Here is a 56,609-nt window from a genome sequence, read left to right as displayed (position 1 = left end):
GCCGCGGTCGTCCCGGAAGACGGGGACGGCGGGCGAGTACACGACGCGGTCGGTGTAGAACGGGTCGCGGTGCGCCCGGTGGTGGTCGTAGAAGTCGCGGGCCCGCAGCAAGCAGGTGTAGAGCGCGGAGGCCCGGCACAAGGCCTCCTCCTGGGCCTGGGCGCCGTTGAGGTAGCCGCCGCCCGGGTTGCGCGCCGAGGCGAAGTTGAGGACCGCGGCATCGCCGCCGAGGCGGCGCGCGGCTTCCAGGCTGCTCTCGCCGGTGACCTCGACGCGTGTGGGTACGGACGGGGTGTCCGGGACGGGGACGGGCTCCGGCCCGTGCAGGCGGGTGCCCGCCCGGGCCGCCGCCACGGCCGCCGCGATCCCCACCTCGCGTCCGTCGGACGCGCGGTAGGCACCCGCCGCGACGATCTGCTCCGTCCGCTGGGCGATCTCCCGCAGGCGCGCGCTCACGGCGCCACCCCCGTGGACGCCGTGACCGCGTACCGCGCGGTCTCCCCCGTCGTGCTCATGAACGCATCGTGAGCGATGCTGGTCGTGCGGTGCAACGGAGTTTTCGCACTCTTGTGCCGTGCCGCGTGAAGGTCTTGGGTGGGACGAGTGTGCGGTCCGGCTGTCCGGCCGGTCCCCGTCGACATGGTGGAATCTCAGGAGGATCCCGACATGTCAGAATCGTTCAGTGGCTGTGACAGGCCACGCACCGCCGTCAGCGAGGCCGAGGTCGAGGCACTGGTCCGCGGCATCGCCTTCAAGACCGGTCCGCCCCGCCGTCTCGGGGTGGAACTGGAATGGCTCGTCCACGAGCTGCGCGACCCGCGGCTCCCCGTCGCCCCCGGACGGCTCGACGCGGCGTACGCCGCACTGCGGTCCGTCCCCCTGAAGTCGGCGCTCACCGTGGAGCCCGGCGGTCAGCTGGAGCTCAGCTCGCCGCCCGCCGCCTCCCTGACGGACGTCGTCGACACCGTCTCCGCCGACCTGGACGCCGTCCGCGCGGTACTGCGCGACGACGGTCTGACCCTGGCCGGCCTCGGCCACGACCCGTGGCACCTTCCTCCCCGCTTCCTGCGCCAGCCCCGCTACGACGCCATGGAGGCGTGCCTGGACCGCACCGGTCCGGACGGCCGCCGCATGATGCGGGCCACGGCCTCCGTGCAGGTGTGCGTGGACGCCGGGTACGAGGAGCCCGGTCCGCTCGGACAGGTGCGGCGCTGGTGGCTGGCCCATCAGCTGGGCCCGGTCCTGGTGGCCGCGTTCGCCAACTCGCCGCTGGCCGCCGGGCGCCCCACCGGCTGGCGGTCCACCCGGCAGCTGTACTGGGAGCGGATCGGCCCGGGCCGGGCGGGCGGCCCCCCGCTGGACACCGACCCGGCCGGCGCCTGGGCCCGGCACGCGCTGGACGCCCCGGTGATGTGCGTACGCCGGGACACCGGGCCGTGGGAGGTCCCCGACGGGCTCACCTTCCGGGAGTGGACCCGGTCCCGGTCGCCCAGGCCACCCACCGCGGACGACCTCGACTACCACCTCACCACGCTGTTCCCGCCGGTCAGACCGCACGGTCACCTGGAGCTGCGCATGATCGACGCGCAGCCCGGGGACGACGGCTGGCTCGTGCCGCTCGCCGTCACGGCGGCGCTGTTCGACGACCCGGAGGCCACCGAGACCGCCTACCGGGCGGTGAAGCCGCTGACCGAGCGCACCGGCGGCCGGCCCGCCCCGCACAACCCGCTGTGGCAGGACGCGGCCCGGCTGGGGCTCACCGACCCGGAGTTGCGCGAGGCCGCCGCCGTGTGCTTCGCGGCGGCGCTGCGCGCGCTGCCCCGGCTCGGCGCCGGCGCCCGGGTGACGGACGCCGTCGCCGCGTACCTGGACCGCTATGTCGCGCGGGGCCGGTGCCCCGCCGACGACCTGCTGGACGAGCACCGGAAGGACCGCTCTTGATGACCGACCCCGCCCACGACGCCGAGACCCTGCGCGAGCGGGCCCTGGCCACGCTCGTCACCGCCCGCGACCGCACCACGCTGCTGACCAGCTGCGTGGCGGAGCCGGACCTGACCGCGCAGCACTCCCCGCTGATGTCGCCGCTGGTGTGGGACCTCGCCCACATCGGCAGCCAGGAGGAGCTGTGGCTGCTGCGGGCGGTCGGCGGACAGGAGGCGATACGGCCCGAGATCGACAGCCTCTACGACGCTTTCGAGCACCCGCGCGCCGAGCGCCCCAAGCTGCCGCTGCTGTCGCCCGAGGAGGCCCGCCGGTACGCGGCCGAAGTACGCGGCCGGGCCCTGGACGTGCTGGCGGGCGCCGCCTTCCACGGGACGCGGCTGACGGAGGCGGGCTTCGCCTTCGGGATGATCGCGCAGCACGAGCAGCAACACGACGAGACGATGCTGATCACGCATCAGCTCCGCCGGGGTCCGAAGGCCCTCACCGCCCCCGATCCGGACCCGGTGCCGCTGTTCACCGGTCCCGCCGAAGTCCTGGTCTCCGGCGGCCCGTTCACGATGGGCACCTCCACCGAGCCGTGGGCGCTGGACAACGAACGGCCCGCGCACCGGCGCGAGGTGGCGCCGTTCCACATCGACACCACGCCGGTCACCAACGCGGCGTACCAGGCGTTCATCGACGACGGCGGCTACACCGACCCGCGCTGGTGGACCGCCGAGGGCTGGGACCACATCCGCCGCAGCACGATCACCGCGCCGCTGTTCTGGCGCCGGGACGGCGGGCAGTGGCTGCGCCGCCGGTTCGGGGTGACGGAGGTGGTGCCGCCCGACGAGCCGGTGGTGCACGTGTGCTGGTACGAGGCCGACGCCTACGCCCGCTGGGCCGGCCGGCGGCTGCCCACCGAGGCCGAGTGGGAGAAGGCGGCCCGGTACGACCCGGCGACCGGCGGCTCGACGCGCTACCCCTGGGGCGACGCCGACCCCGGCCCCGAGCACGCCAACCTCGGCCAGCGGCACCTTCGCCCGGCGCCCGCCGGCAGCTATCCGGCCGGTGAGTCGCCGCTCGGGGTACGGCAGTTGATCGGCGACGTGTGGGAGTGGACGGCGAGCGACTTCCTGCCGTACCCGGGGTTCCGGGCGTTCCCGTACAAGGAGTACTCGGAGGTGTTCTTCGGCCCCGAGCACAAGGTGCTGCGCGGCGGTTCGTTCGCAGTGGACGCGGTGGCCTGCCGGGGCACGTTCCGCAACTGGGACTATCCGATCCGGCGGCAGATCTTCGCCGGGTTCCGCACGGCCCGGTCCGCGGAGGCCGTCTGATGTGCCGTCACCTCGCCTACGTGGGGCCCGCGCTGCCGCTCGGCGGGCTCCTCGTGGCGCCCCCGCACGCCCTGTACCGCCAGTCGTGGGTGCCGCGCCGGCAGCGGTACGGGACGGTCAACGCCGACGGGTTCGGCGTCGGCTGGTACGCCGCGGACGACCCGGTGCCGGCCCGGTACCGGCGGGCCGGGCCGATCTGGGCGGACCGGTCCTTCGCCGACCTGGCCCGGGTGGTGCGCAGTACGGCGGTGCTCGGCGCGGTGCGCGACGCCACCCTGTCCGGGGCGGACGCGGAGGCCGCGGCGGCGCCGTTCGCCGCGGACACCTGGCTGTTCAGCCACAACGGGGCGGTGCCCGGCTGGCCCGGTTCGCTCGCCGGTCTGGTGCCGTCGCTGCCGCCCGAGGAGCTGCTGTCGCTGGAGGCCCGCAACGACTCGGCGTTCGTGTGGGCGCTGGTCCTCGACCGGCTGCGGACCGGCGTCCCCCAGCCCCGGGCACTGGCCGGCACGGTCCTGGAGGTCGCCGCCGCGGCCCCCACCGCCCGCCTCAACCTCCTCCTCACCGACGGGGACACGATCACCGCCACCGCCTGGGGCGACACCCTGTGGTACCTGGCCCGGCCCGGCGGCGGCACCGTCGTGGCCTCCGAGCCCTACGACGACGACCCGCACTGGCAGGAGGTGCCCGACCGCACCCTGCTGACGGCGAGCAGCGCGGAGGTGCTGCTGACGCCGATCGAGGAACCGAGCGACGACCGTTCCCCCGTACGCGCCGAGGAACCGAGCGACGACCGTGCCCCCGCACCCGCCGAGGAACCGAGCGACGCCCGCACGCCCGCACCCGCCGAGGAGTCCCGTACGTGAGCACGTTCCGCATCACCCGCATCCTGCCCGAGGACGCCACGGACGCCGCCCTGCGCGCCGACGTCCTGGCCGGCCTGACGGGCAGCCCCCGCACGCTGCCGCCGAAGTGGTTCTACGACGCGCGCGGCAGCGAGCTGTTCGAGGAGATCACCGCACTGCCCGAGTACTACCCGACGCGCGCCGAACGCGAGATACTCGCCGCCCGGGCCGGTGAGATCGCGGCGGCGTCCGGCGCCCGCACCCTGGTGGAGCTGGGCTCCGGTTCCTCCGAGAAGACCCGGTACCTGCTGGACTCGCTGACCGGACTGCGCGCCTACGTGCCGGTCGACGTCAGCGAGAGCGCCCTCGACCGGGCCGGACGGGCGATCGCCGCCGAACGGCCGGGGCTCGACGTGCACGCGCTGATCGCCGACTTCACCGCCGCCCTGGAACTGCCGGACACGCCGGGCCCCCGGCTGCTGGCGTTCCTCGGCGGCACCATCGGCAATCTGCTCCCCGCCGAACGGTCCGCGTTCCTCGCCTCGGTCCGCTCCGCGCTGGCCCCCGGCGACACGCTGCTGCTCGGCACCGACCTGGTCAAGGACGAGGCGGTGCTGGTCCGGGCGTACGACGACGCGGCCGGGGTGACGGCCGCGTTCGACAAGAACGTGCTGTCCGTGATCAACCGCGAGCTGGACGCCGACTTCGATCTCGCCGCCTTCGACCACGTGGCGCGGTGGGACGCGGAACGGGAGTGGATCGAGATGCGGCTGCGCTCGCGCACCGCGCAGACGGTGAAGGTCCAGGCGCTCGACCTGGCCGTGGAGTTCGCGGCCGGGGAGGAACTGCGGACCGAGGTGTCGGCGAAGTTCCGCGAGGCGGGCGTACGCGCCGAACTGGCGGCGGCGGGGCTGGAGCCGGTCCACTGGTGGACGGACCGGGAGGGCCGCTTCGCGCTGTCCCTGAGCACGGCGCGCTGACGGCGCCGGGCGCCACCGGGCATCACCGCGCGTCACCCGGCTTTACCGGGCTTCACCGGGTGCTCGGGTCGAGGAGTTCGGTGACCCGGTCGGCGGCCCGGCGGGCCTCGGCGGCCGGGCCGGCGCCGGTGAGCACGTTCGTCATGTACTCCTTGATCGGGTTGTCCGCCTCGACCGCGCCCCACTGGGGCGTGGTCGGGGTGGCCCGCCCGTGCGCGGCCCCGGCCGCCATGGCGGCGACGCCCTCCTCGCCCGCGACGGCGCCGGCCAGGGACTTCTTGTTCGGCACGTAGTTCATGGTCCGGGCCAGTTCGGTGTTCCACTTCTTCCCGGTCAGCGCCTCGACCACGGCGACGGCGGCCTCCCGGTCGCCGGTGTTCTCCGCCACGACCAGGTCGGAGCCGCCGGTGAACACGGCGCCGGGGGTACCGGCCTTCCTGCCCGGGACGGGGAAGAAGCCCAGCTCGTCCTCCAGCCCGGGGTTCTCCTGGAGGATGGCCTGGGCCGCGCCCGGCACCGCCACGATCTGCGCGACCTCTTCCCGGGCGAACACGCCCGCCTGCGGCGGGTGTTCCTCGTCGGCGCCGACGGGACCGTCGCCGAGCGCCTGGAGCCGGCGGTAGAACTCCATGCCGCGCAGGGCGGCCGGACTGTCCAGGGTGCCTTCCCAGGAGCCGCCGCCGCGCTGCCGGGCCAGTTCGCCGCCCTCCTCCCAGATGAAGCCGGCGAGCGTGTACCAGTCCTGTCCGGCCAGGTAGATGCCCTGGCCGCCGTTCTCGTCGAGCCGTTCGGTGACGTCGAGCCACTCGTCCTGGGTGCGCGGCGGCCGGCTGATGCCCGCCCGCTCGAAGAGGTCCTTGCGGTAGATGACGACGCGGTTGGCGGCGTACCAGGGGATGCCGTACTGCTGGGACTGCCACGCGCCCGGTTCGGCGAGGCCCGGCAGCCAGTCGCGGATGCCCCAGTCCCGCATCGACTCCAGCGTCAGGTCGAGCAGCCCGCCGCCCTCGGCGTACGTGGGGACCTGGGTGTTGCCGACCTCGATGACGTCGGGCCCGTCCGCGCCGTCCGCCGCCAGCGCGGCCCGCACCTTGTCGACGACGCCGGTCCACTCCTGGAGGCGCAGGTCCAGGGTGATGCCGGGGTGGGTGCGGGCGAAGTCCTCGGTGAAGCGGTCCAGGTACTGCTGCGAGGCGCTGCCCTTCATCAGCCACACGGTGACGGTGCGCCCGCCGGAGTCGTCGTCCCCGACCAGGCCGCAGCCGCCGAGCAGGAGGGCGGCGGCGGGAACGAGGGCGAGCAGGCGACGACGTCTCACGAGGGGTCCTGTTCTGTCCGGAACACGGCGAAGGGACACCCGACATGGGGGGACGAGCCCGTGGCTCGTACGGGTGCCTGGATTTTGGTCCGTACCAATGTCGGGGTCAAGGGGCTCCGGCACATCGCCCGACATGTCGCGCGCCGGCGCGGCGTGGGGCACCGTGGAGTGATGACGAACCACACCTATCGCGTCACGGAGATCGTCGGCACCTCGCCCGACGGCGTCGACCAGGCCGTCCGCAACGGACTCTCCCGCGCCTCGGAAACCCTGCGCCACCTGGACTGGTTCGAGGTGACCCAGGTCCGCGGCCAGATCGAGAACGGCCAGGTGGCCCACTGGCAGGTCGGCCTGAAGGTGGGCTTCCGCCTGGACGAGTGAGCGCCGCCCCAGGGACCCACCCCCTCCGCCACCCGCCCTGCTTTGTAAATGGCATCCATTTTCATATAGCGTCCTCGGTGACCTTGCCACGCCCCGAGCACCGAGGAGCACGTCCCATGGCCGTCCCCAAGCGGAAGATGTCCCGCAGCAACACCCGCCACCGCCGCGCCCAGTGGAAGGCGGCCACCCCGGCCCTCGTCCCGGTCACGGTCGACGGCGTCCGCCACCTCGTCCCGCAGCACCTGCGCAAGGCGTACGAGCGCGGCCTGCTGCACCCCGAGGGCTGACCGCGCGGGAATGCCCCCGCCCGCGGGACGTTGAACCACGTGTGAGCTCACTGACCGCCCGGACCCCGTTCTCCGTCCTCGACCGCTCCCGCACCCGCGAGGGGCACCCGCCCGGTGAGGCGCTGCGCGACACCGTGCGGTTCGCGCGGGAGGCCGAACGGCTCGGCTATCACCGGTTCTGGGTGTCCGAGCACCACGGGGTGCCCGGGGTGGCCGGTTCGGCGCCGACCGTACTGGCCGCCGCCGTGGCCGGCGCCACCCGGACCATCCGGGCCGGGACGGGCGGCGTGATGCTCCCCAACCACCGGCCCCTGGTCGTCGCCGAGCAGTTCGGCGTACTGGAGTCGCTGTTCCCGGGCCGGATCGACATGGGGCTCGGCCGCTCGGTGGGCTTCACCGACGGGGTGCGCCGGGCGCTGGGCCGCGACAAGGACGACGCCGACGCCGACCGCTTCGAGGAGCAACTGGCGGAGCTGCTCGGCTGGTTCGAGGGCACCTCCGCCACCGGCGCGCACGCCCGCCCCGCCGAGGGCCTGACCGTGCCGCCGTTCGTGCTGGCGATGGGCGAGGGCGCGGCCGTCGCCGCCCGCGCGGGCCTGCCGATGGTCATCGGCGACCTGCGCGACCGGGACCGGATGCGGCGCGGCATCGACCGCTACCGCGACACCTTCCGCCCCTCCCCCTGGGCCCGGGAGCCGTACGTCGTCGTCTCCGGCACGATCGCCGTGGCGGCCACCCCCGAGGCGGCCCGGCGGCTGCTGCTCCCCGAGGCGTGGTCCATGGCGTACTCCCGCACCCGCGGCACCTTCCCGCCGCTGCCGCCCGCCGAGCGGGTCGAGACCCGGACGATGACCGCGAAGGAGCGCGGCTTCTACGAGGCCGGTCTCACCGGCCACCTCGCCGGCACCGAGGAGCAGGTCGCCGACGAACTGGAGACGCTGCTGAAGGAGACGGGCGCCCAGGAGGTGCTGGTCACCACCAGCACCCACGACCGCGCGGCCCTGTACGACTCCTACCGGCGGCTCGCGCGGATCGTCGGACAGCCGGTCCGGGGCGGCGCGGAGCACATCCCCGGCCCTCCGGAGACGGCCGTCGGCGGCGCGGCGCTCCGCTGAGGGAGGCGCCACGCCGCCGGAGCGGTCCGGATCACTCGCGGCCCGGCCGCCGGATGTCGTCGACCGTGCCCTCGGTCTCGATCCGCTCCTTGCGGACCCGGCCCCGGACGGTCTCGTCCTCGACGCGTTCCTCGGTGGTCAGCCGCACGCGTTCCACCGGTACCGTCTCGGTCTCGACCACGGGGTGTTCCTCGTACAGGGTGACCTCGTGCTCGGCCTCGCTGATCTCCGGGCCGGAGAGCGCGGCGTCACGGTTGGCCTCCGTGATCGGCTCCCGTTCCAGGCGCACCTCCTCGTGCCGTACGGGGACGGTCTGCTGCACGTCCTCGGTGACCACGTACTTGCGCAGCCGGGCCCGTCCGGTCTCGCGCCGCTCGACGCCGATGTGCAGCCGCTCCTCGGAGAGCGTCATGGCGTCGTCGTCGCGCATGCCCGTGCGGTCCGTTCGGCCCCGGCCGGCGGTGCCCGCCATGCCGGCCGTACCGGCCATGCCCGCCGTACCGGCCGCCGCAGCGGTACCCGTGCCCGTGGTGGTGCCGGTGCCCGTGGTGGTGCCGGTGCCCGGACCACCGGACGCCTCGGCCTCGGACAGCACGCTGTCCCAGTTGACGCCGTAGTAGTCGTAGAGACGGTGCTCCTCGCTCGCCGACAGGTGCCCGCCCGCGTCGATGTCGACGTTGGGCGCGCCCTTGACCTGGTCCTTGGGGTAGGGAACCTCGAGGTGGTCCTCGACCAGGGTCGCGTTGTGGATGGGGATGAACGACTCGCTGGAGCCGAACATTCCGGTCCTGACACTGACCCACTCGGGGCGCCCGGTCATGTCGTCGAAGAAGACGTGCTTGGCGTCGCCGATCTTGTTGCCGTCGCCGTCGTAGACGGGATGGTCCAACAGCATCGTGATCTCTTCGCGGGTGATCATCTTGGCCTCACCCTCCTTCTGGAGTGACGCTTATCTGGTTTTCCGCATCAAGAGACAGAAAACGGCACATGCGTCACAAATTGCACAAACTTTTCGAGTGTGCTTTCCCGTGGTGACCGGTGCGGGCGACCCCGTCCGCCCCTTCGGCGGCCCGGGCGAGGTCACGGCGGTCGGAACAGGCGCCGGCGGGAACAACCGGTCGCACCCGCACCTCGGCCACCAGACCGCGCGCCGACGCCACCCGCCACAGCGAGGTGAGCAGGGTGTCCTCGCCGACGAAGGCGGGCGTCGTGCTCACCGTCCGTCCGTCCGCCAGGTAGCGGATGCGCACCGGCTGGACCGGTACGCCCGCGTCCAGCGCGGCCTGGAACACGGCCCGGCGGAACGGCCCCCGGGCCCGCCCGCACCAGGTGCTGCCCTCGGGGAAGGCCGCGACCGCGGCGCCGCCGCGCAGTTCGGCGGCGATGCGGGCGACGGTCCCGGGCAGCGCCCGCAGCCGGTCCCGTTCGATGAACAGCACTCGCCCGCGGGCGGCCAGCCACCCGGCCACCGGCCAGCCGCGGATCTCGGTCTTGGCCACCATCCGCGCCGGGCGGACGGCGGCGAGCAGCGGGACGTCGAGCCAGGAGACGTGGTTGGCGACGAGCAGCAGCCCCCCGGCGGGCGGGGCGCTCCCGGTGATCCGGACCCGGACGCCACAGGCCCGTACGATCCACCGGGACCACCGGCGCACCAGGGCCGCGGGCACGCGGTGTCCCACCGGCGTCAGCGCGATCCCGGCCAGCAGCAGGACCACGACGGCCGTCAGCCGCAGCACGGCACGCGGTACGGCCGCCGCGGTCCGCGCCCGTTCCACGCACGCCTCGGGGGTGCAGGGCGCGCCGGGCAGCCAGACGCTCACCGGGCGGCGGGCACGAGCGAGAGGAAGTGCCGCAGGTAGCGCGGGTTGACCCGGCTCATGGGCAGCAGCACGTACAGGTCGGCGACGCCGAAGTCGGGGTCGTGCGCGGGTTCCCCGCAGACCCAGGCGCCGAGCCGCAGGTAGCCGCGCAGCAGGGCCGGCACGTCGCTGTGTCCGGCCGGCGTCCCGGCATCCGGGATCCACGGCAGCAGCGGCCGTACCCGGTACTCCTCGGGGGCGAGGTTGCGCTCCCGCACCCGGTCCCAGGTGGCCGACGCGAGGGCGCCGCCGTCGGCGAGCGGGATGGAGCAGCAGCCGGCCAGCCACTCGTGGCCGCGGTCGGTCATGTAGCGGGCGATACCGGCCCAGATGAGCCCGATGACGGCGCCGTCGCGGTGGCCGGGGTGGACGCAGGAGCGGCCGACCTCGACCAGGTCCGGGCGGATCGGGTCCAGCGCGGCCAGCTCGAACTCGCTCTCCGCGTACAGCCGTCCGGCGACCGCGGCCCGCTCGGGCGGCAGCAGCCGGTAGGTGCCGACGACCTGCCCGCTCGTCTCCTCCCGGACCAGCAGGTGGTCGCAGTACGCGTCGAAGGAGTCGATGTCGAGGCCCGGCTGCGGGCCGGACAGCAGCGCCCCCATCTCCCCGGCGAAGACCTCGTGCCGCAGCCGCTGCGCGGCCCGGACCTCGTCCTCGTCGCGGGCGAGGGAGACGGTATAACGGACGGGTGCCGCGGGCTGCGGGGGACGGTCGACGGTCAGTACACCGCTCATGACTGCTCTCCTGGTCGAGGGGCCGGGCTCGGCTCAGTTCTTCCGAGCCTGGCTGTCCTGCGCATGACCAGCGCCGGGAGAGCGGATGTGCGCTTGCTGAATGCCGGGGGCGCGGAACGCGAGACGGGGCCGGAAGGAGCACCTCTCCCGACCCCGCCCGTCCGCACGATTTCGGCGAACGTTCACTGAAAGCGCCCCTGCGAGGGGCGCGGGGCTGTGTCGATTTGCGGCTCCGCCGCGTGGGCGCGACAAGCCACGACGGCGCCGCACCCCGCAACGACGGCTTACCGCTTCCCGGCCTTCCGGGTCGCCCGCAGCCACTCCTTGTTCATGCTCGTGATGGACATCAGCGGAATCCCCTTCGGACACGCGGTCGCACACTCACCGGCGAGCGTGCACCCCCCGAACCCCTCCGCGTCCATCTGCCCCACCATGTCCAGCACCCGCGACTCCCGCTCCGGCGCCCCCTGCGGCAGCACGTTCAGGTGGTTGACCTTCGCGGACGTGAACAGCATCGCCGCCCCGTTGGGACACGCGGCCACACACGCCCCGCACCCGATGCACTCCGCGTGCTCGAACGCGAAGTCGGCGTCCGGCTTCGGCACCGGCGTGGCGTGGGCCTCCGGCGCGGCGCCGGTCGGCGCGGTGATGTAGCCGCCGGCCTGGATGATCCGGTCGAACGCGGACCGGTCCACGACCAGGTCCTTCACCACCGGGAAGGCCGACGCCCGCCACGGCTCGATGTCGATCGTGTCGCCGTCCTGGAAGGACCGCATGTGCAGCTGGCAGGTGGTGGTGCGCTCGGGACCGTGCGCGTCGCCGTTGATGACGAGCGAGCAGGCCCCGCAGATGCCCTCGCGGCAGTCGTGGTCGAAGGCGACGGGGTCCTCGCCCTTGAGGATCAGCTCCTCGTTGAGGGTGTCGAGCATCTCCAGGAAGGACATGTCCCGCGAGATCCCGTCCACCTCGTACGTGGACATGGCGCCTTCGGCGTCGGCGTTCTTCTGGCGCCAGACGCGCAGGGTGAGCCTCATGCGTAGCTCCGCTGGGTGGGGTGGACGTACTCGAAGACCAGGTCTTCCTTGTGCAGGACGGGGGCCTCGCCGGTGCCGGAGAACTCCCAGGCGGCGGCGTAGGAGAACTCCTCGTCCCTACGGGCGGCCTCGCCGTCCGGGGTCTGGGACTCCTCGCGGAAGTGGCCGCCGCAGGACTCGGCGCGGTGCAGCGCGTCGAGGCACATCAGCTCGGCCAGCTCCAGGTAGTCGACGATGCGGTTGGCCTTCTCCAGCGACTGGTTGAACTCCTCGCCGGTGCCGGGCACCTTGATCCGCCGCCAGAACTCCTCGCGGATCTGCGGGATGCGCTCAAGGGCCTTGCGCAGCCCGGAGTCGGTGCGGGCCATGCCGCAGAACTCCCACATCAGCTCGCCGAGTTCGCGGTGGAAGGAGTCGGGGGTGCGGTCGCCGTCGACGGACAGCAGCAGGTTCAGCCGGTCCTGGGTCTCGGCCAGCACCTCCTGCACCACCGGGTGGTCGTCGCCGACCTGGTCCTGGTGGGGGTTGCGGGCGAGGTAGTCGTTGATGGTGGCCGGCAGTACGAAGTAGCCGTCGGCCAGGCCCTGCATCAGCGCGGAGGCGCCGAGCCGGTTGGCGCCGTGGTCGGAGAAGTTGGCCTCGCCGACCGCGAACAGACCGGGGATCGTGGTCTGGAGGTCGTAGTCGACCCACAGGCCGCCCATCGTGTAGTGCACGGCGGGGTAGATCCGCATCGGGACCTCGTAGGGGTCCTCGTCGGTGATCCGCTGGTACATGTCGAAGAGGTTGCCGTACTTGGCCTCGACCGCCTTGCGCCCCATGCGCTTGATCGCGTCGGCGAAGTCCAGGTACACGCCCTGGCCGCCGGGGCCGACGCCCCGTCCCTCGTCGCAGACGTTCTTCGCGGCGCGGGAGGCGATGTCCCGGGGGACGAGGTTGCCGAAGGACGGGTAGATGCGCTCCAGGTAGTAGTCGCGTTCGTCCTCGGGGATCTTGTTCGGCGGGCGGTCGTCGCCCTTGGCCTTGGGCACCCAGATCCGTCCGTCGTTGCGCAGCGACTCGCTCATCAGCGTCAGCTTGGACTGGTGGTCGCCGGTGCGCGGGATGCAGGTGGGGTGGATCTGCGTGAAGCAGGGGTTGGCGAAGTACGCGCCGCGCCGGTGCGCCCGCCACACGGCGGTCGCGTTGGAGTTCATGGCGTTGGTCGACAGGTAGAAGACGTTGCCGTAGCCGCCGGAGGCCAGCACGACCGCGTCCGCGAAGTACGTGTCGATCTTGCCGGTGATCAGGTCGCGGGCGACGATCCCGCGGGCCCGCCCGTCGACGACGATGACGTCGAGCATCTCGGTACGGGGGTGCAGCTCGATGTTCCCGGCCGCGACCTGGCGGCTCAGTGCCTGGTACGCGCCGAGGAGGAGCTGCTGGCCCGTCTGGCCGCGGGCGTAGAACGTACGGGAGACCTGGACGCCGCCGAAGGAGCGGGTGTCGAGCAGACCGCCGTACTCGCGGGCGAAGGGCACGCCCTGTGCCACGCACTGGTCGATGATCTCGACGGAGATCTGCGCGAGGCGGTGGACGTTGGACTCGCGGGCCCGGAAGTCGCCGCCCTTGACGGTGTCGTAGAACAGGCGGTGCACGGAGTCGCCGTCGTTGCGGTAGTTCTTCGCCGCGTTGATGCCGCCCTGCGCGGCGATGGAGTGGGCCCGGCGCGGGGAGTCCTGGTAGCAGAACTGGACGACGTGGTAGCCCTGTTCGGCGAGGGTCGCGCCGGCCGAGCCGCCCGCGAGGCCGGTGCCCACCACGATCACCGTGTGCTTGCGGCGGTTGGCGGGGTTGACCAGCTTGGCCTCGAAACGGCGCTTGTCCCAGCGCTCGTTGATCGGGCCGGCCGGGGCCTTGGTGTCGACGACCGGCGCACCGGTCGTGTAGTCGGCGTAGGAAGTCATGTTCAGCTCACCACTCCGGTCATGACGCCCACGGGGACGGCGATGAAACCGGCCGTGAGCAGCAGCGCGAGGACGTTGGCGACGGTCTTCAGGGCGCGGTCGCGGGTGCGGCTGCCGGCGCCGAGGGTCTGGGCGGCGCTCCAGAAGCCGTGCTGGATGTGCAGGCCGAGGGCGAGCATGGCGACGATGTAGACGACGTTGCCGTACCAGGTGGAGAAGGTGTCCACGACGTTCTGGTAGGGCTTGCCCGACTCGAAGCCGCCGGAGTGCACGGTGCCGGTGGTCAGGTCCAGGATGTGCCAGACGATGAACAGGGCGAGGATGATTCCGCCGTACCGCATGGTGTTCGTCGCGTAACTGGCCCGCTTGCGCTTGTGCGCGTACTTGGTGGGCCGTGCCTTGAGGTCGCGGCGGCTGAGCTGGTACGCGGAGACGGCGTGGGCGACGACGGCGACGACCAGCACGACGCGGACCAGCCACAGCGTCCACTCATAGTGCATGAACGGCTCACCGACCGTGCGCAGCCAGTGGGCGTAGTGGTTGAACTCCTCCGTACCGAAGAAGATCTTCAAGTTGCCGATCATGTGGACGACCAGGTACAGCAGCATGATCAGCCCGCTGACCGCCATCACGGTCTTCTTGCCGACGGTCGAGTCCCACACGGTGCGTGCCATGGACGGCCGTCGGTCCGTCCGCGTTGCCAGAGCCATGTCACAAGACGCTAGGGCCGGACGGCCCCATCGGTCCAAGACATGGTCCGGCTCGTTTCGATAGGCGATGCCTATGATGGGCGGATGCAGTTCCAGCAGCTCCAGTACTTCGTGGCGGTCGCCGAGACCCGCCACTTCACCCGGGCCGCCGATCTGGTCCACGTCTCCCAGCCGTCACTGTCGCAGCAGGTCAAGGCGTTGGAGCGGGAGCTGGGCGCCGATCTGTTCCAGCGGGCGCGGGGCAACATCACCCTGACCGACGCCGGGGAGGCGCTGCTGCCGCTGGCCCGGCGCATCCTGGCCGACGCGGACACCGCCCGGCACGAGGTGCAGGAGCTGGCGCAGCTGCGCGGCGGCCGGGTCCGGCTGGGCGCCACGCCGAGCCTGTGCACCGGCCTGCTGCCGGACGTGCTGCGCGCCTTCCACGACCGCTATCCCGGCATCCGGCTGCTGATCGAGGAGGGCGGCAGCCACGACCTGGTTCGGGAGCTGGCGCGCGGCGCGCTCGACCTCGCGCTGGTCGTGCTGCCGCTGCCCACGCCCTCGCCGGCGCTGACCACGGTGGAGCTGCTGCGCGAGGACCTGGTGGTGGTGTCGTCACCGGAGGAGCCGAGGCCCGGGGGCGGGCGGCGGGCGGTGGACATCGGCGACCTGGAGGGCGAGCGCCTGGTGATGTTCCGGCACGGCTACGACCTGCGGGAACTGACGGTGGCGGCGTGCCGCTCCGCGGGGTTCGAGCCGACGTTCGCGGTCGAGGGCGGTGAGATGGACGCCGTGCTCGGTTTCGTGCGGGCGGGGCTCGGGATCGCCGTCGTGCCCCGGATGGTGGCGGCGCGGTCGGGGCGGGGGCTGCGGGTCACTCCGCTGACCCGGCCCGGACTGCACCGGACCATCGCGCTGGCCCACCGCAGCGATGTGGCTCCGCCTCGGGCGGCGCGGGAACTCCAGCGGATGCTGCTGGAACGGTGACTGTTCCACGCCGGACGAGGGCGTGTCCCCAGGGGCGCGGGGACTGCGCGAGCAACCACGACGGACCCGCGCGTTCCGTCGTCGGGCGCGGGCCCGCTGTGGCTGGTCGCGCAGTTCCCCGCGCCCCTTGGGGTATCACCTCACCCGGCGATGGAACGTCACCCGGTGGCGTCCACCAGCGCCAGCTGGTGCAACCGCTCCGGCGGGCCCGGACGGGCGTAGTACCAGCCCTGGGCGGTGTCGCAGCCCAGTACGCGGAGCTGCTCGGCCTGCGCGCCGGTCTCCACGCCCTCCACGGTGACCGCGAGGTCGAGGCCGTGGGCGAGGGAGACGATGCCCTCGACGATCCTGAGGTCGACCGGGTCGGCCGGGAACTGCTGCATGCTCTGGGTGAAGGAGCGGTCCAGTTTCAGGACGCTCACCGGCAGCCGGCGCAGGTTGGCGAGGTTGGAGTAGCCGGTGCCGAAGTCGTCCAGGGCGATGTCGACACCCATCTCGGCCAGCCGGCGCAGCGGCTTGAGCAGGTCGTCGTCGGCGCCGATCAGCGCCGACTCGGTCACCTCGAGGCAGAGCGCGTCCGGCGCGACCCCGGCCCGCTCCAGGATGTCGACGGTGTCCTGGACCAGCCCGGGGTGGGTGAGCTGGCAGGGCGAGAGGTTGACGTTGATGCGCAGCGGGTCCGCGCCGCCGTCGCCGTACAGCTCCCGCCAGGCGCGGGCCTGGCGCACCGACTGCTCCAGGACCCAGCGGCCCAGCGGCACGATCAGGCCGGTGTGCTCGGCGAGCGGAATGAACCGGTCCGGGCTGAGCACGCCGTGCTGCGGGTGCAGCCAGCGCACCAGGGCCTCCGCGCCGCGCACGCTGCCGTCGCCGAGGTGGACCAGCGGCTGGTACTCGATGAAGAACTCGCCGCGCTCCAGTGCCGCCGGCAGCGCGGTGGTCAGCCCGTGCCGGGTGATGGCGCGGGCGTCGGCCTCCGGGTCGGCCAGTTCGTAGCGGTTGCCGCCCGCCGACTTGGCCCGGTACATGGTGATGTCGGCGCTGCGCAGCACCTCGGCCGCGCTGCGCTCCCCCGCCGGTCCCTCGACGATGCCGATGGAGCCGCGCACGGTGATCTCCCGGCCGTCGATGCCGATCGGCGCGAGCAGGGCGTTCATGATGCGGCCGGCCAGTTCGTCCACCTCGTGCGCGGTGTCCGTACCGGTGGTGAGTGCCACGAACTCGTCGCCGCCGAGCCGGGCGACCATCTCGCCGGGCGCGGTGGCGCAGGCCTGGAGCCGGTCGGCGACCTCGACCAGGAGCCGGTCGCCGGCCGCGTGCCCGAGGCTGTCGTTGACGGTCTTGAAGCCGTCGAGGTCGAGGTAGCACAGGCCGAAGCGCTGGCCCGCACCCGCGTTCAGGGCCTTCTCCAGGCGTTCGAAGAAGAAGCTCCGGTTGGGCAGGCCGGTGAGCGCGTCGTGGGTGGCCTCGTAGCGCAGCCGCAGATTGAGCAGCCGGCGCTCGGTGGTGTCCTCCATCAGCGCCAGCTGGTACTGGGGGACGCCGTCGGCGTCGCGCAGCAGGGAGACCGTCAGGTTGGTCCACAGGACGGTGCCGTCGGGCCGGTAGAACGCCTTCTCCAGGTGGTAGTGCTCGCGCTCGCCGCGCACCAGTTCGTCGTAGAGCCGCCAGGTCTGCGGGGCGTCGTCGGGGTGGGTCCAGTCCCGGACCTTGCCCTGGCGCAGCTTCTGGTCGGTCAGGCCGAACATGCGCGTCAGGGCCTCGTTGACCTGGAGGATGTTGCCGTCGAGGTCGGCGATGCCGATGCCTATGGCGGCGCCCTCGAAGACCGCGCGGAAGCGGGCCTCGCTGGCGTGCAACGCTGCGGCCACCACGCCCTGCGCCCTCAGCGCGGCCTGGGCGATGGCCTCCTGCTCGGCCAGGGTGCGGGCGCGCAGCGCCTGCGCGAAGCCGGCCGCCATCGCGTGCTGCATCCGCGCGGACCGGGCCCGCAGGTCCTCCTGGTCGCCGCCCTCACCGCAGTAGAGCACCAGATAGGCGTCGACGCAGTCCAGCGTGCGGCTGAGCGCCTCGGGGTCGGTGCAGTGGGCGTCGACGAGCGCGGCGCCGACCGCCTTGGCCTCCTCCGCGTCGAAGGCCCGCTCGCGCAGCACCTGGCTCAGCCGCCGGGCCAGCGGCAGCAGTTCGGCCTCGAACTCCGGCCGGGTCGACGACGTCGTGGTGACCGGGAACACCGCCCGGCTCCAGATCGTGGCGAATCTGCGCAGTCTGTCCTCCGGCCCGTCCGGCTGCGCGGTCACGCGGTACGCCCCACGCCCGCGAAACCGGAGAACGCATAGGGGTCCTCGTCCTCCGGCGCGCCCTCGGGGCGCCAGCGCGCCATCGGCACCAGTCCGGGTTCCACCATGTCGTACCCCTCGAAGAACCGCGCGATCTCCTCGCGCGTGCGCATGATCAGCGGGTTGCGGATGTCCTTGTACACGTCCACCGCGCCTGTGGCCCGCTCCGGCGGCAGCGGGATGCCCTCGTACGCGGCGTGCGTGAGGACCAGCATGCTGCCGGGCGCGAGCGCGGAGCTCAACTCGGCCACCGCCGCGTACGGGTCGTCCTCGTCTGCCACGAAGTGCAGTATGGCAACGAGGAGCAGGGCCACCGGCCGATTCAGGTCGATCAACCGCTCCACCTGCTCACTGGCGAGGATCTCGCCCGGTTTGAGCAGGTCGGCGGCGACGATGTCCGCGTCCTCGTCGCCCGCCAGGACCGCCTGGCTGTGCGCGACCGCCACCGGGTCGTGGTCGACGTAGACGACGCGGGCGCCGGGGCAGGCCCGCCGGGCCACCTCGTGGACGTTGCCGAAGGTGGGGATGCCGGAGCCGATGTCCAGGAACTGGGCGACGCCCTCACCTGCGGCGAAGCGCACGGCGCGGCGCATGAACGCCCGGTTGGCCTGCATGACCTTGGGAAGTCCCGGCATGAACTCCATGGCTCTGCGGGCCGCTTCCCGGTCGACCTCGAAATTGTGCGAACCGCCCAGGTAGAAATCGTAGATCCGGGACACGCTGGGCACTGTGATGTCGATGCTCCGCGGGGCCCAGGCGGGACGCTCCATCTGGCTCTCCAAGGCTGAAGGCGATCCGGTGTTCGAGCAGAGGCTACTGATCGTCCGCCAAAGGGGCGAGTCCAAACGGAAATTGACCATCCGTTCCCGGTCACTGCCTCCGGCACGTGCCAGCCGCGGACGGCACGCGGAGGGGCCCGCGGGCAGCGCAGCCGGGCCGCCCCCTCCGTCCGGTACGGAGGGGGCGGCCCGGCTGCGGGGAGGGTCGGTTACTTCTGTGGCGCGCCCACCGCCTTTCCGTCGGGGGCGACGGCGTACCAGGTGCCGCCGACGCCCTGGCCGTTGATGTCGCCGGGCTCCTCGTCGCCGGCGAAGGTGTACAGCGGCCAGCAGTCGAGGGTCTGCTGGGCGGCCCCGTCGGGCCGGGTGAAGCTCATCAGGCCCTTCTTCTCGACGTCCTCGGTGTCATTGGTCTCGACCGGGGCGACGACCGGCCATTTCTTCAGGCAGTCGCCGGTGCAGGCGGACACCGGATCGGGCCAGGCCTCGTCCTTCAGGAAGCGGTAGACGGTCATCCCGTCCTTGTCGACGACGATCTCGCCCAGCTCCGGGTCCTCACGGGTGGAGAGCCCGGGCCGGGCCGCCTTCGTACCGTCGGCGGCGAGCGCGAACCACTTGCCGTTCACGCCCTGGCCCTTGACGTCCCCGGCGGCCGTGTCCTTGGCGTAGCGGTACGCCGGCCAGCCGCCGATGGTGAGCTGCTCGGTCCCGTCGGGGCGGGTGACCTCGCCGAGCAGGGACTCGTCGATGCCCTCGCCGGCGATCGCGTCGTCGGCGGCCACCGGCGGCCAGGCCGTGGCGCAGTCCGCCTCGCAGGTGGTCTTGGGCGGCTCGGCGGTGTCCGCGTCGAAGCGGTACAGGGTGCGGCCGTCGCCGTCGGTCACCAGCTCGCCGAGTGCTTCGTCTGTGGTGACGGACAGCTTGCCGGCCGCGGCCGGGCTCGCCGACCGCGCGTCCCCGGCACCCGCTTCGAGCCCCTGGCCGGCGCCGACGTTGCCGATCTCGCCGGGCTGGGCCGAGGCGCCCACGTTCTGGCCGGCGCCGGTGGTGCCGCCGTCCTGACCGCACGCCGTCGTCAGTGCCAGCACCACCGCGGCGCTCGCCACGAGTGAGGCGTTCCGCCACGAGGTCCTCATCGTCACTCCCCCTCCTTGTATGGGTGGTGCGGAGAAGTTCCGCTCCTCCGCACGGCATGGGGTACGGACCGGCGACCCGTCGGCGTTCAAACGGAGGCACCAGTTTCTTCAGCGACCCGTCGGTGCCGGGCACTTGGCCATACACGCGTACGAGCCGACGGACACCCGATCGGCCACTGTCCCTCCTTTGAGCCAATCCGGTGACATTTCGGCGTGCCTCGTCGCCGCACCCTCGATGATTCGCCACGTGCATGGACCCGAACCGATCCGACTCGCCCCTGCCGGACGGACGTTGGCCCTGGCGACGCTGGTGTTCGCACTCGTCGGCGCCCCGGCGGGACCCGCGGCGGCGGACGCGTGCGCGTACGTGTCGAACGGCCCGGGGGACAGCCGGGCCGCGGCGTTCGCCGGGAGCGGCGCCACCTGGCCCACGTTCCCGCCGTGCCCGCCGCCCACGCCGAGCCCCACGCCCACGCCTCCCGCTCCGCCGAAGCCGCCCTCCCCGAAGCCGCCGACTCCGAAGCCGCCGTCCCCGGAACCGCCGCCTCCGAAGCCCACTCCTCCTCGGACCCCGTCCCCGCCGGCCCGTCCCACGCCCGAGCCCGAACCGCCCGCGCCACCGCGTCCGGCGCCCCCGCCGCCCGTCCGGCCGCCCGCCCCCAGCGCCACCCCGGCGCCCGCGCCCCCGCGCCCGTCGGCTCCGCCGACCTCGGCCACGCCCACTCCCACGCCCACGCCGTCCCTGACCCCGGTGCACTACCCGCGCTACCGCTCCGCCCCGCAGCAGCCGCGCTCCACGCACGGTGCCATGTCCCCGCTCGTCTTCGTCCTGCTCATCCTGATCCCCGCGCTGGCCGCCGTCGTCGCCCTGCGCCCGCGCTGATCCCTGGAGGCTTCTCTTGCCGGAATGGCTTGTTCTCACCCTCGCGATGCTGGCCGCCTGCGCGGTCGTGGTCGTCATCACCGTCGTACGGCACCGCAGGGCCGCGGACGACGAGGACATCACCGAGACCCCGGACGTCATCGAGTACATGACCATGTGGATCGGCGTGGTGTACGCCATCGTCCTGGGTCTGGCCATCGCGGGCGTCTGGGAGGCCCGCAGCGCGGCCCAGGACCACGTCCAGGCGGAGGCGGTGGCGCTGCACGAGATCTCGGAGCGGGTCCGGGTCTATCCGCCCGAGGTCCGCGACCGGATTCGGGACGATGTCAATGCCTATGTCGGACACGTCGTCAGCGTCGAGTGGCCGGCCATGGCCGACACCGGGGACGTCACCGAGCGCGGCACCGCGCTTCTCGACCGGATCCGCGCGGACGTGACGGACTACGAGCCCCGGTCCGACTTCGAGGCGCAGGCCTACCAGCCGCTCCTGGACCAGGTGAGCGCCGCCGACCAGGCCCGTATCTCGCGGGCGGAGTCGACCGGGTCGACCATGCCGGGCGTGGTGTGGTTCGGGCTCATCACCGGGGGTGTCGTCACCATCGGCATGATCTTCGCCCTGCAGATCCGGCGCACCGCGCGCGAACTGGTGCTGGCAGGGCTGTTCTCGGCGCTGATCGCCTTCCTGCTCTTCCTCATCTGGGACTTCGACGACCCCTACGGCCGAGGCTTCGGCGCCTCGACCGACCCGTACCTGGGACTCTTCCCGGGCATCACGAGCTGAGGTCGTCCTGAGGTCCTGAGGGCGTCCGAGGGCGTCCGAGGGCGTCCTTGAGGGGTCCTTGAGGGCGTCCGCCCGGGCGGAGGGGCGCGGCGGCCGACGGGTGCCGCCGGTCCGGCCCTTCCCCTGGGCGGCCCAGCCCGTTGCCCCATTCGCGCGACTGCGATCGCGCCCGTCCGCGCGTCTTCCTAGCGTTTCGGACATCGAGGTGCATGTCCGTCGCGAGCGGAACAGGTCCGCAACTGCTCCTCGGGACCCGGAGGATCCTTCATGCGTGCGATACCCGTCGCTGCGGCCGCACTGCTGGGCGCCTGCGCCCTCACGTCCTGTGTCCCGGTCGCCGGCGCGGCCGGCGACAGCACCGTCACCCCGTTCGGTTTCCGCGTCCTGCCCTCCACCATCGCGGCGGGCGGCGAGGTCACCCTGATCGTCGACCGCGCCGACGGCCGCTGCAAGGGCCCCGCGACGGTCTCCGCCCCGGTGTTCGACCCGGTGACCATTCCCCCCAGGCACACGTCGGCCACCGCGGTGGTCGACCGGGACGCCAGACCGGGCTCGGTCCACCAGGTGGCGTTCCGCTGCGACGGGGCGACCGGGACGACCGGCCTGACCATCGCCGGCGGGTCGAGCCCCACGCCCACACCCACGTCGCCGCCGCCTCCCACCACCGCCCCACCGCCGCCGCCGGAACACCCCGGGCACGGGCGTCACGAGCACCCGGAGAAGGGCGTGCACGCCGGCGAGGGCGGCACCGTGGCGGGCTTCGACCTCAAGAACCTCGGGCTCGGCGCGCTGCTCGTCGCCGGCTCGGTGGGCGCGGCGTACCACCTCTCCCGCCGCCGCACCGGCGAGGACGGCGGCTGACGGAGCCCTCCCGCGTCCGCGCGCCACACGTCACCCCGGCTCCCCGAGGAGGGGAGCCGGGGTGACGTCCTGTGCGAGGTTCCGTTCGGCGCCCGGGAGCCCGCCCCCCGAAGGCGGGGCCCGGCCGGGCGCCGGGCACACCGGTCAGACGCGCCGCTCGGCCCGGCGGCGCATCCAGAACAGCCCGCCGCCCGCCACCGCCGCGGCGACGAGCCCGCCGCCGATCGCCATGTCGGCCGGCGTCGCGCCGCTGGAGTTGCTGCCGCCGATGCCGCCCCGCACCCCGCCGATGACGGTGAACGCGGCCGGCCGGGTCAGTGTCCGGCCCGAGCAGTTGACCTTGATCTCGTAGGAGCCGGGGCGGGCGTCGCGGTTGATGGTGGCGACGCCCTTGGAGGTCTCGTTGGCACCCCGGACCGGCGTCAGGTGGGTGGTCGGGAAGGCGCGCGAGGTCATCGTGCCGCCGTGCGGGCAGCCGTCGACGGTGACGGTCATCTGGCCGCCGCGGGCGATGACGCTGGGCAGGGCCACGATGTTGCTCGGCGTGTCCCACGCGACGGCCGTGGGAGCGGCGAGCCCGAGAACCCCGGAAACAACGACGGCGGCGCCTGCGGCCGCCAGGGCACGGGAGTTACGCATGTGATCCTCCGCGGAAGACGCCCCGGGACCCGTCCCCGGTCGATCGGCGAGAAAGCGCCTCCCGGAAAAACCCTCAGTTGGTGCGACGGCAGGCGCATTTCGGCGATGGTCCGTCCTGGTGAGCGGCTGTAGCGCGGTGGAACCTCGGCAGTGGATATCACCGCAGGTCACGGACCGTCAGAAATTTCCTGCACCCGGCGCCTCGGATGGCTCACCGGCCGCGTGCGGAGCCACCCGTTCGCATCCGCCCCGTCGCCGCCGCGCCGGACGGCACTTAGCGTTTCCCGTATGCGCGACTGACACGGCGACGGCTGTGTCGAGAGGGGATGTCGAATGTCTGCGTCCGAGCTGGCCGAAGAGGAGGAGCGGCACAGGAAGCGCGCTCCGTGGGGTGTCATAGCTCTTGTCCTGCTGACCGGCCTCGCGCTCATTCGCAACGGTTCGGGGGAATTCGACGTCGGCCCGCCGCAGCCCGCGTCGGCCGCGGCCGCCGAGGCCCGCCGCGCGGAGGGCGGCACCGTCCCGAAGGGCCTCGCGCCACTGCCGTACGCGGTACCCGACCGGGTGCGGATTCCCGCCATCCAGGTGGACGCGCCGATGATGCCGGTGGGCCTCGACGCGGACGGCTGGGTCGGCGCGCCGCCGCCCGAGGACCCGAATCTGGCCGGCTGGTTCACGGGCGCGGTCTCGCCGGGGGAGAAGGGCACAGCGGTCGTGGTCGGGCATGTCGACAACAAACAGGGCCCGGCCGTCTTCTACGGACTCGGTGCCCTGAAGCAGGGGAACAAGGTCGAGATCGACCGCGCGGACGGAAAGACCGCCGAGTTCGAGATCTACGGCATCGAGGTCTTCGAGAAGGACGATTTCCCCGGCGACCGGGTGTACGCCTCCAAGGGAAGTCCGGAATTGCGCGTCATCACCTGCGGCGGCGGATTCTCCAAGCAGAACGGATACGCCGGGAACGTGGTCGCCTTCGCCCGCCTGACCGGAATCCGCTGACAGGAACCGCGGGAATCCGCCGACCGGAATCCGCTGGGCGGAGTCCCGGCCGGGCGGGCGCACGGGCGTCAGGTGTGGGGCCGCCGGGGAACGGTGAGGTGGTACCCGGAGTCCAGCAGGCTCGGAAGGTAGGAACGCAGGGCGCGCACGCTCTGCGAACGGTCGCCCCCGGCGTCGTGCGAGAGCACCACGACGCCGGGGGCGGCGCCGTCCTCGACCCGGTCGACGATGGTGCGGGTGCCGGGGGTGGTCCAGTCCAGGGTGTCGACGGTCCAGGCGAGCGGTTCCATGCCGAGTTCGGCGCCGAGCTGGAAGGCGGCGCGGTTCCACGCCCCGTAGGGCGCCCGGAACCAGCGGGGCGGCTCACCGAAGGCCGCGTCGATGACCTCGGCGGTGCGCTCCATCTCGGAGCGGATCTCCGCGCGGCCGAGCCGGGTGAGCAGCGGGTGGGACCAGGTGTGGTTGCCGACGACGTGTCCGTCGTCGGCCATCCGGGCCAGCAGCTCCTTGTTGTCCACGGCCATCTCGCCGCACACGAAGAACATCGCGCGGACCTCGTACTCGGCCAGGATGTCCAGGATCTCGGGGGTGTAGCGGGGGTCGGGGCCGTCGTCGAAGGTCAGCACCATGACGCGGCCGCGTCCGGGGACGTTCAGAAGCGGCTCGCGCCGGACCGGGACGGGGGAGAGGGCGGTGCGCGGCGGGCCGTGACCGGTCAGGGGCCGCAGGCGGTAGGCGGAGGGCTTGAGCACGCGGCGTGCCGGAGGGCCGGGAGCGGCCGGGCGGGGCGCGACCGGCGCCTTCCCGGTCAGGGCCCCGAGCACGCCGGCGGTCCCGGCCGCCCCCACCGCGGCAGCGCCGGCGAGCAACGCCCCGCGCCGGGTGAGCAACTGATCCGTCTTCATGACTCATCAGTCGCCCGGCCACGGGCCGACGCACCAGTGCGACACCGGGGCGGCGGCACGAATCCACCCGCCCGGACCAGCGCCGGACCGGCGCCGGCCTGCCGGGCCTCCCCTACCGGCGGCGTCCGCCCGTTCCGATAACCTCGCCGCGTGACGGAACCGGAACAGCAGCATTCCCATCAGTTCGAGCGGGGCACGGACGGGCCCAAGGTCATCGTCGTCGGCGTGGACGGGTCGGCCTCCTCGCTCCGCGCGGCGGCCTACGCCGGCGGTCTGGCCCGGCGGCAGCACGCGCTGCTCGCCCTGGTGTACGTGCAGCCGATGCTGGCGGCGGGGGTGTCGCTCGGGGCGCCGGTCGCGGAGACGACCGACGAGATCGCGGAGGACCTGGTCGCCCACATCCGGGAGGCGGCCGAGCAGGTCAAGGGGATATTCGAGGTCCGCTGGGAGTTCCACACGTTCCGTGGCGATCCGTTCAACGGCCTCCGGCAGGCGGCCGACGACCTGAAGGCGGACGCCGTCGTGGTGGGCGCCTCCGAACAGGCCGGACACCGCATCGTCGGTTCCGTCGCGATCCGGCTGGTGAAGGCGGGCCGCTGGCCGGTGACGGTCGTGCCGTGAGGCTGCCGCGGGGGCACGTCACCGACGTCCTTTCTGCGGGGTCCCCTCGGCCCGGAGTCCGTCGGGCTACTCCCCCATCACCAGCCCGTCCTTCGCCGCGCCGCGCCCCAGCACCACGTCCCGGATGCGGTCGCGCACGGCGCGTACCTCGGCGCCCTGCGCGAGCGCCCGGTTGAGGTTCACCACCCGCCCCGCGTCGATGTCGAAGAGCTGGGGCACGAACTCCGCCCTCGTCACCTCCCAGCGCGCGCCCGGCCGGGCGGGCGGCGCGAAGGTGAAGCGGCCGATCGTCGACTGGTTGCCGCGCGGATCGGGCGCCCCCGCGTCGTTGGTCATCTCGCCGGCGATCTGGTCGCCCATCCCGTAGACCACCCAGGTGCCGTTGACCTTCTCGTACGCCTGCGGGACATGGGCGTGGGTGCCGATGATCAGGTCGATGTCGGGACGGCCCGCGGTGCGGGCGGCGGTGAGCGAGCGGGCGAGCGACCGCTGCCGCTCGTCGGGCGCCTCCTGCCACTCGGTGCCCCAGTGCAGGGAGACCACGACCACGTCGGCGCCCGCCTGCCGCGCGGTCGCGGCGTCGGCGAGGACGCGCTCCTCGTCGATCAGGTTCACCGCCCAGGGCTGCCCGGCGGGCAGCGGGCGGCCGTTGGTGTCGTAGGTGTACGCGAGGTGGGCGACGCGGGCGTGACCGGCCCGCAGGACGGTGACGGTGCGGGCCTCCTGCTCGGTGCGCGCGGACCCGGCGTGCCGTACGCCGGCCCGGTCGAGGGCGTCCAGGGTGCGGCGGACGCCGTCCGCGCCGTCGTCGAGGGTGTGGTTGGAGGCGGTGGAGCAGCCGTCGTAGCCGGTGGCCGCGAGGCCCGCCGCCACCTCGGGCGGGGACTTGAAGAGGGGGTAGCCGGAGTAGTCGCCGTCCGCGCCGTACACGGTCTCCATGTGGCACAGGGCGAGGTCGGCCCGGGAGACGACGGGGGCGACGCCGGCCAGCACCGGCCGGAAGTCGTAGCCGCTGCCGCCCGCGTCGAACCGGGCCCGCTCGATGACCGAGTCGTGCGGCAGGACGTCGCCGGAGGCGACCAGGGTGAAGGCTCCGGCGCTCCTGTCCGCAGCGGCCCCCGAGGCTCCCGAGGCCGCTGAGGGGGACGGGGCCGGCCGGTCCGGCGGTGGCTCGTGGCCGCGGGCCTGGCAGGCCGCGCCCGCCGTGAGGAGGGCGGTCAGGGCCAGGGCCACCTGTCGGCTGCGTGTGATCATCCGTTCACCCCGGGTGTGGTCACGCATGGATAAAAATCAGATTTACACACAAACAGGTAAGAAGTCCCGGCTCTTTTCGGGCGGCTCCGACACGCCCATTAGCCCGTCCGGCGTGCGCGTACGGGGGTGACCGACCGTTCGTCGAACCGTTCGTCGACGCGATCGACCGTCCGCCGCACACCCGTGTGCCCGCCCTGTCCCCCGGCCGCCCCCTGCGATGCCATACGGCCATGACGGCCGGAACCACCCTCACCCACGGGACGACGACCGCCGAGCACGAGCTCGCCGCGCTCCAGCGCGAGCACGGCCGGCCGCTGTTCGGGCTGCTGCTGCGGCTGTGCGACGGCGACCGGCAGCGCGCCGAGGACCTCCTCCAGGAGACCCTCGTCCGCGCCTGGCAGCATCCCGAGGCACTGCGCGCCGACGACTTCGCCTCCGTACGGCCCTGGCTGCTCACCGTCGCCCGGCGCCTCGCGATCGACGCGCGGCGGGCCCGGCAGGCCCGGCCGCCCGAGGTCGGTGACGCGGCCCTGGAGAACACACCCGTCTGCGCGGACCACGCCGAGCAGGCCGCCGCCGCCCTCGATGTGCGCGAGGCTGTGAAGACACTCACCCCGGAACACCGTGAAGTCCTGGTGCTGGTGTATTTCCAAGGGGCGAGTGTGGCGGAAGCGGCGACGGCCCTGGGCATACCGGCGGGTACCGTGAAGTCCCGGGCGTTCTACGCACTGCGCGCCCTGCGCCGGGTGCTGCCGGGATACGCCACCGACCTGCGATGAAACCGGACGCTGGGTCAAGCCTCCGTAAAGCGCCTTGCCGTGGACCCCGGTTGGGTAATCGGCTGTCCTCATCCGTGTTCCGGACGGGGCCCTCGGCAGGGTCCGGGTGGGGCGACGCACACGCACCGGAGGAAGGGCAGGAAGGGATGCTGCACAGAGGTCACGAGGGCACGGACGGCAGCGGCGGGGACGAACTGACCGTCCCCATGGCGTGGTTGTACGCCGAGTACGTCGCCGACCAGTTGCTGCGCGGCGGCGATCTGATGCCGCCCACGTCCTTCGAGTTCCGCGCCGGGCGCTACGCGCTGGCGTTGACCGTCTTCCTGTCCGACACCGACGGCGAGCTGTGCGGCGCCGAGGTCGTCTCCCGGCTGGAGACCTGGCTCTCCCTGACGGCGTACGACCAGCCGTGGCGGGAGTGGGTGCGCGAGCGGCTGGCCGAGACCGCGGCCGACGACGGCCCGGACGGCGACCTGGTCCTGGCGCGGGCGGCCTGGCGCTGGCTCCAGGACACCGAACTGCTCGCGCCGGACCTGAACGCGGTGCCGGGCGGCGCCCCCGCCACCGGCGAGGACGAGGGCCCGAAGGTGTGGACCCCGGCGTGGCAGCTGGGGCTGCCGCTCGGCCACCTCGCCATCCACCTCTTCTAGACCTGCCGCGCGCTCCGAGGCTCGGCGGTTGCGCTCGGCCCGCCGCATCACGGTGCCGGCCGCTTGAGTGATTCGGCGGCGCCCTGCGTACCGGAGGGGGCAGGAAGCCACCCCTACCCGACGGCACGAGGAATGCGGCATGAGGTCCCTGGAGAGGCATCGCGACGCGGGCGCCTACGCGCTCGGTGTCCTCGACGAGCGGGACGCGTTCCGCTTCGAGGACCACCTCATGGGGTGCCCCCGCTGCACCGCGACGGTGACCGGGCTGCGGCCGGTGGCCCGGCAGTTGCTGCTGTACCGCGGGGCCACCCCGCGCGCCGTGCACCCCTTCGCCGGGCCCGGCCCCCTGCTCCTCGGCCGGCTGCTGTCCGAGGTGGCCGCGCGGCACCGGGCCGCCCGCCGCAGGCTGTGGGGCGCCACGGCCGCGGCGCTGGTGTGCGCGGTGGCCGCGCCCGGCGCCGCGCTGCTCGCGACGCGGGGCGAGGGCGCGGTGCGGGTGGCCGCCACCGACGAGCGGTCGGGGGTGTGGGCCCGGGTGACCGCCGAGAACCGGCCCTGGGGCAGCGGCGTCGAGATCGAGGTCAAGGACGGGGCGGGCCCCCGGCCCTGCCGGCTCGTCGCCGTCGGCCGGGACGGCTCCGAGACGACCGTCGCCGGCTGGAGCGTACCCGGGCACGACACCCGGCCCACCACCGTGCGCGGTGGCGCCGCGCTGCATCCGGACCAGATCGCCCGGTACGAGGTACGGACGTCGGGCGGGGAGCGGTTGGTCACCCTCTCCGCCCGGTAGGCCGTCGGCGGGGTCACTTCAGCAGCCGGGACAGCCTCCGGTCCGCCAGTGGCTTGCCGCCCGTCTGGCAGGTCGGGCAGTACTGGAGCGAGGAGTCGCTGAAGGAGACCTCGCGGACGGTGTCGCCGCAGACCGGGCAGGGCTCACCGGTACGGCCGTGGACGCGCAGGCCGCTCTTCTTCTCGGCCTTCAGCCGCCCGGCCGCCACGCCCCGGGAGCGCTCGACCGCCTCGGTGAGCGTCTCCCGCAGGGCCGCGTAGAGCGCGCTCAGCTCCTCCGGGGTGAGGGACGCGGCCAGTTTGAAGGGGGACATCCGCGCCGCGTGCAGGATCTCGTCACTGTAGGCGTTGCCGACGCCGGCGATCAGGCTCTGGTCGCGCAGCGCCCCCTTGAGCTGCCGCCGTTCGCCGTGCAGCAGGGCGGCCAGGCGGGCCTCGTCGAAGTCGTCGGCGAGCGGGTCCGGGCCGAGCCGGGCCACGCCGGGCACCTCGGCCGGGTCCCGGACGACGTACACGGCGAGGCGTTTCTGCGTGCCCGCCTCCGTCAGGTCGAACCCGGCGCCGGTCTCCAGCGCGACGCGCAGGGCGAGGGGCCCCTTGCCGGGGCGGGGGACGCCGTCGGGGAGGCGGTCCTTCCAGTGCAGCCAGCCGGCCCGGGCCAGGTGGGTCACCAGCCGCGGGCCGCCGTCGGTCTCCAGGTCGAGGAACTTGCCGTGCCGGTGCACGGCCGTCACGGCGTGTCCCTGAAGGGCCGTGAGCGGCGGGTCGTAGGTCTTCAGGACGCTGATCGCCACGGGCAGGGCGCGGACGATCTCGTGGCCGGTGAGGTGCTCGGTCAGGAACTGTCGGAGCGCCTCGACCTCGGGCAGTTCGGGCATGTGTCCAGAGTGCCACCGGGGACCGACAGTGCCACCTCGCACCTCACGCCCGCGGCCCCCGCACCAGGAACTCCGACCACACGCACTTGCCGCCGCCCCGCGCCTCCACGCCCCACCCGTCCGCCAGCGTCTCCACCAGCAGCAGCCCCCGCCCGGAGACGCCGGACTCGCCCGCGTCGCGGCGGCGCGGCAGGGCGCTGGAGGAGTCCTCGACCTCGATCCGCAGCCGGCGGTCGGCGCCGGTGAGGAACCGCAGGGTGAGGACCGCGGCGCCCTCGGTGTGCATCAGCGCGTTGGTGATCAGCTCGTCGGCGACGAGTTCGATCTCGTCGCCGTGCTCCCCGGCGCCCCAGGCCCGCACCGCGGCCCGGATCAGATGGCGGGCCTCGGCGAGCGCCTCGGGGTCGCCGGGGGCCACGTGCTGCTGGAGCCGGCCGTGCGAGCGCGGGGCCTCCAGGCCGCGGCGGCGCAGCAGGAGCAGGGCCACGTCGTCCTCGCCGCCGCGCTCCTCGGCCTCCCGGATGAGCAGGTCGGCCAGTTCCCGGACGTCGGACGGCCCCGAGGCGACCGTCGCGGCCAGCGCCCGTACGCCGTCGCCGAGGTCGGTGCCGGGCTGCTCGACCAGGCCGTCGGTGCACAGCACCAGGGTGGAGCCGGGGTCGAGTTCGAGGGTGGAGACGGGACAGTCGAGCCGTCCGAACTCGGCGGACAGGCCGAGCGGCAGCCCGCCGGCGACGGGGACCCGGCGGCAGGTGCCGTCCGGGTCCCGCACCAGCGGGTCGATGTGCCCGGCGCGCACCACCTGGACGACGCCGGTGGTCAGGTCGGCCTCGGCGTACAGGCAGGTGGCGAAGCGGTCGGTGTCCAGTTCGTGGAGGAAGACGGAGGCCCGGGCCATCACGGTGGCGGGGGTGTGCCCCTCGGCGGCGTAGGCGCGCAGCACGATCCGCAGCTGGCCCATGACGGCGGCGGCGTGGGTGTCGTGGCCCTGGACGTCGCCGATGACGGCGCCGACCCGCCCGCCGGGCAGCGGGATCAGGTCGTACCAGTCGCCGCCGATGTCGCGGCCGAGTGTCCCGCCGATGGTGGCGGCGCGGTAGCGGACGGCGACGTCGCAGCCGGGGACGGAGGGGATGGTGCGCGGCAGCATGGCCTGCTGGAGGCCGGCGGCGAGGTCCATCTCCTGCTCGTAGAGCATGGCCCGCTGCAGGCTCTGGGCGATGCTGCTGCCCAGGGCGACCAGCACGTTGCGGTCCTCGGGCGAGAAGCCGTACCGGTCGCTGTAGAGCAGGCCGATGGCGCCGACCGGGCGGGCCTGCGCGATCAGCGGCAGATAGGCGGCCGAGGTGATGTCCAGGTGGGTGATGTGCGGCCACAGCACGGGGTAGCGCTCGGCGAACTCCTCCGGCGACTCGATGAACCGCGGCCCCAGGGTCCGCACCACCTCGCTCATCGGGTAGGGCTCGTCGATCCGGGTGACACGGGTGCCGGGGACGAAGCTGTTGTCGGGGCCGTCGGCGACCAGCCGGATGCGGCCCGCCTCCACCAGGCCCATGACCAGGCTGGTGGCGCCCAGCCGGGTGAGGCCGTTGGTGTCCCTCAGGACCTCGATGACGTCGTCCACGGTGCGGGCGTGGGCGAGGGCGGCGGTGGCGGTCTCCACGACGTCGGTCTGCCGGCGGCGTGCCTCGTCCCGGATCGCCCGTTCGCGGTGCGACTCGATCTCGCTCAGTTCCCGGGTGGCGTCCCGCACGATGCCGATGACCCGGTAGGGCCGGCCGGTCTCGTCGCGCCGGATGTAGCCCTGGGTGTGGGTCCAGCGCAGCCGGCCGTCGCGCAGGCGCAGCCGGAAGTAGGTGCCGTAGTTCTCGCTGCCGTCCTTGATGGCCTGGGCGACCAGGGCGTCCAGGCGGGTGCTCTCCGGGCGGGGGACGCGCACGGAGAGCGACTCCGCGCGTCCGTCGTACTCGTCCGGGCGCAGGTCGAAGACCTCGTGGGCCTGGGCGTCCATGTGGAACAGGCCGCTGACCAGGTCCCAGTCGAAGCTGCCTATGCGGTTGAGCGCCAGGATCGGGTCCGGGTGGGCGGGCCAGTCGTCCGGGAGGGACAGCTCGCTCGCTCCCCGTTCAGCCATGAGCCCACCTTGTCAGCATTTGCCCATTTCTTCGACTCGTTCGGTCCGCCCGGGGAGGGTGACCCGGGGACGGGGACCTGAGGGAGGGTAACCGTGACCCCGCGCGGAACGAACGAAGGAGCGTACGGCCGTGGAATGGTTCACCGCACCTGACTACTGGGTCGGCCGGCTGGTCTTCCAGAAGGCGCTGGCCGCCGTGTACCTGGTGGCGTTCCTGACGGCGGCCCTCCAGTTCCGGGCGCTGATCGGCGAGCGCGGCATGCTGCCGGTGCCCCGGTTCGTCGAGCGGGTGCCGTTCAGGCGGGCACCGAGCCTGTTCCAGTGGCGTTATTCGGACCGGCTCTTCGCCGGCTGCGCCTGGACGGGCTGCGCGGTGGCGGTGGCGCTGCTGGCGGGGGCGGACGCGCTGGTGCCGCTGTGGGCGGCGATGCTGCTGTGGCTGGTGCCCTGGGCGCTGTACCTGTCGATCGTGAACGTCGGGCAGACCTGGTACGGCTTCGGCTGGGAGTCGCTGCTGCTTGAGACCGGCTTCGTCGCCGTGTTCCTCGGCAACGACGAGGTGGCCCCGCCGGTCGTGGTGCTGTTCCTGCTGCGCTGGCTGCTGTTCCGGGTCGAGTTCGGGGCGGGGCTGATCAAGATGCGCGGCGACGAGTGCTGGCGCAAGCTGACCTGTCTGGACCACCACCACCAGACCCAGCCGATGCCGGGCCCGCTGAGCTGGTTCTTCCACCACCTTCCCAAGCCCCTGCACCGCGTCGAGGTGGCCGCCAACCACGTCACCCAGCTCGTCGTCCCCTTCCTGCTGTTCACTCCGCAGCCGGTGGCCGGCGTCGCCGCCGCGCTGATGATCGTCACCCAGTTGTGGCTGGTGCTCTCGGGCAACTTCTCCTGGCTGAACTGGATCACGATCGTGCTGGCCCTGCCGGCGGTCCGCTTCCCGTCCCGTCCCCCGGCCCTCCCCGGGACACCGCTCTGGTACGAGGCCGTGGTCCTGGCGGTGGCCGCGCTGCTGCTGGCGCTCAGCTACCGCCCGGTCGCCAACATGCTCTCCCGGCAGCAGGTGATGAACCGCTCCTTCGACCCGTTGCACCTGGTCAACACCTACGGCGCGTTCGGCAGCGTCAGCCGGGTGCGGTACGAGGTGGTGATCGAGGGCACCGCCGACGAGGTGCCGCGCCCGGACGGGGACTGGCGGGAGTACGAGTTCAAGGGCAAGCCGGGCGACCCGCGGCGCTGGCCGCGCCAGTTCGCCCCCTACCATCTGCGCCTGGACTGGATGATGTGGTTCGCCGCGCTGTCGCCCGCGTACGCCGGGACGTGGTTCGCCGCGCTGGTGGAACGGCTGCTGGAGAACGACCGGAACACCCTGCGGCTGCTGCGCCGCTCACCGTTCCCGCCGGACGCGCCACCGCGCCACGTCCGGGCCCGCCTCTTCCGCTACCGGTACACGACCTGGCGGGAACTGAGGGAGACGGGCGCCTGCTGGGAGCGGACGTACGTACGCGAGTACCTGCCGCCGACCCGGCTGACAGGCACGGCTCACCGGTCGTAGTCCGGCACGGGGGCGGCCTCGGGGAGCAGCCCGGTCTCCTTCAGCTCCCGCCAGAACGCGGCGGGTACGGGCTCGGCGAACCGGTCGGCGCAGTCGTGGACCTCGGCGGCCGAGCGGGCGCCCGCCAGGACGCTCGCGACGGCCGGGTGGGCGGCGCTGAAGGCGAGCGCCGCGGCCCGCAGGGAGGTGCCGTGCCGTTCGGCGAGCGACTTCAGCCGCAGCGCGCGCTCCAGCACGCCGGCCGGGGCCCGGGCGTAGTCGTACGACGCCCCGGGCCTCGGGTCGGCCAGCAGGCCGGAGTTGAAGATCCCGCCGACGACGACGGAGGTGCCGCGTGCCGCGGCGGCCGGGAGCAGGTCGTCCAGCGCGCTCTGGTCGAGCAGCGTGTAGCGGCCGGCGCACAGCACCACGTCGACGTCGGTGTCGTTGACGAAGCGGGTCAGCAGCGCGGTGCGGTTCATGCCCGCGCCGATCGCCCCGACCGTCCCCTCGGCCCGCATCCGTTCCAGGGCCGGGTACCCCTCCCGGAACGCCTGCTCTGCGTGGTCGTCGGGGTCGTGCAGGTAGACGACGTCGACCCGGTCCAGGCCGAGCCGTTCCAGACTGGCCTCCAGGGTGCGGCGCACCCCGTCGGCGGTGAAGTCCCAGACCCGGCGGTGGGTGGCGGGCACGGCGAAACCGTGGGCCAGGTCGTCGCCGTCCGCCTCGGTCGCCTCCAGCCGGCGGCCCACTTTGGTGGAGAGCGTGTACGCGTCGCGGGGGCACTCGCGCAGGGCCGCGCCCAGGCGCCGTTCGGAGAGGCCGAGGCCGTAGTGCGGGGCGGTGTCGAAGTGGCGCACGCCCCGCTGCCAGGCGGCCCGGACGGTCTGCGCCGCCTGCTCCTCGCCGACCTCGGTGTAGAGGTTGCCGAGGGCGGCGCAGCCGAGGGCGAGGGGGCTGACGGGGACGCCACTGGCGCCCAGCGTGTTCACGCGCCCGCCGGGCGGAGTCGCAGGCCCTGCATGCCGCCGTCCACGGCGAGCGCGGTGCCGGTGGTGGCGCCGGAGCGCGGGCTCGCCAGGTAGGCGATGGCGCCGGCGACCTCGTCGGCACCGACCAGGCGGCCGGTGGGCTGGCGGGCCTCCAGCGCGGCCCGCTCGGCGGCCGGGTCGGGGGCCCTCTCCAGCAGGCGGCCGATCCACGGGGTGTCGGCCGTGCCGGGGTTGACGCAGTTGACGCGGATGCCCTCGCGGACGTGGTCGGCCGCCATGGCGAGGGTGAGGGACTGGACCGCCCCCTTGGTCGCGCTGTACAGCACCCGCTGGGGCAGCCCGGCGGTGGCCGCGATGGAGCAGGTGTTGACGATCGCCGCGTGCGCGGACCGGCGCAGGTGGGGCAGCGCGGCGCGGGCCACCCGGACCATGCCGATCACGTTGACGTCCAGGACGTGGTGCCACTCGGCGTCGTCGTTGTCCTCGACGGTGCCCTGGGCGCCGATGCCCGCGTTGTTGACGAGGACGTCCAGGCCGCCGAGCGCGCCGGCGGCGGCGGTGACCGCGGCGCGTACGGAGGCGTCGTCGGTGACATCGGCCCGGTGGGCGAGGACCGGCTCGCCCACCGTCGATATGTCGAGGTCGAGGACGGCGACGGCCGCGCCGCGCCGGGCAAGCAGTTCGGCGGTGGCCCGGCCGATGCCGGAGCCCCCGCCGGTCACCAGGGCCCTGAGGCCCGCGAAGTCGTTGGTGCCGGTCATGCCGTCCGCCCTTCGGTCCGCTCGGCGTCGGCGGCCCAGAAGGCGCCGCCGGGGTAGGTGTACCGGGCGATCGACTCGGGCCGCAGGGCGGCCGAGAAGCCCGGCGCGGTGGGTGCCGTGTAGCGGCCCTCGCGGATCACCACCGGGTCGAGGAAGTGGTCGTGCAGGTGGTCGACGTACTCGACGACCCGGTCCTCGGTGGTGCCGGACAGCGCCACGTAGTCGAACATCGCCAGGTGCTGGACGAGTTCGCACAGGCCCACGCCGCCGGCGTGCGGGCAGACCGGGACGCCGTACTTCGCCGCGAGCAGCAGGATCGCGAGGTTCTCGTTGACGCCGGCGACCCGGGCGGCGTCGATCTGCACGATGTCGAGGGCGCCGGCCTGGAGGAGCTGTTTGAACACCACCCGGTTCTGGGCGTGTTCGCCGGTGGCCACCTTCACCGGGGCGACGGCCCGGCGGACGGCGGCGTGGCCCAGCACGTCGTCGGGGCTGGTGGGTTCCTCGATCCAGTAGGGGTCGAACCCGGCGAGCGCGTTGGTCCAGCGGACGGCCTCGGGGACGTCCCAGCGCTGGTTGGCGTCGAGGGCGAGGCGCACGTCCGGGCCGATGACCGCGCGGGCGACCCGGCAGCGCCGGATGTCGTCGTCGAGGTCGGCGCCGACCTTGAGCTTGATCTGCCGGAAGCCGTCGGCGACGGCCCGGGCGGCGAGCCGGGTGAGCTTGGCGTCGTCGTAGCCGAGCCAGCCCGGGGAGGTGGTGTAGGCGGGGTAGCCGGTGGCCAGCAGGTGCCCGGCGCGCTCGGCGGCGCCCTTGCGGCCCCGGCGCAGCAGGTCCAGGGCCTCGTCGGGGGTGAGCGCGTCGGTGAGGTACCGGAAGTCGATCTGGCCGGTCAGCCACTCGGGGTCGGCGTCGGCGAGCAGCCGCCACAGGGGCTTGCCGGCCCGTCTGGAGGCCAGGTCCCAGACGGCGTTGACGACCGCGCCGATCGCCATGTGCATCACGCCCTTCTCCGGCCCCAGCCAGCGCAGCTGGCTGTCCGAGGTCAGGTCGCGGTAGAGCGTGCCGGGGTCGGCGCACAGCTCGGCGACGGACCGGCCCACCACGTGGTGGCGCAGCGCGTGGATCGCGGCGACCTGGACGTCGTTGCCCCGCCCGATGGTGAACGCGAAGCCGTGCCCCTCCGGTTCGCCCGCCCCGTCGGTGCGCAGGACGACGTAGGCGGCCGAGTAGTCGGGGTCCGGGTTCATCGCGTCGGAGCCGTCCAGCTCACGGGAGGTGGGGAACCGGATGTCGTAGGTGTCGACGGCGGTGATGCGGGCGTCGGTGGCGGGCACGCGGCTCCTCGGGGTGAGCGACCAGGTCCCGCATATTTATCAGACCTATTGATCCGACGAACACCCCTCGTACCGCCGAAATGCCTGCTACCTCCTCATTCGGACGGCAAAGTCATCGGACCACTGGCCCGGCCCGCCGAACGAGCCGGGTCAGTGCCCCCCGCGCTACGCCCGCCGCAGCCGCAGCGTCACCAACTGGAACGGCCGCAGCCGTACGGTGATCCGCTCACCGTCCGTCTCCGGCGCGGCTGCTCCGGTGAGCGGCCGCTCCAGCAGGTCGGTCACCGTGACGCCGGCGACCGCGAACCCGGCCGTCAGCGTGGCCCGGGCCCGGCCGCCGTGCGCCTCGTGGAAGCGGACCACCACGTCCCCGCTGCCGTCGTCGGCGAGCTTGACGGCGGTGATCACCACCGCGTCCCGGTCGACCGTGACCAGCGGGGCGACCTCGCCGGCGCCGGTGAGGCGCCGTTCGGGCAGGTTGATCCGCCAGCCCTCGCGGACCGCGTCGCCGACGGTCGCGCCCGGCACCAGGGCGTGCCGGAAGCGGTGGGTGCCCTGGTCGGTCTCGGGGTCGGGGAAGCGCGGGGCCCGCAGCAGCGACGCCCGGACCGTGGTGGTCGTGCCCCCGTCGGCGCGGACGGTGCGGGTGACGTCGTGGCCGTAGGTGGAGTCGTTGACGAGTGCGACGCCGAAGCCGGGTTCCTCCAGGTGGACGAACCGGTGGTTGCACACCTCGAACTTGGCCGCCTCCCAGGAGGTGTTGGTGTGGGTGGGGCGGTGGACGTGCCCGAACTGGGTCTCGGAGGCGTACCGTTCGGCGTGCAGGTCGAGCGGGAAGGCCAGCTTCAGGAACTTCTCCGTCTCGTGCCAGTCCACCTCGGTGTCCACCTCCAGCCGCCGCTGCCCCGGCGGGAGTGTCAGCACCTGGGTGACCGTCGACGACCCGAAGGAGCGCACCACCCGTACCGAGGCGCCGTGCTCGCCGGCCGTCACCGAGTCGGCGCCGGTCAGGTCGGTGACCGTGTTGCGGTAGAAGGCGTCGACGTCCCAGGCGTCCCACTTGTTCGGGAGGTCGGGGTGGAGCTGGAGGAGGTTGGCCGCCGTGCCGGGGGCGACGGTCTCGCGGTCGGCCTCGATGTCGTACACGGAGACGACCAGGCCCCGGTCGTCGATCTCGGCCCGGAGCAGCCCGTTGTCCAGGACGTGACCGCCGCCGGGGCGCGGGGTGAGGCGGGTGCTCCCCTCGGCGACGGGGGTGCCCGCGCCGCCGGCCGCGACGCCGTGGCGGGGGTGCGGGGCGGCGTTGAAGAGGAGGGGCGTGCCGCCCTCGCCGGCCAGGGCGCGCTGGGCGGCGTCGATGATGCCGTTCAGCTCCCCGGCGACGCGGTCGTAGGCGGCGCGGGCCTCGCGGTGCACCCAGGCGATGGAGGAGCCGGGCAGGATGTCGTGGAACTGGTGGAGCAGGACCGTCTTCCACAGGCGGTCCAGGTCCTCGTACGGGTAGGGGGAACCGGTGCGTACGGCGGCCGTCGCCGCCCACAGTTCGGCCTCGCGCAGCAGGTGTTCGCTGCGGCGGTTGCCCTGCTTGGTCTTGGCCTGGCTGGTGAGGGTGGCGCGGTGCAGTTCGAGGTACAGCTCGCCCACCCACACGGGTGGTTCGGGGTACTCGGCGGCGGCCTTCTCGAAGAATGCGCGCGGGGTGTCCCAGGTGACCGTGGCGGAGCCTTCCAGGTCGCGCAGGCGGGCGGCCCGGGCGACCATCTCGCGGGTGGTGCCGCCGCCGCCGTCGCCGAAGCCGGTCGGCGCGAGGGAGTGGCGGGCGGTGCCCTTGTCCTTGAAGTTGCGTGCGGCGTGGGCGAGTTCGGCGCCGGTCATGGCGCAGTTGTAGGTGTCGACGGGCGGGAAGTGGGTGAAGATCCGGGTGCCGTCGATGCCTTCCCAGCGGAAGGTGTGGTGGGGGAACCGGTTCGTCTGGGACCAGGAGATCTTCTGCGTCAGCAGGTACTTGGAGCCGGCCGCCTTGATGATCTGCGGGAGCCCTGCGGCGAAGCCGAAGGTGTCGGGCAGCCACGCCTCGTCGTTCTCGATGCCGAACTCGTCCAGGAAGAACCGCTTGCCGTGCACGAACTGCCGGGCCATCGCCTCGGAGCCGGGCATGTTGGTGTCCGACTCCACCCACATGCCGCCGGCCGGCACGAACCGGCCGTCCGCCACCGCCTTCTTCACCCGCGCCCACACCTCGGGCCGGTGGTCGCGCACCCACGCCCACTGCTGGGCCTGCGACATGGCGAAGACGAAGTCCGGCTCGTCCTCCAGCAGCGCGGTCATGTTGGCGGTGGTGCGGGCGACCTTGCGGACGGTCTCGCGCAGCGGCCACAGCCACGCCGAGTCAATGTGGGCGTGGCCGACCGCGCTGATCCGGTGGGCGGAGGGGGCGGCGGGCGCGGACAGGACGCCGGTGAGCTGTTCACGTGCGCGGGCGGCGGTGCCGTTGACGTCCTGGAGGTCGAGGAGGTCCAGGGCCCGGCCGACGGCGCGCAGGATCTCGTACCGCCGCTGGGAGTCGGCGGGCAGCTCGGCCATCAGCTCGCCCAGCACCTCCAGGTCGAGCACGAGGTTCCAGACCGTCTCGTCGAGGACGGCGAGGTCCATGCGGGCCAGGGTGTACAGCGGTTCGGTGCCCGCGGTCTCCTTCTCGCCGAGCGGGGTCGGCAGGAAGCCGCGGGGGCCGAGGATCACGGGGTTGGAGGCGGCCTCGACGTGCAGGCGGACCTGCTCGCCGCCCTGGGCGGGGGTGCCGATGCGGACCCACTGGTTGCGGGGGTTGAGGCCCTTCACCGGGGTGCCGTCGGGCCGGTACACCAGGCCCTCGCACTGGAAGCCGGGCATGTTCCCGTCGAAGCCGAGGTCGAGCAGGGCCTCGACGGTCTTCCCGGCCCAGCGCTCGGGGACGGTACCGGTCACGCGGAACCAGCTCGTCCCCCAGGGGGCGCCCCAGCGGGCGCCCGGCGCGACGGGTTCCCCCTCGGCGGCCAGGCCCTCGGCGACCGGGACGGGCTCGCCGGGGGCGTGCCAGACGGTCACGTCCAGCGGTACGGACTCGGGGTACAGGGCGGGGCGGACGCGTTCGTCGAGGACGCGCCTGAGGCGGGCTTCGACCAGGCTTCGGTCGTCATGCATGCGGGTCTCCGTGGTTCGGGAGCGGGCGGTTGCCAGGACGTGGGTCACGGTGACGGGCGGACGAGGGTTGAGCTCCCCCGCCGTGCCCGGTCCGAACCGCGCGGCCCGCGTGTCCCGGCGTCCGGTCCGCCGCTCCCGGACGGAAACTTTGCCGGAACATATTGTCAACAATTTCGTCGGCCGTTACGTTGAACCTGGTCCGCGCCCCGTCACAGACGCCGGGGCGACTCCTCACAGCAGTCAGGAACAGCCATGATCATCGATTGCCACGGCCACTACACCACCGCTCCCGGGGCGCTGGCGGCCTGGCGCGACCGGCAGATCGCCGGACTCGACGACCCCGCGTCCGCGCCCTCGCGCGCCGACCTGGAGATCGGTGACGACGAACTGCGCGAGAGCATCGAGTCGAACCAGCTGCGCCTGATGGACGAGCGCGGCATCGATCTGACGGTGTTCTCCCCGCGGGCGTCCTTCATGGCACATCACGTCGGCGACTTCAAGACCTCGGCCGAGTGGGCGTCGATCTGCAACGAGCTGTGCTTCCGGGTCAGCCGCCTCTACCCGGAGCGGTTCGCCATGGCGGCCATGCTGCCGCAGTCCCCGGGCGTCGACCCCGCCACCTGCGTCCCCGAGCTGACCCGCTGCGTCGAGGAGTACGGCGCCGTCGCGCTCAACCTGAACCCCGACCCCTCCGGCGGGCACTGGACGGCTCCCCCGCTCACCGACCGCTCGTGGTACCCGGTCTACGAGAAGATGGCGGAGTACGACATCCCGGCGATGGTGCACGTCAGTACCAGCGTGAACCCCGCCTTCCACACCACCGGCGCGCACTACCTCAACGCCGACACCACGGCGTTCATGCAGCTCGTCCAAGGCGACCTGTTCAAGGACTTCCCCACCCTGAAGCTGGTCATCCCGCACGGCGGCGGGGCGGTGCCCTACCACTGGGGCCGGTTCCGCGGCCTGGCGATGGCGCTGGGCAAGCCGGAGCTGGAGGAGCACGTCCTGGACAACGTCTTCTTCGACACCTGCGTCTACCACCAGCCGGGCATCGACCTGCTCCTGGAGGTCGTACCGCCGAAGAACATCCTCTTCGCCTCCGAGATGATCGGCGCGGTCCGCGACATCGACCCGTGCACCGGCTTCCACTTCGACGACACCCGGCGCTACGTCGAGGCGGCGAAGCTGCCCGCCGAGCACCGGTCGGCGATCCAGGAGCACAACGCGCGCACCGTCTACCCTCGACTCGACGCCCTGCTCAAGAGCCAGGGCCGCTGACCCCCGGGCGGCGGGGGCGCGACCCCGCACCCCCGCCGCCCGACCGCTCCCCTCTCGTCCCCCAGCTGCTCCCCGCTCCCCTTCGCGCCGCCGACCCGCCGCCTCCCCCGCGCGCCGGCCGGCCCGCGGACCCCTCCCCGGCCGTCGTTGCCCGGGGCCGGTGCACAGGGCCGCCCCGCGGCCCCGCGACTCCTCGCCCCCGCACGCCGGCCCCGCCCCGCCCGAACGCTCCCCGGCACCTCCGTACCGGCCCGGCAGCTTTGCACCGAGCACCCCGCACCGGCCGCACCGGCCCGGCCCCCGGGACCGCTCGTGAAAGGAACGACCGAAATGCCCGATCTCGCCCCCAAGACCCCCGGCTGGCTCGACTGGTACGCCGATCCGTCCGAGCCGGAGTTCCGGCTCCCGGACGGGGCTGTCGACGCGCACTGCCACGTCTTCGGACCGCAGGCCGAGTTCCCCTTCGCGCCGGAGCGGAAGTACACGCCCTGCGACGGCGGCAAGGAGGACCTGTTCGCGCTCCGTGACCACCTGGGTCTCTCCCGTAACGTCATCGTGCAGGCCACCTGCCACGGCGCGGACAACTCGGCCATGGTGGACGCCGTGCGCGCCGCCGGCGGCCGGGCCCGCGGCATCGCCACCGTCCGCCCGGACGTCACCGACGCCGAACTGCGGGAACTGGACGAGGCCGGGGTCCGGGGCGTGCGCTTCAACTTCGTGCGCCGCCTGGTCGACACCTCGCCCGAGGAGGACCTGCGCGCCATCGCGGCGAAGATCGCTCCGCTGGGCTGGCACATCGTCCTCTACTTCGAGGCTGTCGACCTGCCCGACCTGGAGGATTTCTTCTCCTCGCTGCCCGCCCCGCTGGTCGTGGACCACATGGGCCGCCCGGACGTGACCAAGCCGGTGGACGGCCCGGAGTTCTCCCGCTTCCTGCGCTTCGTCGACCGTAACGACGTGTGGGTCAAGGTGACCTGCCCCGAGCGCCTCACCGTCACGGGCCCGGCCGCCCTGGACGGCGAGCGCCACGCGTACACCGACGTGGTGCCCTTCGGTCGCCGCACGGTCGAGGAGTTCCCGGACCGGGTGCTGTGGGGCACCGACTGGCCGCACCCCAACCTCAAGGACCACATGCCCGACGACGGGCTGCTGGTCGACCACATCCCGCACATCGCCCCCACCGCCGAACAGCGGCACAAGCTCCTGGTCGCCAACCCGATGAGCCTGTACTGGCCCGAAGAGACCGTCTGAGCGACCCCGTCCCCTCTCACCGCAAGGGCAACCGCATGCACCGCGTCAACGCTCTCAACCGACTGGACAGGCTGCCGGTCTCCCGGTTCCACAAGATGACCCTGCTGGCGATCTCGTTCGCGTACTTCTTCGAGTTCGCCGACATCAACAGCTTCTCCGTCACCGCGCCCAAGCTCATCAAGCTGTGGGGCGTCACGGTCGACCAGGTCGCCTACGTGACCTCCCTGTCGTTCGTCGGCATGTTCATCGGCTCGATCGTCGCCTCCAACATCGCCGACCGCTGGGGCCGCAAACGCGCCCTGATGCAGACGACGGTCTTCTTCGGCCTCTTCTCCTTCCTCTCGGTCTTCTCCTGGAACCTGCTCTCGCTGGGCGTCTTCCGCGTCCTGACCTCGGCGGGCCTGTCCGCGATGACCGTCGTGGCGGTGATCTACGTCGCCGAGATGTACCCGGCGGCCGTCCGCGGCCGGTACCAGGCGTACGCCATCGTCATCGGCATCTGCGGCACCCCCGTCACCAGCCTGATCGCCAGTTTCGTCGTCCCGCTCAGCGACTGGTCCTGGCGCCTGGTGTTCCTGTGGGGCTCGCTGGGCATGCTGCTGGTCCTGTTCACCCGCCACCTCAAGGAGTCGCCGCGCTGGCTGGAGAGCCGGGGCAAGCACGAGGAGGCGGAGCGGGTCCTGGGCGAGATCGAGGCCATGGTCGCCGCCGAGAAGGGCCCGCTGCCCGAACCGGCCCCGCCGGTGGAGGAGGCCCCGGTCACCAAGGCCCCGCTCAAGCTGCTGCTGCAGAGGAAGTACCTGCTGCCGACCCTGCTGCTCACGGTCGTCTGGGTCACCCAGACCATCGGCTTCTTCGGCTACTCCAGCTGGGCCCCGACCCTGCTGGCCAAGGAGGGCTTCAGCGTCGAGGACTCCGTCTTCTACGTCGCCCTGACCACGGTCGGCGCCCCGCTCGGCTCGTACCTGGCGGCGCTGGTCACCGACCGGTTCGAGCGCAAGTGGTGCCTGGTCGCCTTCGGCACGGTGATCGCGGTGTGCGGCCTGTTCTACGGGCTCACCTTCAACCCGGTGCTCATCATCGTCTTCGGTTTCCTGGTGAACCTCTTCGAGCGCGGCTACACCGCCCTCGGTTACGCCTACTCGCCCGAGCTGTTCGACACCCGCAGCCGCTCGCTGGGCACGGGCGTCTCCTACGGGCTGGGCCGGCTCTCCAACGCCGCCGGACCTCTGGTCGTCGCGGCGCTCTACAACAGCCAGGGCTACCAGAGCGTGTTCTACTTCATCGCCGGTTCCTGGCTGGTGGGCGCGATCGTGCTCGCGGTCTTCGGGCCTCGCACCCGGGCCGCCCGGCAGGCGGCGGCAGCGGCGGCGGCGGAGAAGACGCCCGCCTAGCTAGAGGGCGCGGTACATGACGTGCAGGCCCACCAGGCCGTGCCGGGGGTGTTCGAAGGCATCCGGCACGGTGCCCAGGACGGTGAACCCGAGGGAACTCCACAGTCTCACCGCCGGGTTGGTCTCCACGACCGCGTTGAAGACCATGCCCCGGTAGCCGTGGGCCTTCGCCTCGGCCAGCACGTGCTCGGCGAGGGCCCGGCCCGTGCCCCGGCCCGCACGGTCCGGGTCGACCATGAAGCCGGCGTTGGCGATACGGGCGGCGGGGCCGCCGTAGTTGGGGGTGAGGTAGGCGGAGGCGACGACGGTGCCGGTCTCGTCCTCGGTGACGTACACGCGCTTGGCGGGGTTCATCCACAGGCTCCGGGCGTCCTGTTCGGAGGTCTCCGGGTCCCAGGCGTAGGTCTCGCCGGCGGCGACGATGCGGTGCCAGAACGGCCAGACGCGCGGCCAGTCGTCCGTGGTTGCTTCCCTGATCGGCATGGACGCGAGTCTCGCACGCCCATGCCGACCGTGATCATCCGGGTTCAGTCCACGCTGGGCAGGATGTGCGGCTCGGCGAGGTCGTCCTCGTAGCCCGCCAGGCGGATCGGGGCGGACCGGGCCCATACGTCGAGGCTGCCGAGCTCGCCGGGCCGGCGGCCCGTGGCCCCGGCGCGTTCCGCGCCTTCGACGGTTCGTTCCTCGGTCTTCGTCTTCTCCGGTGTCACCGCGCACTCCTTATGTGTCGGGTCACCCTCGGGCCTCGCCGGTCAGTCTGCTGTCCGGTGCCTGACGCCCGCTCGGGTGTCGGTCTAGAGCAGTTCGGACGCGGTGGCGCCGGTCACTCGGACGGACGATGGGTGTGGGTAGGGCCCGTACTGCGGTCCGTCCGCTCCACATTAACCAAATGAGCGGGGGTCCGCTCTATGGGGCTGCAAACTCCTGGTAATCATCATGCTTCAGCCCGCGCACAGTTGGGCCCGGTGCGCTCCGTTTTGCCACATGTCGTTCACATGTGCGTGTCACCCGTTCGGCCCATGCGGTCCAGGGGCTCGGGGCAGTTCAGACGGCGTTGGTCGCGCCGCAAGGTCGTCATGGTCTGCTGCGGTGCGCAAGGGCCGTATCGCGGGAGATCGCGGGAGGACGGACGCGTGGAGCTGCGCAGCGTCGAGGAGCTGATGGACCTGCTGTACGCCTGCCGGGAGGCCGCGGGTCCCGGCGGCGGTCCGGCCGACGCGCACGGCCACGCGCTGCGGACCGCCGCGCTGCTGCGCCGGGGCCGACCCGCCGACAAGGAGTTGCAGATCGCCGGTCTGGTGCTCGCCGTGGGCGGGCTGCTGTGGCCCGGCGACCCGGCCGGCCGCGCCGGGCGCACCGCCGACGCGGTCCGCGGACTGCTCGGTGACCGCGTCGCCCGTCTCGTCGCCGGCCGCCTCCGCCCGGACGCCGTGGCCGACGACGATCTGCGCCGGCTGCGGGAGGCGGAGGAGGAGGGCCGCACCGCAGTCTTCGACGCCGGGGTCCTGGAGGACTGGCGCACGGTGCTGGAGCTGGTGGCGGCCCGCAACTCGCGCCTCGGCGCGGGCGGCTGACCACCACCGGGGCCTTCGCTCACCACATGCCGGGGACCGGCTTCTCACCACTTGCCGGGCGCGTAGTCCTTCAGGAAGACGCCGTACAGGTCCTCGCCCGCCTCGCCGCGCACGACGGGGTCGTACACCCGGGCCGCGCCGTCGACCAGGTCGAGCGGGGCGTGGAAGCCCTCCTCGGCCAGGCGCAGTTTGTCGTAGTGGGGGCGTTCGTCGGTGATCCAGCCGGTGTCCACCGAGGTCATCAGGATGCCGTCGCTCTCGAACATCTCCTGGGCGCTGGTCCGCGTCACCATGTTCATCGCGGCCTTGGCGGCGTTGGTGTTCGGGTGGCCCGCGCCCTTGTAGCCGCGGGCGAACACGCCTTCCATCGCCGAGACGTTGACGACGTAGGCCCGCCCGGAGGGCGCCTTGCGGGCGGCCTCGGCCATCGCCGACCGGAGTTTGCTGATGAGGATGAACGGCGCCGTGTAGTTGCACAGCTGGGTCTCCAGCAGTTCCACCGGGGAGATCTGCTCGATGCTCTGCACCCAGGTGTTGCTGTCGACGACGTCGGGGACCAGGCCGCCGGCGTCGATGGCGGTGCCGTCGCGGTGCCGGACCACGCTGGCGTTGCCGGCCACCAGGGCGAGGTCGGCGACCTGCTGCGCGTCGAGGCCGCTGACGCCGGCGGGCAGCGCGGTCAGCCCGTCGACCGAGCCGGAGCCGAAGGCGCCGATGACGTGCTGCGCGGGCAGCTCACCGGCGGGCAGCGGCGCGCTTTCGCCCTCGACCAGGGCGGCGTACGCGGAGGGCAGGCGCCGTACGGTCTGCGTCGCGTTGTTGATCAGGATGTCGAGCGGGCCCTGCTCGGCCACCCGGTCGGCCAGGGCGACCGCCTGGGCGGGGTCGCGCAGGTCGATGCCGACGACCTCCAGGCGGTGGATCCAGTCGGCGGAGTCGTCCATGGCCTTGAAGCGGCGGACGGCGTCCTTGGGGAAACGGGTGGTGATGGTGGTGTGCGCGCCGTCGCGCAGCAGCCTGAGCGCGATGTACATGCCGATCTTGGCCCGGCCGCCGGTGAGCAGCGCCCGCTTGCCGGTCAGGTCGGCGCGGGCGTCGCGCCGCATCCGGTTCTCGGCGGCGCACGGCGGGCAGAGCTGGTGGTAGAAGTAGTCGACCTCGACGTAGCGCTGCTTGCAGACGTAGCAGGAGCGGGGGCGCTGGAGTATCCCCGCGATCGTGCCCTCCTCCGTGCGGGAGGAGGGCAGGATGCCCTCGGTCTCGTCGTCGATGCGCTCCGCCGAGCCGGTGGCGGTGGCCTCGGTGACCGCCTTGTCGTGGGCGGTCTTGGCGGCCCGGCGCTCCTGGCGGCGGCGCTGCTTGACCGTGCGGTAGATGTGCGAGGTGGCCCGGCGGACCGCGATCGCGTCGGGGTGGTCGACCTCGATGTCGTCGAGTTCCTTGAGCACGCTGAGGCAGACGGCGAGCCGCTCGGGGTCGATGCCGGGGCCGTACCCGGACGCGCCCACCTCGTCCGTGGCCGCCGAACCGTCCTGTGTCACCGTCATCGCCGCTGCCGTTTCCCTGGTCACCCGCGCGGCGCTCCGTCTCGCGTCCGCTGTCGAACGCCGGATTTTACGCGAGCGACGGGCCCGGCCGCCAAACCGTCCGGATCGGCACCACGGGGCGACCGGCGGGACCGTCGACCGACCTCGCGGAAGCCACGGGCAGCCGGCCGGGACCGCCGGCGCCCCGGATCAGGGGCGACCATCGGCCGGACCGCCACCGCCCCGCCCCCGGACCAGCCCGTCGCCCCGTCGGGCCGGAACCCGCGGGCCGTACGGCAGGCCGCCACCCCTTCGGGTCAGGGCCGAGGGACATCGGCCCCGACCGCCACCACCCGGACCGCCCCCGGGCAAGCCCACCGCCCCCTCGGACCAGGACCCGCAGGTCATCCGGCGGGCCGCCCCCGCCGGATCAAGGGCCGCAGGCCCTCAGCAGGGCCGTCACCTCCTCGGTCACCGCGTGGGCGAGGAGGTCGAGGTCCGGCACGGCCTCGGCGTCCGCGATCAGCCCGTAGTGGACCCGCCCCCGGTACGTCGAGACGGCGACGGCCAGTGAGTGGCCCCGGGCCAGCGGCGCGAAGGGGCAGATCTCGGTGAGCGGGTGCCCGCCGAGCTTCAGGCCGAGGCTGGGCAGGGGCACGCTGGTGACCAGGATGTCGAACCAGAGCCGGGCCGCCTGGCTCACCAGGGGGCCGCCGAGCCGGTGGCCGAGGGCCGGGACGTGATCGGCGAGCAGCGCCACGGCCCCGGCGCCGCGGGCCGGCCCGGCGTCCTTGTTGCGGTCCATGGCGGCGCGGACGGCGCCGAGGCGGGAGAGCGGGTCGGGGTCGCAGACCGGGAGCCGTATCAGGTAGCCGGAGAGCCGGTTGCCCTGGGGGTGGGCGGTGCGCGGGCGGCGCTGGGAGACGGGGATCAGGGCGCGGGGCGCCACGCCCTCGCTGCCGTCGCCGCGCTCGTCCAGCCAGCGGCGCAGGGCGCCCGCGACGACCGCGATCAGCACGTCGTTGACGGTGCCGCCCTCGGCCTTGCGGACGCGGTGCACGTCGTCGAGGTCCAGGCTGACGCCGGTGGTGCGGCGGGTGCCGGAGGACTCGGCGGTGAGCGCCGACGACGAGCGCACGTCGAGGGTGGACAGGGCGACGGAGGTGCCGATGTCCAGGGCGCGCCCGGCGTCCGAGAGGACTCCGCGCACCAGCCCCGGCAGTTTGCGCACGTCCGGCAGCAGACCGCGCCGGAGCGGTGCGGGCCGGGGCCGGGGCGCGGGCAGGTCCATCGGGTCGAGGACGGCCGCGGCCAGCCCCAGCGCCCGGAGCCCGTCGGCCAGGGCGTGGTGGAACTTGAACAGCACGGCGAAGGAGAATCCGTCCTCGCCCGGCAGCACGTGTGCCTCCCACGGCGGCCGGTCCCGGACCAGCGGGCGCTGCATGAGGCGGCCCGCCACGGCGTGGAAGTCATCGGTCGGGGCGTGCAGCCGGACGTGGTCGAGGGGGTCGAAGTCCGGGGCCGGTTCCCGGGCGGCGCCGCCGAACGAGAACGGCTGCCGCAGGGCGAGCGGCGGCTGCCACACGTCCCGGATGCGCATCCGCAGTCCGGGCACGCCCGCCGCGCGCAGGGCGAGCAGGTCCGCCGCGTGGGCCCCCGCGGTGGGCGAGTGCGCCGAGAAGACGCCGAGCGCCCCCAGGTGCATGGGGTGCTCGGCGGACTCGATGTTCCAGAACGCCAGATCGAGGGGAGCGAGCAGGTCGGAAGTCAATGGCTTGCCTCGCGTCGATGACGGATGTCGATGACGGATGTCGCTGACGGGTGGAGACAAGCAGTCAAACTCTCCTCACCGATTACGGTCAAGTACGATCAAGCTACGCACAGTTAACAAAGGATTAAGTCCCGCCCCTCTGGGAGGGGCGGGACTCATGGGGCGTCTGAGGTCACGTCAGCGCAGGTGGCGCCGCCTGGGGTGACGTTCCCCACCCGGACGGCTGCGGGCCGACCGTGAACCCGAGCGACCGCGTCGAGCGCAGCGCGTCGGTCGTCAGATAGGTCCGGTCGTAGCTCTGCCCGTCCGTCCGGGCCGACTGGACGTAGCGGTCGGTGTCCGAGGTGCCGGGCGCGGTGATGGTCAGGGCGCCGCGCGGGTAGTAGCGGCGGTCCAGGGTCAGGTCGACCCGGTCGAAGACCGGTGTGGACAGGCCCCAGGTGTCGTAACCGGGCTGGATCGGGAAGATCCCGATCGAGGACAGCACGTTCCATGCGGACATGGTGCCGAGGTCGTCGTTCCCGGTCATGCCGGTCGGGGTGTCCGTGAACAGGGTCAGCGCCGCGTGCACCACGTCGGTGGTCTTCCAGGGCTGCCCGGTGGAGAGGTAGGTGTACGGGGCGATGAGGTCGGGCTCGTTCTGCGGGTTGTACTTGTCGGCGTTGTAGTAGTCGTACGGCCCGTTGACCCAGACCTCGCGGGCGGTGCCCGCCGGGTCGGCGAGGAGCTGGTCGTAGGCGAAGAAGGAGTCCAGCCGCGTGTTCGCGGCGTCGGTGCCGCCGATCAGGTCGATCATGTCCGGCAGGTCCTGCGGGACGAGCCACTGGTACTGCCAGCTGGTCCCCTCGTGGAAGCCCTCGCTCCGCGCCGGGTCGGCCGGGCCGGTGAAGGCGCCGGCGGCGTCGCGGGCGCGGAAGAAGCCGGTCGAGGGATCGAAGACGGCGCGGTAGTTCTGGGCGCGGGCGGCGTACCGGGCGGCGTCCTCCTCGTGGCCGAGGTCGCCGGCCATCCGCGCGAGCATCGCGTCCGACAGGGCGTACTCCAGGGTGGCGGACGCGCCGTGGTCGTAGTCGGAGTCACCGGGCTTGGCGTGCGGGCGGCCCTTGACGTAGGGCGCGTAGCCGTGGGCGAGGTACTCGCGGTTGGCCTCGCGGCCCACAGCCGGTGACTCGGCGGGCGGCACCCCGTCGGCGTTCTTCTTCAGCGCCCGGTACGCCTGCTCCTCGTAGCCCTTCAGCAGGCCCTGCTGGTAGGCGTTGGTGAGGAACGGGGTGACCGGGTCGCCGGTCATGATGTTGGTCTCGACGGTGCCGTAGCCCCACTTGGGCAGCCAGCCGCTCTGCTCGTCGATCTTGAGGACGGAGATCGCCATGTCCCGCGCCTGGCGCGGCGCCAGCAGGGACAGCAGCTGGGACTGGGTGCGGTAGGTGTCCCACAGCGACCAGTTCTGGTAGTACGTGAAGCCCTTCGCCCGGTGCTTCTCCTGGTCCCAGCCGGTGTAGCGGCCGTCGACGTCGCTGCCGATGTTCGGCGCGAGGAAGGACCGGTACAGGGACGAGTAGAAGGTACGGCGCAGGGTGTCGTCGCCGCCCTGGACGCGCACGTCGTCCAGGCGCTCCTCCCAGGTGCGGTCGGCCGCCTCGCGCACGGCGTCGAAGGAACGGCCGCCCTCGGCGCGGAGGTTGAGGGCGGCGCCGCGCGCGTCGACGTAGGACAGGGCGGTGGTCGCCTCGACGGTGCGGTCCTTCGTCGTGTCGAAGCGCAGGTAGGCGCCGTCGCGGCCGGTCTTCGCCCCGGCGGTGACGGTGGCGCCCTCCCAGGTGCCGTACGCGGTGAAGGGCCGGTCGAAGCGGGTGACCGTGTAGACGGTGTACGGCTCGGTGTCCTGGCAGAAGCCGCTGCCGGTGATGGCGGTGCGCACGGTACGGCTGTCCAGGATCTCCACCTCGGTGGCGACCGTGCGGTGCAGCGACTGGCCCGCGTTGAGCAGCACGTTGGCCTTGTCGGTGGCCGGGAAGGTGTAGCGCTGCACACCGGTGCGCTCGGTCGCGGTCAGCTCGGCCTCGATGCCGGAGTCCAGGCCGACGCGGTAGTAGCCGGGGCTCGCCGCCTCGTCCGCGTGGCTGAAACCGGCGGCGTACTTCGTGTAGTCCGTCTCGGTGACGTCGCCGGTGGTGGGCAGCACCGGCAGGTCGCCGCCGAGGCCGCAGCCGACGCCGGAGAGGTGGACGAGGGAGAAGCCCCGGACGTGGTCGTTCGAGTAGTCGTAGCCGACGTTGTGGCCGGTGTCCGGGGAGAGCTGCACCATGCCGAAGGGCACGGCGGCACCGGGGTAGGTGTTGCCCTCGTTCTCGGTGCCGATGAACGGATTGACCAGGCCGGTCAGCGGGCCGTCGGGGGCGGTTGTCGCCTGCGCGGTGGGGGCGGCGAGGGCCGCGCTGAGCAGTGCGGCGGCGACGACGCCGCGGATGCGGTGGTTCCATCTCATGCGGGGTGCCTCCAAGGGGCTTCGCGTGCATGCCGGGTGCGGGTCCGTCGTGGCTGGTCGCGCCCATGCGGCAGAGCCGCATACCGATACAGCCCCGCGCCCCTGGGTGGGGACCCGCACCCGGCGTTTCGTCACTCCGTCAGGCACAGCCCGCGGGGGTCGCCCGCGAGATGTCCGCGATCAGTTGCTCGTGCGCCGCCTCAAGGCGCGGCACGTCGGGCTTGACCACCTTGCGGTCGTACGTCAGCAGCCCGTTCAGCTCACCTTCGACGTCCGTGATCTGCGTGTAGACGGCACCGTTGCCGCCCTTGCAGGCCAGGGCACGCACCTCGTCGAGCTTGGTGAGGTAGTCGTCGGTGTACGTCGCCGGGTCGACGTCGACGTACGACTGCTGGACGGACCACGCGTGACCGGGCACCGCGAGGCCGAGGCCGCCGTACTCGCCGCTGACCAGGGCCCGTTCACCGTCCGGGGACGGTGGCAGGGCCGGGCTCGGGTAGCCGTGCTCGTCCATGATGTCGCCGGCGCCGCCGTCGGCCCCGAGGTTCAGGCCGGACTGGTTGTTGACCAGCCGGGTCGGGTCCCATGCCTTGGCCTGCTCGGCGATCCGGCCGATGTCGTACTGGCCCCAGCCCTCGTTGAAGGTGACCCACATGATCACCGACGGGCTGCTGATGTGCTCGTCGATGATCTCCTTCATCTCGCGCTCGTACTCGGCGCGGGCGGCGGTGGACGGGTTGACGCCCGCCGTCATGGCCGGCATGTCCTGCCAGACCAGCAGGCCCAGCTTGTCCGCCCAGTAGAACCAGCGGTCCGGCTCCACCTTGATGTGCTTGCGGACCGAGTTGAAGCCCATCTCCTTGTGCATCTTCAGGTCGTACGCGAGGGCCTCGTCGGTCGGCGCGGTGTGCAGGCCGTCGGGCCAGAAACCCTGGTCGAGGGTGGCCATCAGGAAGACCGGTTCGCCGTTGAGCAGGGTGCGCGGGGTGCCGTTCACCTTCTCCACGGAGACCGACCGCATGCCGAAGTAGCTGCCGACGCGGTCCTTGCCGACGGTGACCTTCAGGTCGTAGAGGAACGGGTCGTCCGGGGACCACAGCCGCGGGTTCTTGATCTTCAGGGTGAGCGGTGAGCCGGTGCGGCCGGTCACCGTGGCGACCTTGCGCTTGCCCTGGTAGGCGGTGGCCGTGACCCGTACGCCGTCGCGGACGCCCTGCGGCTCCACGGTGACCGTGGACGCGTCGACGTCGGGGGTGAGCTTGAGCGAGTCGGCGTGGTCGGCGGCGACCGGCTCCATCCACACCGTCTGCCAGATACCGGAGGACGGCGTGTACCAGATGCCGCTCGGGTCCAGGCGCTGCTTGCCCAGCGGCGGGTTCTCGCCGTCGGCGGCGTCGGTCGGGTCGTAGACGCCGACGATCAGTTCCTGGACGCGGCCGGGCTTGAGCGCGTCGGTGACGTCGGCGCTGAACTTGTCGTAGCCGCCCTTGTGGTCGGCGACCTTGACGCCGTTGACGTAGACCTCGGACTGCCAGTCCACGGCGCCGAAGTTGAGCTGGAGGCGCTGCTGGGAGCCGACCTTCCAGTCCTTGGGGACGGTGAAGGTGCGGCGGTACCACATGCGGTCCTCGTGCCGCTCGATGCCGGAGAGCTGGGACTCCACCGGGTACGGGACGAGGATGCGCTCCTTCAGCTTCTTGCCGACCGGCGGCTGCTCCCCCGCCTCGGCGGCGGCGAACTGCCAGCTGCCGTTGAGGCTCTGCCAGTCGTCGCGGGTCAGCTGCGGGCGCGGGTACTCGGGCAGCGCGTTGTCCGGCCCGACCTCGTCGGCCCAGTCGGTGCGCAGCTCGTAGGTGGAGCGGTTGGAACCGCTCGTCCAGAAGGCGCTGACAACGTTGCCGTCGGCCGTCGTCAGGCCGCCCTCGCCGTCGTAGCGGATGTCGGCGGTGCCGGGGGCGGTGCCGGTCTTGTTGCCGACGACGGGTTCGTCGAGGGCGACGAGGAGGGAGGTGGGGTCCTCGGGGTCGGCCTTCGCCTCGCCCAGGGGCCAGGTGGCGCCGCCGATGACCGCCGTCAGGTGGTCGGCGAAACCGGCCGGGGGCGTGGCGACGGGGTGGGCGAAGCCGAGCTTGAGGGTGCGGCCGGTGGCCAGGACGGTGGCCGAGGTGGCGCCGTCGTAGTCGTAGCCCTCGGGCAGGCGGAACGCCGACTGCGGGACCGCTTCCTTGGCGCCGCCGGGTTCGGTCCAGCGCAGGTGGAGGTTGGAGCCGCCGTAGTGCTCGAAGTACTCCAGCTTGATGTCGTAGGACTGGCCGGCGGTCAGCTCGATCGGCTGGGCGGTCTGTTCGCGGTCCCAGTCGTCGACCCAGTGGTCGATGGCGAGCTGTCCGCCGATCCAGAGGCGGAAGCCGTTGTCGCCGATGATCGAGAAGGTGTGCGGGCCGGTCTCCTCGGGGACCAGCCGACCGGTCCAGCGGACGCTGACGTCGTCCGACTGCCCGGTGGCGAACTTGAGGCGCGACTCCAGGTTGCCGAAGTCGACCTGCGGGTCGAAGCCGGTGGCCTTCAGCTCGTCGAAGTCGAAGGCGCCGGGGGCGGAGTGGGTGTAGTACTCGCCCTTGAGGCCGTGAACCTCCACGGCGTCGTCGGCTGCGCTCGCGGCGGGCACGGCGGCGAGAGTGCCGATGCCGAGCGCCGCGGCCAGCAACAGGGCCACGCGGTCTCTGAGTCGTCTGATGCGCACGAATCCTCTCCTTCGAGGGTCCTTCGAGGAGGACGGGGGCGGTCGTCACACCGACACTGCATTACATCGATGTAACGGCAGATGCATGACAACACGGATTCCGATTGGCGTCCAGGGACATGACAACGTCGTCCGGTGGCACCCGTCTCTGCGCCCGCCCGTCGGCCCGACCGCTCCGGGCCGACGGGCGGCGCACCGGCCGGGCGGCGCACGGGACCGCCCGGCCGGAGTCGGGAACGGCGTGCGCTACGGCACCTGTTGGCCCTTGCCGAGGGCGATCACCCCGCCCCGGGAGACCGTGTACAGCTCGGCGTCCCGCTCCGGGTTGACGCCGATCGTCGCGCCCGGCGGCACCTGGACGTTCTTGTCCAGCACCGCCCCGCGCACCACCGCGCCCCGCCCGACGTGCACGTTGTCGTGCAGCACCGAGCCCTGCACCACCGCCCCCGGGTCGACCACGACCCCCGGTGACAGCACGGACCGCGTGACCTGGCCCCGGATCAGGCACCCCGCGCTGACGATCGACTCGCTGGCGATGCCGCCCGCGTTGAACCGGGCGGGCGAGAGCTGACCGGAGGAGGTGTAGATCGGCCACTGGCGGTTGTAGAGGTTGAAGGCGGGGCGCTCGGCGATCAGGTCCATGTGGGCGTCGTAGTAGGCGTCGAGGGTGCCCACGTCCCGCCAGTAGCCCTGGTCGCGACTGGTCTCCCCGGGCACGTGGTTGTCGCTGAAGTCGTACAGCCCGGCCTCGCCCCGGTCGGTGAGCTGGGGCAGGATCGAACCGCCCATGTCGTGCGCGGAACCGTCGTCCTCCGCGTCCCGGTGCAGGGCGTCGATCAGGGCCTTGGTGGTGAAGACGTAGTTGCCCATCGAGGCGAAGACGCAGGCCGGGTCGTCGGCCAGGCCGGGAGGGTCGGTGGGCTTCTCCAGGAAGCTTTCGACCGTCCGGCCGTCCGAGCCGGGGGTGATCACGCCGAAGGAGGCCGACTCGGTGCGCGGCACCCGTATGCCGGCCACGGTGACGCCCGCGCCGGACTCGATGTGCTGGGCGAGCATCTGGCGGGGGTCCATGCGGTAGACGTGGTCGGCGCCGAACACCGCGACGTACTCGGGCTGTTCGTCGTACACCAGGTTCAGCGACTGGAGGATCGCGTCGGCGCTGCCCAGGTACCAGCGGGGGCCGAGGCGCTGCTGGGCGGGGACCGGGGTGACGTAGTTGCCGAGCAGGCTGGACATCCGCCAGGTGGTGGTGACGTGCCGGTCCAGGGAGTGCGACTTGTACTGCGTCAGCACGCAGATGCGCAGGATGTCCCCGTTGACCAGGTTGGAGAGGACGAAGTCGACGAGGCGGTACGTGCCGCCGAACGTCACCGCGGGTTTGGCCCGGTCCGCGGTCAGGGGCATCAGCCGCTTGCCCTCACCGCCCGCCAGGACGACACCGAGCACCGAAGGACCTCCACGACGCATGGCCGCTCCCCTCCCACCCTCTACGCCAGTTACTCCGTCACGCCTGTTTCAGGACGTCCTCGTAGAGCCGGACCGTACGGCGGGCCACCGCGTCCCACCCGAACTCGGCCACCGCCCGTTCCCGTCCCGCCTCTCCCATCCGGCGGGCGGTCTCCGGGTCGCCGACGACCGCGTCCAGGGCCCGCGCGAGCCCCGCCTCGAAACCGTCGTCCACGTCGACGAGTACCCCCGTTTCGCCGTCCGCCACGACCTCGGGGATGCCGCCGGTGCGCGAGGCCACGACGGGGGTGCCGCAGGCCATCGCCTCCAGGTTGACGATGCCGAGCGGCTCGTACACCGAAGGACAGACGAACACGGCGGCGTGGGTGAGGAGTTGCACCACCTCGGGCCGGGGCAGCATCCGCGGGATCCAGTGCACGCCGTCCCGCGCCCGGCTCAGCTCGTCGTACAGGTCGCGGAACTCCCGGTCGATCTCGGGCGTGTCGGGAGCGCCGGCGCACAGGACGACCTGCGCGGCGGGGTCGATGTCCCGTACCGCGCGCAGCAGATGGGGCACGCCCTTCTGACGGGTGATGCGGCCGACGAAGAGCACGTAAGGGCGGGTGCGGTCCAGACCGATCCGGTCGAGGACGTCGGTGGCCGGGTCGGGCCGGTACAGCCGGGTGTCGATGCCGTTGCGCACGACGTGCACCCGGTCGGCGGGGAGCGCCGGGTAGCAGGTGAGGATGTCGTCGCGCATCGCGCCGGACACGGCGATCACCGCGTCGGCCGACTCCACGGCGGTGCGTTCCGCCCAGCTCGACAGCGCGTAACCGCCGCCGAGCTGCTCGGCCTTCCAGGGGCGCAGCGGCTCCAGGGAGTGGGCGGTCACCACGTGCGGGACGCCGTGCAGCAGCTTGGCGAGATGGCCGCCGAGGTTGGCGTACCAGGTGTGGGAGTGGACCAGCTCGCGGCCGGCCAGGGCGTCGGTCATCGCGAGGTCCACGGAGAGGGTGCGCAGCGCGTCGTTGGCGCCGTCCAGGGCGGACCAGGGGCGGTGGCGCCGTACCCACGCGCCGTCGGCGCCCGACGGCTCGCCCCAGCAGTGCACGTCCAGGTCGACCAGCGCGGCCAGTTCCCGCGCGAGGAACTCCACATGGACGCCCGCGCCGCCGTACACGTCCGGCGGATACTCCCGGGTCAGCAGTCCCACACGCACCCGGAACCTCCTGTCTCGGCGGCTGGTCCCCTCATGGTCACCCAGCGGGGGCACGGGGGGAAGAGCGCGGTGTGTACGGCTGGGGGCGGTGGGGGTCGCTCGCGTGGTCGGGGTGGCGCGGGGATCGGCTCGTGGGCGGAGGGCTCGCGGGCGGGCGGGGTACGGGGATCGGCTCGTGGGCGGGGGCGCGGGCGAGATCCGCTCGTACGGTGAGGGCCGGTGGGGGCGGTACGGGCCGGTGCGGGGGGGTGTGTGG

Annotated in this window: 49 protein-coding genes (1 of these 49 running past the window's edge); 21 read left to right on the top strand and 28 right to left on the bottom strand. The window is 72.8% G+C overall.

What is annotated here, in order from left to right:
- Positions 1-456 carry the 5' portion of a TIGR02452 family protein gene (locus tag J7I94_RS07345; RefSeq protein ID WP_215166051.1) on the bottom strand. Its footprint begins 369 nt before the window's first position, so 456 of the gene's 825 nt are visible here — the first part of the coding sequence; the start codon lies at positions 454-456; its stop codon lies off the left edge, out of view.
- A gap of 210 nt (positions 457-666) precedes the next feature.
- On the opposite strand from J7I94_RS07345, the gene egtA reads away from it, so the two are divergent.
- The 4 genes from egtA to egtD are packed head-to-tail and all read left to right on the top strand — an operon-like array spanning position 667 to position 5,082.
- Positions 667-1,941 (top strand): ergothioneine biosynthesis glutamate--cysteine ligase EgtA, encoded by a 1,275-nt coding sequence (gene egtA, locus J7I94_RS07340; protein WP_215166050.1) that lies wholly within the window; start codon positions 667-669, stop codon positions 1,939-1,941.
- Entirely contained in the window at positions 1,941-3,260 is a 1,320-nt protein-coding gene (gene egtB, locus J7I94_RS07335) for an ergothioneine biosynthesis protein EgtB (protein ID WP_215166049.1), read from the top strand. The genes egtA and egtB overlap by 1 nt, the downstream gene beginning before the upstream one ends.
- Positions 3,260-4,123, top strand: coding sequence for an ergothioneine biosynthesis protein EgtC (egtC, locus tag J7I94_RS07330; protein ID WP_215166048.1), 864 nt, complete (start codon positions 3,260-3,262; stop codon positions 4,121-4,123). The genes egtB and egtC overlap by 1 nt, the downstream gene beginning before the upstream one ends.
- On the top strand, positions 4,120-5,082 hold the full coding sequence (gene egtD / locus J7I94_RS07325) for an L-histidine N(alpha)-methyltransferase (RefSeq protein ID WP_215166047.1): 963 nt from the start codon (positions 4,120-4,122) through the stop codon (positions 5,080-5,082). Before egtC ends, egtD begins: the two co-directional genes overlap by 4 nt.
- A 52-nt stretch (positions 5,083-5,134) precedes the next feature.
- On the opposite strand, the gene J7I94_RS07320 is transcribed toward egtD, so the two are convergent.
- Positions 5,135-6,400 (bottom strand): extracellular solute-binding protein, encoded by a 1,266-nt coding sequence (locus J7I94_RS07320; RefSeq protein ID WP_308114507.1) that lies wholly within the window; start codon positions 6,398-6,400, stop codon positions 5,135-5,137.
- Between the two features lie 171 nt (positions 6,401-6,571).
- Here J7I94_RS07320 and J7I94_RS07315 point away from each other — a divergent pair, with 171 nt between their 5' ends.
- From J7I94_RS07315 to J7I94_RS07305, 3 genes are all read left to right on the top strand, one after another.
- The gene (locus tag J7I94_RS07315; RefSeq protein WP_215166045.1) at positions 6,572-6,781 is read left to right on the top strand and encodes a dodecin; all 210 of its coding nucleotides are present in this window, start codon (positions 6,572-6,574) and stop codon (positions 6,779-6,781) included.
- A gap of 116 nt (positions 6,782-6,897) precedes the next feature.
- A complete protein-coding gene (rpmF, locus tag J7I94_RS07310; protein ID WP_215166043.1) occupies positions 6,898-7,068 on the top strand; it encodes a 50S ribosomal protein L32 in 171 nt (56 codons plus the stop codon).
- Between the two features lie 41 nt (positions 7,069-7,109).
- Positions 7,110-8,183: an LLM class flavin-dependent oxidoreductase gene (locus tag J7I94_RS07305; protein ID WP_215166042.1), complete on the top strand. Its 1,074-nt coding sequence runs from the start codon at positions 7,110-7,112 to the stop codon at positions 8,181-8,183.
- A 31-nt stretch (positions 8,184-8,214) separates the two neighbouring features.
- On the opposite strand, the gene J7I94_RS07300 is transcribed toward J7I94_RS07305, so the two are convergent.
- The 6 genes from J7I94_RS07300 to J7I94_RS07275 form a co-directional block, all read right to left on the bottom strand.
- Entirely contained in the window at positions 8,215-9,102 is an 888-nt protein-coding gene (locus J7I94_RS07300) for a DUF2382 domain-containing protein (protein ID WP_215166041.1), read from the bottom strand.
- Positions 9,103-9,175: 73 nt separating this feature from the next.
- A complete protein-coding gene (locus J7I94_RS07295; protein ID WP_215166040.1) occupies positions 9,176-10,003 on the bottom strand; it encodes a 1-acyl-sn-glycerol-3-phosphate acyltransferase in 828 nt (275 codons plus the stop codon).
- Positions 10,000-10,776: a GNAT family N-acetyltransferase gene (locus tag J7I94_RS07290; RefSeq protein ID WP_215166039.1), complete on the bottom strand. Its 777-nt coding sequence runs from the start codon at positions 10,774-10,776 to the stop codon at positions 10,000-10,002. Before J7I94_RS07290 ends, J7I94_RS07295 begins: the two co-directional genes overlap by 4 nt.
- A 284-nt stretch (positions 10,777-11,060) precedes the next feature.
- On the bottom strand, positions 11,061-11,810 hold the full coding sequence (locus tag J7I94_RS07285) for a succinate dehydrogenase/fumarate reductase iron-sulfur subunit (RefSeq protein ID WP_215166038.1): 750 nt from the start codon (positions 11,808-11,810) through the stop codon (positions 11,061-11,063).
- Positions 11,807-13,756: a fumarate reductase/succinate dehydrogenase flavoprotein subunit gene (locus J7I94_RS07280; RefSeq protein ID WP_215166036.1), complete on the bottom strand. Its 1,950-nt coding sequence runs from the start codon at positions 13,754-13,756 to the stop codon at positions 11,807-11,809. The genes J7I94_RS07285 and J7I94_RS07280 overlap by 4 nt, the downstream gene beginning before the upstream one ends.
- A 2-nt stretch (positions 13,757-13,758) precedes the next feature.
- Entirely contained in the window at positions 13,759-14,430 is a 672-nt protein-coding gene (locus J7I94_RS07275) for a succinate dehydrogenase (protein ID WP_215166035.1), read from the bottom strand.
- A gap of 120 nt (positions 14,431-14,550) precedes the next feature.
- On the opposite strand from J7I94_RS07275, the gene J7I94_RS07270 reads away from it, so the two are divergent.
- Positions 14,551-15,435, top strand: a complete 885-nt coding sequence (locus J7I94_RS07270) for a LysR family transcriptional regulator (RefSeq protein ID WP_215166034.1) — start codon at positions 14,551-14,553, stop codon at positions 15,433-15,435.
- A gap of 158 nt (positions 15,436-15,593) precedes the next feature.
- On the opposite strand, the gene J7I94_RS07265 is transcribed toward J7I94_RS07270, so the two are convergent.
- The 3 genes from J7I94_RS07265 to J7I94_RS07255 all read right to left on the bottom strand — a co-directional run bounded on the left by J7I94_RS07265 (position 15,594) and on the right by J7I94_RS07255 (position 19,689).
- Positions 15,594-17,735, bottom strand: a complete 2,142-nt coding sequence (locus J7I94_RS07265) for a bifunctional diguanylate cyclase/phosphodiesterase (RefSeq protein ID WP_215166033.1) — start codon at positions 17,733-17,735, stop codon at positions 15,594-15,596.
- A complete protein-coding gene (locus J7I94_RS07260) occupies positions 17,732-18,544 on the bottom strand; it encodes an SAM-dependent methyltransferase (RefSeq protein WP_215166032.1) in 813 nt (270 codons plus the stop codon). Before J7I94_RS07260 ends, J7I94_RS07265 begins: the two co-directional genes overlap by 4 nt.
- 218 nt (positions 18,545-18,762) lie before the next feature.
- Positions 18,763-19,689, bottom strand: coding sequence for an SCO0930 family lipoprotein (locus J7I94_RS07255; protein ID WP_215166120.1), 927 nt, complete (start codon positions 19,687-19,689; stop codon positions 18,763-18,765).
- Between the two features lie 751 nt (positions 19,690-20,440).
- Here J7I94_RS07255 and J7I94_RS38960 point away from each other — a divergent pair.
- From J7I94_RS38960 to J7I94_RS07240, 3 genes are all read left to right on the top strand, one after another.
- Complete coding sequence (locus J7I94_RS38960) at positions 20,441-20,572, top strand: hypothetical protein (protein WP_285442459.1); 132 nt, start codon at positions 20,441-20,443, stop codon at positions 20,570-20,572.
- A gap of 16 nt (positions 20,573-20,588) precedes the next feature.
- Positions 20,589-21,353 (top strand): DUF4239 domain-containing protein, encoded by a 765-nt coding sequence (locus J7I94_RS07245; protein WP_215166030.1) that lies wholly within the window; start codon positions 20,589-20,591, stop codon positions 21,351-21,353.
- Positions 21,354-21,620: 267 nt separating this feature from the next.
- Positions 21,621-22,214 carry a hypothetical protein gene (locus tag J7I94_RS07240; protein WP_215166029.1) on the top strand — a complete coding sequence of 198 codons (594 nt, stop codon included), beginning with the start codon at positions 21,621-21,623 and terminating at the stop codon, positions 22,212-22,214.
- Positions 22,215-22,358: 144 nt separating this feature from the next.
- Here J7I94_RS07240 and J7I94_RS07235 read toward each other — a convergent pair whose 3' ends face one another.
- Entirely contained in the window at positions 22,359-22,853 is a 495-nt protein-coding gene (locus tag J7I94_RS07235) for a hypothetical protein (RefSeq protein ID WP_215166028.1), read from the bottom strand.
- Positions 22,854-23,186: 333 nt separating this feature from the next.
- Here J7I94_RS07235 and J7I94_RS07230 point away from each other — a divergent pair, with 333 nt between their 5' ends.
- Positions 23,187-23,852, top strand: a complete 666-nt coding sequence (locus J7I94_RS07230) for a class F sortase (RefSeq protein ID WP_215166027.1) — start codon at positions 23,187-23,189, stop codon at positions 23,850-23,852.
- A gap of 68 nt (positions 23,853-23,920) precedes the next feature.
- Here J7I94_RS07230 and J7I94_RS07225 read toward each other — a convergent pair whose 3' ends face one another.
- Complete coding sequence (locus J7I94_RS07225; protein ID WP_215166026.1) at positions 23,921-24,757, bottom strand: polysaccharide deacetylase family protein; 837 nt, start codon at positions 24,755-24,757, stop codon at positions 23,921-23,923.
- Between the two features lie 150 nt (positions 24,758-24,907).
- Here J7I94_RS07225 and J7I94_RS07220 point away from each other — a divergent pair, with 150 nt between their 5' ends.
- Positions 24,908-25,378 carry a universal stress protein gene (locus tag J7I94_RS07220; RefSeq protein ID WP_215166025.1) on the top strand — a complete coding sequence of 157 codons (471 nt, stop codon included), beginning with the start codon at positions 24,908-24,910 and terminating at the stop codon, positions 25,376-25,378.
- A 66-nt stretch (positions 25,379-25,444) separates the two neighbouring features.
- Here the strand turns inward: J7I94_RS07220 and J7I94_RS07215 are convergent, their stop codons facing one another.
- Positions 25,445-26,632: a CapA family protein gene (locus J7I94_RS07215; protein ID WP_215166023.1), complete on the bottom strand. Its 1,188-nt coding sequence runs from the start codon at positions 26,630-26,632 to the stop codon at positions 25,445-25,447.
- A gap of 230 nt (positions 26,633-26,862) precedes the next feature.
- On the opposite strand from J7I94_RS07215, the gene J7I94_RS07210 reads away from it, so the two are divergent.
- The 3 genes from J7I94_RS07210 (at position 26,863) to J7I94_RS07200 (ending at position 28,851) form a co-directional block, all read left to right on the top strand.
- The gene (locus J7I94_RS07210) at positions 26,863-27,411 is read left to right on the top strand and encodes a sigma-70 family RNA polymerase sigma factor (RefSeq protein WP_215166021.1); all 549 of its coding nucleotides are present in this window, start codon (positions 26,863-26,865) and stop codon (positions 27,409-27,411) included.
- Between the two features lie 146 nt (positions 27,412-27,557).
- The gene (locus tag J7I94_RS07205; RefSeq protein WP_215166019.1) at positions 27,558-28,061 is read left to right on the top strand and encodes a hypothetical protein; all 504 of its coding nucleotides are present in this window, start codon (positions 27,558-27,560) and stop codon (positions 28,059-28,061) included.
- Positions 28,062-28,200: 139 nt separating this feature from the next.
- A complete protein-coding gene (locus J7I94_RS07200; RefSeq protein WP_215166018.1) occupies positions 28,201-28,851 on the top strand; it encodes a zf-HC2 domain-containing protein in 651 nt (216 codons plus the stop codon).
- A 13-nt stretch (positions 28,852-28,864) separates the two neighbouring features.
- On the opposite strand, the gene J7I94_RS07195 is transcribed toward J7I94_RS07200, so the two are convergent.
- Both J7I94_RS07195 and J7I94_RS07190 read right to left on the bottom strand, forming a co-directional pair.
- Positions 28,865-29,728: an Fpg/Nei family DNA glycosylase gene (locus J7I94_RS07195; protein WP_215166017.1), complete on the bottom strand. Its 864-nt coding sequence runs from the start codon at positions 29,726-29,728 to the stop codon at positions 28,865-28,867.
- Between the two features lie 43 nt (positions 29,729-29,771).
- Positions 29,772-31,862, bottom strand: coding sequence for a SpoIIE family protein phosphatase (locus J7I94_RS07190; RefSeq protein ID WP_215166016.1), 2,091 nt, complete (start codon positions 31,860-31,862; stop codon positions 29,772-29,774).
- Between the two features lie 130 nt (positions 31,863-31,992).
- Here J7I94_RS07190 and J7I94_RS07185 point away from each other — a divergent pair, with 130 nt between their 5' ends.
- Entirely contained in the window at positions 31,993-33,414 is a 1,422-nt protein-coding gene (locus J7I94_RS07185; protein ID WP_215166015.1) for a lipase maturation factor family protein, read from the top strand.
- Here the strand turns inward: J7I94_RS07185 and J7I94_RS07180 are convergent.
- From J7I94_RS07180 to J7I94_RS07165, 4 genes are all read right to left on the bottom strand, one after another.
- Positions 33,402-34,385 (bottom strand): aldo/keto reductase, encoded by a 984-nt coding sequence (locus J7I94_RS07180; RefSeq protein WP_215166014.1) that lies wholly within the window; start codon positions 34,383-34,385, stop codon positions 33,402-33,404. The genes J7I94_RS07185 and J7I94_RS07180 overlap by 13 nt on opposite strands.
- A complete protein-coding gene (locus J7I94_RS07175; RefSeq protein WP_215166012.1) occupies positions 34,382-35,146 on the bottom strand; it encodes an SDR family NAD(P)-dependent oxidoreductase in 765 nt (254 codons plus the stop codon). Before J7I94_RS07175 ends, J7I94_RS07180 begins: the two co-directional genes overlap by 4 nt.
- On the bottom strand, positions 35,143-36,483 hold the full coding sequence (locus J7I94_RS07170) for an L-fuconate dehydratase (RefSeq protein ID WP_215166010.1): 1,341 nt from the start codon (positions 36,481-36,483) through the stop codon (positions 35,143-35,145). Before J7I94_RS07170 ends, J7I94_RS07175 begins: the two co-directional genes overlap by 4 nt.
- Positions 36,484-36,648: 165 nt before the next feature.
- Positions 36,649-39,663: a glycoside hydrolase family 38 C-terminal domain-containing protein gene (locus J7I94_RS07165; RefSeq protein WP_215166008.1), complete on the bottom strand. Its 3,015-nt coding sequence runs from the start codon at positions 39,661-39,663 to the stop codon at positions 36,649-36,651.
- A gap of 252 nt (positions 39,664-39,915) precedes the next feature.
- Between J7I94_RS07165 and J7I94_RS07160 the strand changes: the two genes are divergently transcribed.
- The 3 genes from J7I94_RS07160 (at position 39,916) to J7I94_RS07150 (ending at position 43,586) form a co-directional block, all read left to right on the top strand.
- Positions 39,916-40,941, top strand: a complete 1,026-nt coding sequence (locus tag J7I94_RS07160) for an amidohydrolase family protein (RefSeq protein ID WP_215166006.1) — start codon at positions 39,916-39,918, stop codon at positions 40,939-40,941.
- A gap of 330 nt (positions 40,942-41,271) precedes the next feature.
- A complete protein-coding gene (locus J7I94_RS07155; protein WP_215166004.1) occupies positions 41,272-42,192 on the top strand; it encodes an amidohydrolase family protein in 921 nt (306 codons plus the stop codon).
- Between the two features lie 35 nt (positions 42,193-42,227).
- Positions 42,228-43,586, top strand: a complete 1,359-nt coding sequence (locus tag J7I94_RS07150) for an MFS transporter (protein ID WP_215166002.1) — start codon at positions 42,228-42,230, stop codon at positions 43,584-43,586.
- Here the strand turns inward: J7I94_RS07150 and J7I94_RS07145 are convergent, their stop codons facing one another.
- A complete protein-coding gene (locus J7I94_RS07145) occupies positions 43,587-44,069 on the bottom strand; it encodes a GNAT family N-acetyltransferase (RefSeq protein ID WP_215166000.1) in 483 nt (160 codons plus the stop codon).
- Positions 44,070-44,113: 44 nt separating this feature from the next.
- On the bottom strand, positions 44,114-44,296 hold the full coding sequence (locus tag J7I94_RS07140) for a hypothetical protein (RefSeq protein ID WP_215165999.1): 183 nt from the start codon (positions 44,294-44,296) through the stop codon (positions 44,114-44,116).
- Between the two features lie 423 nt (positions 44,297-44,719).
- Between J7I94_RS07140 and J7I94_RS07135 the strand changes: the two genes are divergently transcribed.
- Entirely contained in the window at positions 44,720-45,160 is a 441-nt protein-coding gene (locus tag J7I94_RS07135; RefSeq protein WP_215165998.1) for a hypothetical protein, read from the top strand.
- A 44-nt stretch (positions 45,161-45,204) separates the two neighbouring features.
- Here J7I94_RS07135 and J7I94_RS07130 read toward each other — a convergent pair whose 3' ends face one another.
- From J7I94_RS07130 to glgA, 6 genes are all read right to left on the bottom strand, one after another.
- The gene (locus J7I94_RS07130; protein ID WP_215165997.1) at positions 45,205-46,707 is read right to left on the bottom strand and encodes an SDR family NAD(P)-dependent oxidoreductase; all 1,503 of its coding nucleotides are present in this window, start codon (positions 46,705-46,707) and stop codon (positions 45,205-45,207) included.
- 409 nt (positions 46,708-47,116) lie between these two features.
- The gene (locus J7I94_RS07125; protein WP_215165996.1) at positions 47,117-48,457 is read right to left on the bottom strand and encodes a wax ester/triacylglycerol synthase family O-acyltransferase; all 1,341 of its coding nucleotides are present in this window, start codon (positions 48,455-48,457) and stop codon (positions 47,117-47,119) included.
- A gap of 172 nt (positions 48,458-48,629) precedes the next feature.
- On the bottom strand, positions 48,630-50,945 hold the full coding sequence (locus J7I94_RS07120; RefSeq protein WP_215165995.1) for a GH92 family glycosyl hydrolase: 2,316 nt from the start codon (positions 50,943-50,945) through the stop codon (positions 48,630-48,632).
- A gap of 139 nt (positions 50,946-51,084) precedes the next feature.
- Positions 51,085-53,688: a PA14 domain-containing protein gene (locus J7I94_RS07115; RefSeq protein ID WP_215165993.1), complete on the bottom strand. Its 2,604-nt coding sequence runs from the start codon at positions 53,686-53,688 to the stop codon at positions 51,085-51,087.
- A 246-nt stretch (positions 53,689-53,934) separates the two neighbouring features.
- On the bottom strand, positions 53,935-55,155 hold the full coding sequence (glgC, locus tag J7I94_RS07110; RefSeq protein WP_215165991.1) for a glucose-1-phosphate adenylyltransferase: 1,221 nt from the start codon (positions 55,153-55,155) through the stop codon (positions 53,935-53,937).
- Between the two features lie 37 nt (positions 55,156-55,192).
- Entirely contained in the window at positions 55,193-56,353 is a 1,161-nt protein-coding gene (glgA, locus tag J7I94_RS07105; RefSeq protein WP_215165990.1) for a glycogen synthase, read from the bottom strand.
- Positions 56,354-56,609 lie beyond the last annotated feature (256 nt).

Source organism: Streptomyces sp. ISL-12, assembly GCF_018614415.1.
Taxonomy (GTDB): domain Bacteria; phylum Actinomycetota; class Actinomycetes; order Streptomycetales; family Streptomycetaceae; genus Streptomyces.
This window is presented reverse-complemented; position numbering and strand designations above follow the sequence as displayed.

Excerpts from the sequence above, each read along its gene's own strand:
- J7I94_RS07205 (WP_215166019.1), top strand. The coding sequence starts at position 27,558 with ATGCTGCACAGAGGTCACGAGGGCACGGACGGCAGCGGCGGGGACGAA.
- egtC (WP_215166048.1), top strand. The coding sequence starts at position 3,260 with ATGTGCCGTCACCTCGCCTACGTGGGGCCCGCGCTGCCGCTCGGCGGG.
- J7I94_RS07175 (WP_215166012.1), bottom strand. The coding sequence starts at position 35,146 with ATGACCGGCACCAACGACTTCGCGGGCCTCAGGGCCCTGGTGACCGGC.
- rpmF (WP_215166043.1), top strand. The coding sequence starts at position 6,898 with ATGGCCGTCCCCAAGCGGAAGATGTCCCGCAGCAACACCCGCCACCGC.
- J7I94_RS07190 (WP_215166016.1), bottom strand. The coding sequence starts at position 31,862 with ATGGCTGAACGGGGAGCGAGCGAGCTGTCCCTCCCGGACGACTGGCCC.
- J7I94_RS07155 (WP_215166004.1), top strand. The coding sequence starts at position 41,272 with ATGCCCGATCTCGCCCCCAAGACCCCCGGCTGGCTCGACTGGTACGCC.
- egtB (WP_215166049.1), top strand. The coding sequence starts at position 1,941 with ATGACCGACCCCGCCCACGACGCCGAGACCCTGCGCGAGCGGGCCCTG.
- J7I94_RS07270 (WP_215166034.1), top strand. The coding sequence starts at position 14,551 with ATGCAGTTCCAGCAGCTCCAGTACTTCGTGGCGGTCGCCGAGACCCGC.
- J7I94_RS07260 (WP_215166032.1), bottom strand. The coding sequence starts at position 18,544 with ATGGAGCGTCCCGCCTGGGCCCCGCGGAGCATCGACATCACAGTGCCC.
- J7I94_RS07230 (WP_215166027.1), top strand. The coding sequence starts at position 23,187 with ATGTCTGCGTCCGAGCTGGCCGAAGAGGAGGAGCGGCACAGGAAGCGC.
- J7I94_RS07255 (WP_215166120.1), bottom strand. The coding sequence starts at position 19,689 with ATGAGGACCTCGTGGCGGAACGCCTCACTCGTGGCGAGCGCCGCGGTG.
- J7I94_RS07165 (WP_215166008.1), bottom strand. The coding sequence starts at position 39,663 with ATGCATGACGACCGAAGCCTGGTCGAAGCCCGCCTCAGGCGCGTCCTC.
- J7I94_RS07275 (WP_215166035.1), bottom strand. The coding sequence starts at position 14,430 with ATGGCACGCACCGTGTGGGACTCGACCGTCGGCAAGAAGACCGTGATG.
- J7I94_RS07300 (WP_215166041.1), bottom strand. The coding sequence starts at position 9,102 with ATGATCACCCGCGAAGAGATCACGATGCTGTTGGACCATCCCGTCTAC.
- J7I94_RS07240 (WP_215166029.1), top strand. The coding sequence starts at position 21,621 with ATGCGTGCGATACCCGTCGCTGCGGCCGCACTGCTGGGCGCCTGCGCC.
- J7I94_RS07225 (WP_215166026.1), bottom strand. The coding sequence starts at position 24,757 with ATGAAGACGGATCAGTTGCTCACCCGGCGCGGGGCGTTGCTCGCCGGC.
- J7I94_RS07235 (WP_215166028.1), bottom strand. The coding sequence starts at position 22,853 with ATGCGTAACTCCCGTGCCCTGGCGGCCGCAGGCGCCGCCGTCGTTGTT.
- J7I94_RS07290 (WP_215166039.1), bottom strand. The coding sequence starts at position 10,776 with ATGAGCGGTGTACTGACCGTCGACCGTCCCCCGCAGCCCGCGGCACCC.
- J7I94_RS07215 (WP_215166023.1), bottom strand. The coding sequence starts at position 26,632 with ATGATCACACGCAGCCGACAGGTGGCCCTGGCCCTGACCGCCCTCCTC.
- glgC (WP_215165991.1), bottom strand. The coding sequence starts at position 55,155 with ATGCGTCGTGGAGGTCCTTCGGTGCTCGGTGTCGTCCTGGCGGGCGGT.
- egtA (WP_215166050.1), top strand. The coding sequence starts at position 667 with ATGTCAGAATCGTTCAGTGGCTGTGACAGGCCACGCACCGCCGTCAGC.
- J7I94_RS07210 (WP_215166021.1), top strand. The coding sequence starts at position 26,863 with ATGACGGCCGGAACCACCCTCACCCACGGGACGACGACCGCCGAGCAC.
- J7I94_RS07150 (WP_215166002.1), top strand. The coding sequence starts at position 42,228 with ATGCACCGCGTCAACGCTCTCAACCGACTGGACAGGCTGCCGGTCTCC.
- J7I94_RS07200 (WP_215166018.1), top strand. The coding sequence starts at position 28,201 with ATGAGGTCCCTGGAGAGGCATCGCGACGCGGGCGCCTACGCGCTCGGT.
- J7I94_RS07195 (WP_215166017.1), bottom strand. The coding sequence starts at position 29,728 with ATGCCCGAACTGCCCGAGGTCGAGGCGCTCCGACAGTTCCTGACCGAG.
- J7I94_RS07120 (WP_215165995.1), bottom strand. The coding sequence starts at position 50,945 with ATGAGATGGAACCACCGCATCCGCGGCGTCGTCGCCGCCGCACTGCTC.
- J7I94_RS07285 (WP_215166038.1), bottom strand. The coding sequence starts at position 11,810 with ATGAGGCTCACCCTGCGCGTCTGGCGCCAGAAGAACGCCGACGCCGAA.
- J7I94_RS07315 (WP_215166045.1), top strand. The coding sequence starts at position 6,572 with ATGACGAACCACACCTATCGCGTCACGGAGATCGTCGGCACCTCGCCC.
- J7I94_RS07145 (WP_215166000.1), bottom strand. The coding sequence starts at position 44,069 with ATGCCGATCAGGGAAGCAACCACGGACGACTGGCCGCGCGTCTGGCCG.
- J7I94_RS07280 (WP_215166036.1), bottom strand. The coding sequence starts at position 13,756 with ATGACTTCCTACGCCGACTACACGACCGGTGCGCCGGTCGTCGACACC.
- J7I94_RS07160 (WP_215166006.1), top strand. The coding sequence starts at position 39,916 with ATGATCATCGATTGCCACGGCCACTACACCACCGCTCCCGGGGCGCTG.
- J7I94_RS07130 (WP_215165997.1), bottom strand. The coding sequence starts at position 46,707 with ATGACGGTGACACAGGACGGTTCGGCGGCCACGGACGAGGTGGGCGCG.